58 protein-coding genes (2 of these 58 running past the window's edge) are annotated in these 55815 nt (G+C 59.8%); 37 read left to right on the top strand and 21 right to left on the bottom strand.

Going from position 1 to position 55815, the window contains the following annotated elements:
- On the bottom strand, positions 1-2569 hold the 5' portion of the coding sequence (locus tag BMH52_RS19150; protein ID WP_073844701.1) for a response regulator. The gene continues 929 nt to the left of window position 1, outside the view; only the first 2569 of its 3498 coding nucleotides appear in the window; the start codon lies at positions 2567-2569; its stop codon lies beyond the left edge, outside the window.
- 262 nt (positions 2570-2831) lie between these two features.
- Between BMH52_RS19150 and BMH52_RS19145 the strand changes: the two genes are divergently transcribed.
- Both BMH52_RS19145 and BMH52_RS19140 read left to right on the top strand, forming a co-directional pair.
- Positions 2832-3185: a response regulator gene (locus BMH52_RS19145; protein ID WP_014718487.1), complete on the top strand. Its 354-nt coding sequence runs from the start codon at positions 2832-2834 to the stop codon at positions 3183-3185.
- Positions 3186-3299: 114 nt separating this feature from the next.
- Complete coding sequence (locus BMH52_RS19140) at positions 3300-4700, top strand: DUF1254 domain-containing protein (RefSeq protein WP_073844699.1); 1401 nt, start codon at positions 3300-3302, stop codon at positions 4698-4700.
- Positions 4701-4753: 53 nt separating this feature from the next.
- Here BMH52_RS19140 and BMH52_RS19135 read toward each other — a convergent pair whose 3' ends face one another.
- Entirely contained in the window at positions 4754-5425 is a 672-nt protein-coding gene (locus tag BMH52_RS19135; protein WP_014718489.1) for a DUF3313 domain-containing protein, read from the bottom strand.
- Between the two features lie 212 nt (positions 5426-5637).
- Between BMH52_RS19135 and BMH52_RS19130 the strand changes: the two genes are divergently transcribed.
- Positions 5638-6345, top strand: coding sequence for an aspartate/glutamate racemase family protein (locus BMH52_RS19130; RefSeq protein ID WP_073844697.1), 708 nt, complete (start codon positions 5638-5640; stop codon positions 6343-6345).
- 292 nt (positions 6346-6637) lie between these two features.
- Here the strand turns inward: BMH52_RS19130 and BMH52_RS19125 are convergent, their stop codons facing one another.
- On the bottom strand, positions 6638-7150 hold the full coding sequence (locus BMH52_RS19125) for a GNAT family N-acetyltransferase (RefSeq protein WP_060767806.1): 513 nt from the start codon (positions 7148-7150) through the stop codon (positions 6638-6640).
- Positions 7151-7377: 227 nt separating this feature from the next.
- Between BMH52_RS19125 and BMH52_RS19120 the strand changes: the two genes are divergently transcribed.
- The 4 genes from BMH52_RS19120 to BMH52_RS19105 all read left to right on the top strand — a co-directional run bounded on the left by BMH52_RS19120 (position 7378) and on the right by BMH52_RS19105 (position 11607).
- Positions 7378-8349 carry a helix-turn-helix transcriptional regulator gene (locus BMH52_RS19120; protein ID WP_032903049.1) on the top strand — a complete coding sequence of 324 codons (972 nt, stop codon included), beginning with the start codon at positions 7378-7380 and terminating at the stop codon, positions 8347-8349.
- A gap of 99 nt (positions 8350-8448) precedes the next feature.
- Positions 8449-9321 carry a transporter gene (locus BMH52_RS19115; RefSeq protein WP_073844695.1) on the top strand — a complete coding sequence of 291 codons (873 nt, stop codon included), beginning with the start codon at positions 8449-8451 and terminating at the stop codon, positions 9319-9321.
- A 22-nt stretch (positions 9322-9343) separates the two neighbouring features.
- Positions 9344-10498 carry an MFS transporter gene (locus tag BMH52_RS19110; protein ID WP_073844693.1) on the top strand — a complete coding sequence of 385 codons (1155 nt, stop codon included), beginning with the start codon at positions 9344-9346 and terminating at the stop codon, positions 10496-10498.
- Positions 10495-11607, top strand: a complete 1113-nt coding sequence (locus BMH52_RS19105; protein ID WP_073844691.1) for a class II histone deacetylase — start codon at positions 10495-10497, stop codon at positions 11605-11607. The genes BMH52_RS19110 and BMH52_RS19105 overlap by 4 nt, the downstream gene beginning before the upstream one ends.
- Here the strand turns inward: BMH52_RS19105 and BMH52_RS19100 are convergent.
- Positions 11597-12736: a glycerate kinase gene (locus BMH52_RS19100; RefSeq protein ID WP_073844689.1), complete on the bottom strand. Its 1140-nt coding sequence runs from the start codon at positions 12734-12736 to the stop codon at positions 11597-11599. The genes BMH52_RS19105 and BMH52_RS19100 overlap by 11 nt on opposite strands.
- Positions 12737-12869: 133 nt before the next feature.
- Positions 12870-13970 carry a sugar diacid recognition domain-containing protein gene (locus tag BMH52_RS19095; RefSeq protein ID WP_073844687.1) on the bottom strand — a complete coding sequence of 367 codons (1101 nt, stop codon included), beginning with the start codon at positions 13968-13970 and terminating at the stop codon, positions 12870-12872.
- A gap of 157 nt (positions 13971-14127) precedes the next feature.
- Here BMH52_RS19095 and BMH52_RS19090 point away from each other — a divergent pair, with 157 nt between their 5' ends.
- Complete coding sequence (locus BMH52_RS19090) at positions 14128-15438, top strand: MFS transporter (protein WP_073844685.1); 1311 nt, start codon at positions 14128-14130, stop codon at positions 15436-15438.
- A gap of 48 nt (positions 15439-15486) precedes the next feature.
- On the opposite strand, the gene BMH52_RS19085 is transcribed toward BMH52_RS19090, so the two are convergent.
- A complete protein-coding gene (locus BMH52_RS19085) occupies positions 15487-16191 on the bottom strand; it encodes an SDR family oxidoreductase (protein ID WP_073844683.1) in 705 nt (234 codons plus the stop codon).
- Positions 16192-16292: 101 nt separating this feature from the next.
- Between BMH52_RS19085 and BMH52_RS19080 the strand changes: the two genes are divergently transcribed.
- The 3 genes from BMH52_RS19080 (at position 16293) to rarD (ending at position 19205) form a co-directional block, all read left to right on the top strand.
- Positions 16293-17195 carry a LysR family transcriptional regulator gene (locus BMH52_RS19080; RefSeq protein ID WP_014718500.1) on the top strand — a complete coding sequence of 301 codons (903 nt, stop codon included), beginning with the start codon at positions 16293-16295 and terminating at the stop codon, positions 17193-17195.
- 81 nt (positions 17196-17276) lie between these two features.
- The gene (locus BMH52_RS19075; protein WP_014718501.1) at positions 17277-18287 is read left to right on the top strand and encodes an aldo/keto reductase; all 1011 of its coding nucleotides are present in this window, start codon (positions 17277-17279) and stop codon (positions 18285-18287) included.
- 36 nt (positions 18288-18323) lie between these two features.
- Positions 18324-19205: an EamA family transporter RarD gene (gene rarD / locus BMH52_RS19070; RefSeq protein WP_014718502.1), complete on the top strand. Its 882-nt coding sequence runs from the start codon at positions 18324-18326 to the stop codon at positions 19203-19205.
- 40 nt (positions 19206-19245) lie between these two features.
- Here the strand turns inward: rarD and BMH52_RS19065 are convergent, their stop codons facing one another.
- The 3 genes from BMH52_RS19065 to BMH52_RS19055 form a co-directional block, all read right to left on the bottom strand.
- A complete protein-coding gene (locus tag BMH52_RS19065; RefSeq protein ID WP_073844834.1) occupies positions 19246-20406 on the bottom strand; it encodes a dermonecrotic toxin domain-containing protein in 1161 nt (386 codons plus the stop codon).
- A 235-nt stretch (positions 20407-20641) separates the two neighbouring features.
- The gene (gene hppD / locus BMH52_RS19060) at positions 20642-21718 is read right to left on the bottom strand and encodes a 4-hydroxyphenylpyruvate dioxygenase (RefSeq protein WP_014718504.1); all 1077 of its coding nucleotides are present in this window, start codon (positions 21716-21718) and stop codon (positions 20642-20644) included.
- Between the two features lie 246 nt (positions 21719-21964).
- The gene (locus tag BMH52_RS19055) at positions 21965-22888 is read right to left on the bottom strand and encodes a DMT family transporter (RefSeq protein ID WP_073844681.1); all 924 of its coding nucleotides are present in this window, start codon (positions 22886-22888) and stop codon (positions 21965-21967) included.
- 77 nt (positions 22889-22965) lie between these two features.
- Between BMH52_RS19055 and BMH52_RS19050 the strand changes: the two genes are divergently transcribed.
- The 3 genes from BMH52_RS19050 to BMH52_RS19040 all read left to right on the top strand — a co-directional run bounded on the left by BMH52_RS19050 (position 22966) and on the right by BMH52_RS19040 (position 26204).
- A complete protein-coding gene (locus tag BMH52_RS19050; protein ID WP_073844679.1) occupies positions 22966-23844 on the top strand; it encodes a LysR family transcriptional regulator in 879 nt (292 codons plus the stop codon).
- Between the two features lie 255 nt (positions 23845-24099).
- Positions 24100-25644 (top strand): EAL domain-containing protein, encoded by a 1545-nt coding sequence (locus BMH52_RS19045; RefSeq protein ID WP_072434588.1) that lies wholly within the window; start codon positions 24100-24102, stop codon positions 25642-25644.
- 194 nt (positions 25645-25838) lie between these two features.
- The gene (locus tag BMH52_RS19040) at positions 25839-26204 is read left to right on the top strand and encodes a histone-like nucleoid-structuring protein, MvaT/MvaU family (RefSeq protein ID WP_014718508.1); all 366 of its coding nucleotides are present in this window, start codon (positions 25839-25841) and stop codon (positions 26202-26204) included.
- 111 nt (positions 26205-26315) lie between these two features.
- On the opposite strand, the gene BMH52_RS19035 is transcribed toward BMH52_RS19040, so the two are convergent.
- On the bottom strand, positions 26316-26852 hold the full coding sequence (locus BMH52_RS19035; RefSeq protein WP_032872390.1) for a DUF4946 domain-containing protein: 537 nt from the start codon (positions 26850-26852) through the stop codon (positions 26316-26318).
- 179 nt (positions 26853-27031) lie between these two features.
- Between BMH52_RS19035 and gloA the strand changes: the two genes are divergently transcribed.
- Positions 27032-27553, top strand: coding sequence for a lactoylglutathione lyase (gloA, locus tag BMH52_RS19030; RefSeq protein ID WP_073844677.1), 522 nt, complete (start codon positions 27032-27034; stop codon positions 27551-27553).
- 132 nt (positions 27554-27685) lie between these two features.
- On the opposite strand, the gene ahpF is transcribed toward gloA, so the two are convergent.
- From ahpF to BMH52_RS19015, 3 genes are all read right to left on the bottom strand, one after another.
- On the bottom strand, positions 27686-29251 hold the full coding sequence (ahpF, locus tag BMH52_RS19025; protein ID WP_020302758.1) for an alkyl hydroperoxide reductase subunit F: 1566 nt from the start codon (positions 29249-29251) through the stop codon (positions 27686-27688).
- A gap of 130 nt (positions 29252-29381) precedes the next feature.
- The gene (ahpC, locus tag BMH52_RS19020) at positions 29382-29945 is read right to left on the bottom strand and encodes an alkyl hydroperoxide reductase subunit C (RefSeq protein WP_003191303.1); all 564 of its coding nucleotides are present in this window, start codon (positions 29943-29945) and stop codon (positions 29382-29384) included.
- A gap of 133 nt (positions 29946-30078) precedes the next feature.
- A complete protein-coding gene (locus BMH52_RS19015) occupies positions 30079-31011 on the bottom strand; it encodes a site-specific integrase (protein WP_073844675.1) in 933 nt (310 codons plus the stop codon).
- A 169-nt stretch (positions 31012-31180) separates the two neighbouring features.
- Here BMH52_RS19015 and BMH52_RS19010 point away from each other — a divergent pair, with 169 nt between their 5' ends.
- Positions 31181-32188, top strand: coding sequence for a DNA-binding protein (locus BMH52_RS19010; protein ID WP_072434590.1), 1008 nt, complete (start codon positions 31181-31183; stop codon positions 32186-32188).
- On the opposite strand, the gene gorA is transcribed toward BMH52_RS19010, so the two are convergent.
- Together gorA and galU are read right to left on the bottom strand one after the other, a co-directional pair.
- Entirely contained in the window at positions 32189-33547 is a 1359-nt protein-coding gene (gorA, locus tag BMH52_RS19005; RefSeq protein ID WP_072434591.1) for a glutathione-disulfide reductase, read from the bottom strand.
- A 105-nt stretch (positions 33548-33652) separates the two neighbouring features.
- Positions 33653-34492, bottom strand: a complete 840-nt coding sequence (galU, locus tag BMH52_RS19000) for a UTP--glucose-1-phosphate uridylyltransferase GalU (protein WP_003173830.1) — start codon at positions 34490-34492, stop codon at positions 33653-33655.
- Between the two features lie 311 nt (positions 34493-34803).
- Between galU and BMH52_RS18995 the strand changes: the two genes are divergently transcribed.
- Both BMH52_RS18995 and BMH52_RS18990 read left to right on the top strand, forming a co-directional pair.
- Positions 34804-34989: a hypothetical protein gene (locus tag BMH52_RS18995; RefSeq protein ID WP_003191311.1), complete on the top strand. Its 186-nt coding sequence runs from the start codon at positions 34804-34806 to the stop codon at positions 34987-34989.
- Between the two features lie 139 nt (positions 34990-35128).
- Entirely contained in the window at positions 35129-35410 is a 282-nt protein-coding gene (locus tag BMH52_RS18990) for a hypothetical protein (RefSeq protein ID WP_003191312.1), read from the top strand.
- Positions 35411-35415: 5 nt separating this feature from the next.
- Here the strand turns inward: BMH52_RS18990 and BMH52_RS18985 are convergent, their stop codons facing one another.
- Both BMH52_RS18985 and BMH52_RS18980 read right to left on the bottom strand, forming a co-directional pair.
- Positions 35416-35646: a hypothetical protein gene (locus BMH52_RS18985; protein ID WP_003191314.1), complete on the bottom strand. Its 231-nt coding sequence runs from the start codon at positions 35644-35646 to the stop codon at positions 35416-35418.
- Between the two features lie 145 nt (positions 35647-35791).
- Positions 35792-36142, bottom strand: a complete 351-nt coding sequence (locus tag BMH52_RS18980) for a hypothetical protein (protein ID WP_003191317.1) — start codon at positions 36140-36142, stop codon at positions 35792-35794.
- A 212-nt stretch (positions 36143-36354) separates the two neighbouring features.
- Between BMH52_RS18980 and BMH52_RS18975 the strand changes: the two genes are divergently transcribed.
- The 11 genes from BMH52_RS18975 to BMH52_RS18930 all read left to right on the top strand — a co-directional run bounded on the left by BMH52_RS18975 (position 36355) and on the right by BMH52_RS18930 (position 46093).
- The gene (locus tag BMH52_RS18975; protein ID WP_003191319.1) at positions 36355-36657 is read left to right on the top strand and encodes a DUF1883 domain-containing protein; all 303 of its coding nucleotides are present in this window, start codon (positions 36355-36357) and stop codon (positions 36655-36657) included.
- Between the two features lie 26 nt (positions 36658-36683).
- Positions 36684-36851, top strand: coding sequence for a hypothetical protein (locus tag BMH52_RS29325; RefSeq protein ID WP_014718516.1), 168 nt, complete (start codon positions 36684-36686; stop codon positions 36849-36851).
- A gap of 3 nt (positions 36852-36854) precedes the next feature.
- Positions 36855-37520: a DNA oxidative demethylase AlkB gene (alkB, locus tag BMH52_RS18970; RefSeq protein ID WP_072434592.1), complete on the top strand. Its 666-nt coding sequence runs from the start codon at positions 36855-36857 to the stop codon at positions 37518-37520.
- 75 nt (positions 37521-37595) lie between these two features.
- Positions 37596-38669, top strand: coding sequence for a bifunctional DNA-binding transcriptional regulator/O6-methylguanine-DNA methyltransferase Ada (gene ada / locus BMH52_RS18965; RefSeq protein ID WP_060767800.1), 1074 nt, complete (start codon positions 37596-37598; stop codon positions 38667-38669).
- A 71-nt stretch (positions 38670-38740) separates the two neighbouring features.
- Positions 38741-39805, top strand: a complete 1065-nt coding sequence (locus BMH52_RS18960) for a nitronate monooxygenase family protein (RefSeq protein ID WP_072434593.1) — start codon at positions 38741-38743, stop codon at positions 39803-39805.
- 112 nt (positions 39806-39917) lie between these two features.
- Positions 39918-40670: a molybdate ABC transporter substrate-binding protein gene (modA, locus tag BMH52_RS18955; protein ID WP_014718520.1), complete on the top strand. Its 753-nt coding sequence runs from the start codon at positions 39918-39920 to the stop codon at positions 40668-40670.
- Positions 40671-41351, top strand: coding sequence for a molybdate ABC transporter permease subunit (gene modB / locus BMH52_RS18950; RefSeq protein WP_019817081.1), 681 nt, complete (start codon positions 40671-40673; stop codon positions 41349-41351). It abuts the gene before it with no gap.
- Positions 41352-41356: 5 nt separating this feature from the next.
- Positions 41357-42436 carry a molybdenum ABC transporter ATP-binding protein gene (gene modC / locus BMH52_RS18945; protein ID WP_073844673.1) on the top strand — a complete coding sequence of 360 codons (1080 nt, stop codon included), beginning with the start codon at positions 41357-41359 and terminating at the stop codon, positions 42434-42436.
- A 74-nt stretch (positions 42437-42510) separates the two neighbouring features.
- Entirely contained in the window at positions 42511-43551 is a 1041-nt protein-coding gene (locus BMH52_RS18940; protein ID WP_072434596.1) for a DNA topoisomerase IB, read from the top strand.
- Positions 43552-43684: 133 nt separating this feature from the next.
- Positions 43685-45319 carry an ATP-binding cassette domain-containing protein gene (locus BMH52_RS18935; protein ID WP_073844671.1) on the top strand — a complete coding sequence of 545 codons (1635 nt, stop codon included), beginning with the start codon at positions 43685-43687 and terminating at the stop codon, positions 45317-45319.
- A 69-nt stretch (positions 45320-45388) separates the two neighbouring features.
- A complete protein-coding gene (locus BMH52_RS18930) occupies positions 45389-46093 on the top strand; it encodes a YoaK family protein (protein WP_014718525.1) in 705 nt (234 codons plus the stop codon).
- 147 nt (positions 46094-46240) lie between these two features.
- Here BMH52_RS18930 and BMH52_RS18925 read toward each other — a convergent pair whose 3' ends face one another.
- The 4 genes from BMH52_RS18925 to BMH52_RS18910 all read right to left on the bottom strand — a co-directional run bounded on the left by BMH52_RS18925 (position 46241) and on the right by BMH52_RS18910 (position 48058).
- Positions 46241-46594: a hypothetical protein gene (locus tag BMH52_RS18925; RefSeq protein WP_032903026.1), complete on the bottom strand. Its 354-nt coding sequence runs from the start codon at positions 46592-46594 to the stop codon at positions 46241-46243.
- Between the two features lie 172 nt (positions 46595-46766).
- Entirely contained in the window at positions 46767-47078 is a 312-nt protein-coding gene (locus BMH52_RS18920; protein ID WP_014718527.1) for an AzlD domain-containing protein, read from the bottom strand.
- Entirely contained in the window at positions 47075-47770 is a 696-nt protein-coding gene (locus BMH52_RS18915; RefSeq protein ID WP_038450212.1) for an AzlC family ABC transporter permease, read from the bottom strand. Before BMH52_RS18915 ends, BMH52_RS18920 begins: the two co-directional genes overlap by 4 nt.
- Positions 47771-47842: 72 nt before the next feature.
- Complete coding sequence (locus BMH52_RS18910) at positions 47843-48058, bottom strand: hypothetical protein (protein WP_003191339.1); 216 nt, start codon at positions 48056-48058, stop codon at positions 47843-47845.
- A 177-nt stretch (positions 48059-48235) separates the two neighbouring features.
- Here BMH52_RS18910 and BMH52_RS18905 point away from each other — a divergent pair, with 177 nt between their 5' ends.
- The 8 genes from BMH52_RS18905 to BMH52_RS18870 form a co-directional block, all read left to right on the top strand.
- Complete coding sequence (locus BMH52_RS18905; RefSeq protein ID WP_014718529.1) at positions 48236-48592, top strand: metalloregulator ArsR/SmtB family transcription factor; 357 nt, start codon at positions 48236-48238, stop codon at positions 48590-48592.
- A 19-nt stretch (positions 48593-48611) separates the two neighbouring features.
- Positions 48612-49895, top strand: a complete 1284-nt coding sequence (locus tag BMH52_RS18900; RefSeq protein WP_073844669.1) for an arsenic transporter — start codon at positions 48612-48614, stop codon at positions 49893-49895.
- Positions 49896-49906: 11 nt separating this feature from the next.
- On the top strand, positions 49907-50425 hold the full coding sequence (locus BMH52_RS18895; RefSeq protein ID WP_073844667.1) for an arsenate reductase ArsC: 519 nt from the start codon (positions 49907-49909) through the stop codon (positions 50423-50425).
- Positions 50426-50978: 553 nt separating this feature from the next.
- Entirely contained in the window at positions 50979-51590 is a 612-nt protein-coding gene (locus tag BMH52_RS18890; protein WP_014718532.1) for a LysE family transporter, read from the top strand.
- A 316-nt stretch (positions 51591-51906) separates the two neighbouring features.
- Positions 51907-52200, top strand: a complete 294-nt coding sequence (locus tag BMH52_RS18885) for a hypothetical protein (RefSeq protein ID WP_014718533.1) — start codon at positions 51907-51909, stop codon at positions 52198-52200.
- A gap of 236 nt (positions 52201-52436) precedes the next feature.
- Positions 52437-55151 (top strand): magnesium-translocating P-type ATPase, encoded by a 2715-nt coding sequence (gene mgtA / locus BMH52_RS18880; RefSeq protein ID WP_073844665.1) that lies wholly within the window; start codon positions 52437-52439, stop codon positions 55149-55151.
- A gap of 64 nt (positions 55152-55215) precedes the next feature.
- On the top strand, positions 55216-55563 hold the full coding sequence (locus BMH52_RS18875; RefSeq protein WP_003191350.1) for a DUF2493 domain-containing protein: 348 nt from the start codon (positions 55216-55218) through the stop codon (positions 55561-55563).
- An 18-nt stretch (positions 55564-55581) separates the two neighbouring features.
- On the top strand, positions 55582-55815 hold the start of the coding sequence (locus BMH52_RS18870) for a hypothetical protein (RefSeq protein ID WP_072434600.1). The gene runs 579 nt beyond the window's last position; only the first 234 of its 813 coding nucleotides appear in the window; it begins with the start codon at positions 55582-55584; its stop codon lies beyond the right edge, outside the window.

Genomic DNA, 55815 nt, shown 5'->3' with positions numbered 1-55815 from the left:
GGTCTTCCACAGAGATCACGTGCACCGGGATGTGGCGCGTGTTGGCGTGTTCCTTGAGGCGTTGCAGCACAGTCAGTCCTGAGTGGTCGGGCAGGCGCATGTCCAGCAGAATCGCGTCGGGGATGTATTGCTCGGCGAGGCTGTAGCCCTCGTCGGCACCGTGGGCGACCAGGCAGTGGTAACCCAGCTCGTGGGCAAGATCGAACAGAATGCGCGCAAAATTCGGCTCGTCTTCCACTACCAGGATGCAGCGAGTGCTGAACGGCGCTTTTTCGCGGTCATCGGCAAAGCGCGGGATCAACTCGGCGTCAGCCACCGGCAGCGGCGATACCTTGACGGGCGTTGGTGCCGGCGCGACCACCACTTGGCGCGGTGGCTCGATCGGCGCCGCGGCCTCGTCGCGTTCCACATACTGTTCAGGCAATACGAGCGTGAAAATACTGCCTTTGCCCGGTTCGCTGGTCACACTGATATAGCCGCCCAGCAAGGTGGCCAGGTCACGGGAAATCGACAAGCCCAGGCCAGTACCGCCGTAACGGCGATTGGTGGTGCCGTCGGCCTGGCGGAAAGCTTCGAAGATGCTTTCCTGTTGATCCGGGGCGATACCAATGCCGGAATCGCGCACGGTAAAGGCAATGCCCTCCCCCGGCGCGCGGGACACCGACAGGCTGACCTCGCCCTGTTCAGTGAACTTTATGGCGTTGGACAACAGGTTCTTGAGGATCTGCTCCAGGCGTTGGCGATCAGTAAACAGCAGGGTTGGCGAGCCTTGTTGCACGTCCACCTGGAAGCCCAGTTTGCGGTCCATTGCCAGCGGCTCGAACATGCCACGCAGGCCATCCACCAGGCGCTCGACGCTGGCGTTTTCCGGGCGCACTTCCAGCTTGCCGGCTTCGACCTTGGAAATATCCAGGATGTCGTTGATCAGGTTGAGCAAGTCATTGCCGGCCGAATAGATCGACTCGGCAAACTTGACCTGCTCGGCGCTGAGGTTTTCCTGCGGGTTATCCGCCAGCAGTTTGGCCAGGATCAGCGAACTGTTGAGCGGTGTGCGCAGCTCATGGGACATGTTGGCAAGGAATTCGGATTTGTACTTGCTGGAGCGCTGCAACTCATCGGCGCGGTCTTCCAGCTCAAGCTGGGCCTGGTTCAGCTCGATGTTCTTGCGGTCCATGGCGTCGCGCTGTTCGGCCAGGGTCTGGGTCTGTTCGGCGAGTTGCTCGTTGGTCTGTTCAAGCTCAGCCTGTTGGGTTTCCAGGTGAGCCTGGGACTCCTTGAGGATGCGCGATTGCTCTTCGAGCTCTTCGTTGGCGGTCTTGAGCTCTTCCTGCTGCACTTGCAGCTCTTCGTTGAGTTGCTGGGTCTCGGCCAGCACTTCCTGCAAGCGCTGGCGATAGCGCGCGGCTTCGATGGAGGTGCCGATATTGCCGGCGATCAGTTCCAGCAGTTCGATATCACGCTCATCCAGAGGGCGCAGGAAGCCCAGCTCGACTACGCCGTTGACACGGTCATCATCGCTGGTCGGCATCACCAGGATGCTGCGAGCGGCCCCTTCGCCAAGACCGGAACTGACCTTGAAGTAATCCACCGGCACATCGTCCAGGCGAATCAGACGATTGAGCTGAGCGGCCTGCCCGACGATGCCTTCGTCGCTGTAGATCGACTGTTCTTGCTGTTCCTGCTCGCGGGAGAAACCATACGTGGCCACGCGCTTGAGGCCGCCGTGTTCTTCACGCACGTACAGCGCGGCGACCGCAGAGCCCATGTACTGGGCGAAGAATTGCAGGATATTGCGTCCCAGCATGTTCAGGGTCAGTTGGCCGAGTACTTGCTCGGCCAGCTCGGTCTGGCCATTGCGCAGCCAGGCGGTTTGCTCGAGGCGCCGTGCAATCTTCTGTTGTGACGCGAGGTTTGCGCTGTAACTCTTTGAAAGTGAGATTAAATTCTTCCTGCCGATGTAGGCCAGAAAACCACTCAACCCCAGTACAAACACCAAGTACAGCGTGACACTGATCACCGTCGTGCGGGTGACCTCTGCGTTACGGGTGATACGGAACTGCTGCTCCATCGCCACCGCGTCTTCGTATTCCTTGCGAATTTCATCAGTGAGCCGCTTGCCCCGGCCCGCCTTGACCGCGCCACGGTAATCACCGCTGTTGCGCTGCAGCTCAATCATCGACTGCGCGTAGGTGTTCCATTCGGTCTGCAAGGTTTCCAAGCGCTTGAGCCGGTCAACCTGCTGCGGATTGTCGGCTACCAGGTCTTGCAGATTGCGCAGGTCGGCAATGATCCGCGGCTTGGCCACTTCGTACGGATCAAGGAAGTGCTCGTCACCGGTGATCAGGAACCCGCGCATCCCTGTTTCCAGGTCAACCGTCAGTTTGGACGTCTCATTGAGGTTGTTAATGACGCGGTCGGTGTGCTCCACCCACTGGATCACCGAGAGCAAATAGGTAATCAGGCAGACGAAAAACACCGCGCTGAGCACGCCCACGCCCAAGGGCAGGGCCACGTTCCGGCTCAGCAGGGTACGAAAGCTTTTTTCATCGACGGACGACGCGGGTGTCATGGGCATGCCTTGGCCAAATGCGGGAAAACCGCAAGTTTGCCCGAATAACATCGCTCAACGCTATGTTTGTGCGTTGATTGACAGCGGATGCGGTCAAGCGCATAGCGCCGGTACCTTGGTGAGTCGACACGCAAGCGGACGGGACTTTTTGCGCCGCTAAGGTCACAATGCCAGCAATTGCTTCGGAACTTGCTGGCATTGTTATTACTCACAATCTAGTTGCCTTTAAGCCCAGCGCTCTCACTGTTCAGGAAAGTTCACTATGTCCCACACCTCCACCATCCTTGTAGTCGAAGACGACGCCATCGTGCGCATGCTGATCGTCGATGTCCTCGAAGAGTTGGAGTTCACGGTGCTCGAAGCCGCGGATGCTGGGGAAGCACTGGCGCAGGTGCAAAATACCGACCAGATCATCGACCTGATGATGACCGACGTCGGCCTGCCCGACATGGACGGCAAACAACTGGCAACCAAAGTCCGCGAACTGCGCGCTACCCTGCCTATCCTGTTTGCCAGCGGCTATGCCGAAAACATTGATGTGCCCGCCGGTATGCAGGTGATTGGCAAGCCGTTCTCCATTGATCAATTGCGTGACAAAGTCAAATCCATGCTCTAACGCCCCTTCCTCATCGTCCTTTGCAGAGATTAACGTGACGACCGGCCAATAAAACAGGAAACTCAGCGCCTTCACGCCACGCTCTCAGATAGCACTCAGGAAGGACGCAACAACATGATTGGAAAACCGACGCGCCTGCTGTTGGCGAGCCTCTCGATACTCATAAGCTGCGGCGCCTGGGCTGACTTCACCGCAAGCCCCAGCGAAGCCAGGGCCATTGCCAAGGAAGCCTACTTGTACGGCTTCCCGGTGGTGCAGATGTACAAGACGCTCTACACCCAGGCCGTTGATAAAGGCGGTGCCCACTTCAAGGCGCCGTTTAACCGTATCGACAACGGCGCCCAGGTGCTCACCCCCAAGGACAACGCGGTTACCACCCCCAACGTCGACACGCCCTACTCGTTCGTGTGGATGGACCTGCGTAAAGAGCCGCTGGTGCTGACCCTGCCCAAGATTGAAGACAAGCGCTATTACTCGGTGCAGTTGATCGACCTCTATACACATAATTTTGCCTACCTGGGCACCCGCAGTACTGGCAATAACGGCGGCCACTACATGATCGCCGGGCCAGACTGGAAAGGTCAGCAGCCGGTGGACATCGACCGTGTGGTCTACAGCGAAAGCAACATCGCCTACGCCCTTTACCGCACGCAGCTGTTTGATGACAAAGACCTGGGCAAGGTCAAGCAGGTCCAGAGTGGCTACAAGGTGCAGGCGCTGAGCAGTTATGTGAAGCAACCCGCGCCTGCCACTGTGCCGAAGATCCAATGGCCCAAGCCGATGGCAACCATGACCGAAGGCCCGCAGCTGTTTCGCTACCTGAACTTCATGCTGGCCTTCGCCGCGCCCCAGGACAGCGAAAAAGATCTGCTGGCACGCTTTGCCAAGATCGGTATCGCCCCAGGCGCGCCGTTCAAGGTCAAGCAGTTGACTACCGAGCAGCGCAAGGCCCTGGAGGACGGCATCGCCGATGGCCGCGCCGAATTCGCCGCGTTCAAGAAGGCCAAGGTGGATACCCACCAAGTGACCGACGCAGACCTGTACGGCAGCCGCGACCACCTGCAAAACAACTACCTGTACCGCTACGCCGGTGCCGAGCTGGGGATGTTCGGCAACTCCAGTGATGAAGCCGCGCACTTGAGCTACGTCATCGACAGCGAGGGTAAGCCGGCTAATGGTGCACGCCACAGCTACACCGTGCATTTTGCCAAGGACCAGCTGCCGCCGGCCGATGCGTTCTGGTCACTGACGATGTATGACGCAAAGACCAAATTGCTGGTGCCGAATCACAAGAAGCGCTACCTGATCAATTCGCAGATGCTGCCGACCCTCAAGCTCGATGCCGATGGTGGCTTGACCCTGGCGCTGCAGCACCACGAACCTCCCAAGGCTGAGCAGAGCAACTGGTTGCCGGCCCCGCCCGGCCCGTTCTACGCGGTGTTGCGCATTTACCTGCCCAAGCCTGAAGTCGCTGGCGGCCAGTGGAAGCTACCAGCGTTGACGCCGCTTAAATAAGCTCGGCGAAAAAAAAGGCACGGCGGGTGATGACCCGCCGTGCTTTTTTTGACTCAGTGTTTTTTCAGCTTCACGTAGGACTGGTGCAGGTCCGACGCCCAACCATCGATGACGCTTTTCACATCGTCGGCCTTCATCACTTGGGAGTCATTAGCCAGCGGCTTGCCGGTGCCTTTGCGCACCACTTGGGCCAGCACTTTATGAGTGGCGCCGTCGAGAAACTGCGCCTCGGTGCCCAGGGTGGTCTCCTGGTCGCGAATGCCGGTGCCGGTGCTCACTGCCGCAGCCACTAGGGCGACGGGAATAAATTCATAAGGCTTGAGGCTCTCGGTCTTGCTGCTCACGGCGGTAATCGCCGCCCTTACCACGATCACTCCAGGGCCAGGGGCATTGGCCACGGGCAATGACTGAGCCAGCTCGCGCTTGAGCGCCTGGTTGTAATAGTCGTTGATTCCCCGCAACGTGCTCTCTGGAATGCGGGAAGTGGCCTGGGGCTTGGGGTAAAACTGGGTGGGCTCGATGTACACCGCCGTGTAACGGTTCAAATCCAGTTGTGGATCAACCCAGCGCATCACCTCAGCCCCCGAGGGTGACTTGGCCTCCTTGAGCTGGCTGTAGTTGGAAAGAAACCCTGAATACTCATTCGGTTGCACCACCTTGCTGGCGCAACCGGCCATACCGAGCGAAGCGACGCACAGTGTGCCGATCATTAGCCTTAGTTTCATTATTGAACTCCCTGGCGAGCATCATCGTAAGAACGAGTGGTAGGTATAGCCAATGTTGAGGCATCGCACCTTAATTTAGCGCCGGGTATTGATCAGAAGTGATCGTTGATCAAGGTTATTTGAACTGCTCCGGTGAATTGGCTGGCAACTGCGTATGACTCATCCGCCTTCAATGGGTAAGGTGAAGCCACACTTTTTGTCCGGAGCACCACATGCGCACCATCGGCCTTATCGGCGGCATGAGCTGGGAGTCCAGCGCCGAGTATTACCGCCTTATCAACCAGCGTGTGCGCGACCAGCTCGGCCCGCTGCGGTCGGCGCAAGTGTTGATGTACAGCGTGGATTTCGGCCCGGTGGAACAGGCTCAGCATGCCGGGCGTTGGGACGATACCGCGCTGATCCTGGAAGATGCCGCGCGACGCTTGCAGGCCGGGGGGGCTGATTGTGTGGTGCTGTGTACCAACACCATGCATTTAGTGGCACCGCGCATTGAGGCGGCAGTGTCGATTCCCTTCCTGCATATTGCCGATGCCACGGCGGCTGCGGCCCTGGAGGCCGGGACCTTGACGGTGGGCTTGTTGGGTACCGCGTTCACCATGGAGCAGGATTTCCTTAAATCGCGCCTCGCCGGCCAGGGGCTCACCGTGCTGGTGCCAGACGCGGATGAACGCAAGGCGGTGCACCGAATCATCTATGAAGAGTTGTGCGTGGGCGTCATCAGCGACGCCTCGCGCCAGGTGTATCAGCAGGCGATCCAGACTCTCGCCGCACGCGGCGCTCAGGCGATTATTCTTGGCTGCACGGAAATCTGCCTGCTGATCCAGCCCGAACACAGCGCCCTGCCGCTGCTGGACACCACCGCGCTGCATGCGCAGGCCGCAGTGGGGTTTGCCTTACAAGGCATCTGTATCGGGCGCTGATTCTGTGAGCAATGCATGACCCGTGTGGGAGCTGGCTTGCCCTAATGCCAGTCAGTTAAGCGAACGAAGTGTTCAAAGCAGCGAAGGTCAAATGTGGGAGCGGGCTTGCTCGCGAAGGCGTCGGCCCAGCAAACATCGAGGCTGACTGACCCACCGCTTTCGCGAGCAAGCCCGCTCCCACAGGAGATCTGCGCTTAACTGACTGGCATTATGGCTTGCCCGCGAAAGCGGTGGTTCAGTCAAAGACTCCGTAACTGACACACCAAGTTGTGTAGTCCCTATGCTTACAGGATCAAGCCGACGTGCGCAGGCGCGCCATGCTCAGGGTGTCGACAAACATACCGTCGCGCAGGGCGTAATCGCGCAGCCGCCCTTCCACTTCGAAGCCGAACTTGCGGTACAGGTTGTGCGCAGGCTCGTTGTCGGCGTAGACCGTCAGCTCCACACGGCGCAGGTTCATCCAGTTGTCGGCCACCTCCAGCGCGGCCGCCAACAGCCGCGAACCGACACCCTTGCCCTGCCACGCGGGCGCCACGCCCATACCCAACGAACCAACGTGGCTCTGGCGTACGCGCAGGTACTGCTCAAGCCCTAATTGGCCAATCACCTCACTGCCATGCAACGCCACCAGTTGCAGGCGCCGCTCGTTATCCATCACCAGGCGCTTGCGCCACATCTCAACCGACTGAAAAGGCATTTGCAGCACCTGACGGCAAACAGCCGGCTCGTTGTATAGCGCGGCGACGCCCTCCAGGTGGGCCTCGGTAAAACGCTGGATCACGATAGACGGTTCAGGTGGGTGCATTGCATTTCATCCTTTGAAAGACAAGTGGCGGGCCAGTGTAGAGGCTAAGCGCCTGGCTGACGAGTCGGGCGTTTTCTTACCAGCCAACCAGCACCATCCTGCATCTGAACGATGGCGATCCCTATGCGCAGCGCCGATACTCAGCTCAGGCCCTGCCCCGTCAACCCGACACTTCGGCCTTCACCCTGTGACGAGAACAACAAAAAAAGTCCCACAGAGGAATACCCATGAGCCGCCTTGATTACTCGGGCCTGTTGCAGGCCTTCAGCACCCTGACCCTGGACCTGCAACGCTTGGCCCAACACAAGGACATCGAACACTTCCAGTGCCATGCCCTGGCACGCGTCAGCCAATTGCTCGCCTTCGACAGTGCCTGGTGGGGGCGCTCGGCTGTCATCAACGGTCTGCCGCAAGAGCACAACAGCTACCTCTACCAGTTGCCGCCCGACTACCTGGCGGACTGGCAGTCAATCCGCCATCTGGACGTGACCGTTGCACGGGTGCATGCCTCGCCTGGCGAGGCAGTAATTATCGATATGCGCGACCCCGCCAGCGGCAGCGCCTTGAACTGGCTAGCGCAACGCCACGGCCTAGGTGAATTGCTGTGTGTCATCCATATCGACCCGCAAACCCACCTCAGCCACCACCTGACGCTCTACCGCCAGCCCACTGCGCCCACGTTCAACGTGCAGGATTGCCAGTTGCTCAATAACCTGATGCTGCACCTGGTGGCGGCGGTCTCGGCAAACCAGATCCGCACCTTGGTGGCCATGCGTGAAACCCTGGCCAGCCCGCGCAATCTGGCCCTGGCGGTGTGCGACCCCCGGGGTGTGTTGCAATGCGCCGAGCGCGGTTTTGTCGACCTGCTGCTCAGCGAATGGCCGCAATGGTGTGGCCCCACCCTGCCGGTGCCGCTTGATGAGCGCGGGTATGACGGCAAGCGCATCCACATCCAGGCGTCCCCAGTGGGCGACCAATTGCTGTTGGCCGCGCGCCTCAACCGTGCCCTGCCCCAGCTCAGCCCACGGGAAAACGACGTGGCCCAAGGCTTCGGCGAGGGCAAGACCTACAAGGAAGTGGCCCGCGACCTTGGCCTTTCGCCCAATACCGTGCGCCACCATATTCGCGCCATCTACGCCAAGCTCGGCGTCAAGGACAAGGCGCGCATAGCGCACCTGGTGCACGCCCCGCCCGACTGACCCTGCCCGCTTCTCCCACGGTTTTGCCACGGTCGTTTTTTACGGTCACGGGCTGCTGTTGCCCATTTTCCGGCCTCCTCTAACACGAGACGCTTCGCCATGACTTCAACGTGCCTACGTAACCTGACAGTGCTGTGCGCCAGCCTGTTCAGCCTCGACAGCCAGGCTGCCGACCTCAACGCGCGCGATTTTTTCGCCGCCCCACCGGGCACCCGCCTGGGTGTGCTGTACCTGCCCGCCACCCGTGCCAGCGATTTCCATGGCCCCGCCGACAGCACCGGCAAGGCCGACCTCAGGGTCAACGCCGTGGCCTACCGTCAGGTGTATTTCACCGACGCCTGCGGCACGTTGTGCACGCCGCAATTCATCCTGCCCTTTGCCGACATCAGCGCACGCCTACCCGGCGCCAACCAGCGCAGCCGCGAGCGCGGCCTGGGCGATCCACAGGTGGGCGGCACGCTGTTTTTCGTCAACGATCCGGTGACGCGCACTTACAGCGGCTTGTTGAGCCTGATCACTGTGCCGATAGGTGAGTACCACAGCCAAAACCCGGACGTGTCCCCCGGTGCCAATCGCTGGGGCGCCACCTTTGTCTACAACTACACCCACGGTATCGGTGAGAAATGGGTGCTGGAAGCCAACCTGGAAGCCCAGCTCTATGGCCGCAATGACGATTACTTCGGCAGCGAACTCAAGCAAGCCCCGCTGTATCGCCTGCAGGCTTTTGCCTCGTATGACTTCAGCGCCGCCACTTACGGCGCATTGCGCCTGATCCAGGCCGACGGTGGCGCCCTGCGCCTCAACAACCGTCGCCTCGACGATACCCACAAGCGCTACACCCAAGTGGGCTTCGAACTCGGGCACTGGCTCGACCGGCAGAACCAACTGATGGTCAGCCTTTCGCAACACGTTGCGGCTTCCAATGGTTATGCCGGCACCGAAGCGCTGTTGCGCCTCGTGCATGTGTTCTGACCCCTTTCCCTGGAGCTTGAAAATGCCCATTTCCAACCCTGCGATAACGGCACGGCTGGCGGCGATCGTACTGTTTGCCGCCATCACTCCGACCCTCCTGATGACTGCTCCCGCCGTGGCCGCGCAGTTGGCCAGCCAATGGCAACTGAGCCCGGCGCGGATTGGCGACTTGTTTTCCGTGGAACTGGGCGCCATGAGCCTGGCGACCTTGCCCGCCTGGTGGTGGCTCAAGCGGGTTGACTGGCGCACTGCCGCCCGGGTCGCCGCGCTGTTGTTCATTGCGGCCAACCTGCTGTCGATGCTCGCCGACACCTACGCCGTGCTGCTGGTGTTGCGCGGGGCCAGCGCCCTGGCCGGCGGTTCGTTGATGATCCTCTGCCTGGCCAGTGCCGCCACCACCGCCAATCCCAGCCGAGTCTATGGTTTGTGGGTGATGGGGCAGTTGATCGTCGGTGCCGTCGGCCTGGTGATGCTGCCTGGTTTGTTCGAACGGTTTGGCTTGAATGCCTGCTACCTGATCCTGGCAGGGTTGATGGTTCTGCTGCTGCCATTGGCGCGGGCTTTTCCCGCCGGTAGCCGTGCGTTGCCCGCCAGCCGCACCCCGGTCTTGCCCGGTTCACGCTGGAAAGCCGCCCTGGGGGTTGGCGCGGTCCTGGCCTTTTATATCAGCTTGGGAGGCGTCTGGACCTTTATCGGTGCCTTGGGCGCCAGTGCCGGGATTTCGGCGCAGCACAGCGGCGACATCCTCGCCATCGCCACCGTGATGGGCATTGCCGGGGCCGCGAGCGCTTCACTGATCGGGACCCGCTTGCCGCGTGGAGTGCTGTTGTTGCTGGGCTACCTGTTGATGGCGGCAGCGGTGCTTCTGTTGTTCGGCCAGCCCGCATTGCTGCGATTTGCTTTGGCGGCGCTGCTGTTCAAATTCACCTGGACCTTCATTCTGCCGCTGATCCTGGCCTGCCTGGCCGACCTTGATCACAGCGGCAAGCTGATGAACGCCTCCAACTTGGTCATCGGCGGCGGCCTGGCCATCGGCCCGGCGCTCGCTGGCCGCCTGATCGAGGCCAGCGGCGGTTTCAGCCTGTTGCTGCTTGGTGCAGCCGCTATCACCTTGCTGTCTCTGGTGATGATCGTCGCCAGCCGTCCCCATTCCCCCACTGAACTGGAACCGGTATGAACCCAACCACCGCATTTTTTTTCGACGAAATGAGCCTGTGGCACAGCGCCGGCGCCCATGCGCTGACCCTGCCCGTGGGCGGCTGGGTGCAGCCGCCGGCCGGCAGCGGGCATGCCGAGTCACCGGAGACCAAGCGCCGCCTGAAAAGCCTGTTGGATGTCTCCGGACTGAGCCGCCAACTACAACTGCATAGCGCGCCGCCCGCCAGTGAAGAGGATCTGCTGCGGGTCCACAGCCGCGCTTACCTGCAGCGTTTCAAGGCCTTGAGCGATGCGGGTGGCGGTGAGCTTGGCTCCCAGGCACCGATTGGGCCGGGCAGCTTCGAAATTGCGCAACTGTCCGCCGGACTGACCCTGGCCGCCGTGGACATGGTGCTCAAGGGCCAGGCGCACAACGCCTATTCGCTGTCGCGGCCACCGGGTCATCACTGCCTGGCAGACAGTGCCATGGGCTTTTGTTTTCTGGCCAACATTGCCATTGCCATCGAGGCCGCCAAGGCCCGCAACGGTCTGGGCAAAGTCGCGGTGATCGACTGGGATGTGCACCACGGTAACGGCACGCAGTCGATCTTCGAAGAACGGGCCGATGTGTTGACGGTATCCTTGCACCAGGACGGCTGCTACCCGCCCGGTTACAGCGGCGAGCAGGATCGCGGCCGCGGGGCGGGCGTGGGGGCCAACATCAATATCCCCTTGCCGCCAGGCAGTGGCCACGCCACCTATCTACACGCTATGGAACGCATCGTAGTGCCCGCGCTGGAGCGCTTCGAGCCGGAGTTGATCATCGTCGCCTGTGGTTATGACGCCAACGCCGTCGACCCGTTGGCGCGCATGCTGTTGCACAGTGAATCGTTCCGGCTGCTGACCCGCGCCCTGCGCCTGGCCGCCGAGCGTCTGTGCCAGGGCCGCCTGGTGCTGGTACATGAAGGCGGCTACAGCGAAGCCTATGTGCCGTTCTGCGGCTTGGCGACCCTGGAGGAACTGAGCGGAGTGCGCACGGCGGTGCAAGACCCGATGCTTGAATTTGTGCAGTTGCAGCAACCCGGTGCGCAGCTACAGGGGTTTCAAGCGCAGTGGGTGGAGCGGCTGGCGCGCGGGGTCAGCGAGTAGCTGCCAGGCGCCATACCCGTGCAACGTCCGAGGCCCGCTCACGCAACAGGCGCGGCGCCTCGTGACAGGCTTGCTCCAGAGACATCGGCCCCGACGGCAAGGCGAACGCTGCATCCACACCGTGGGCGTACATCTGCTCGTAGCCGTCGCCCAAGGTGCCCGCGATCACGACCACCGGCACGCCGTGTCGCCGGGCAATGCGCGCCACGCCAAACGGAGTTTTTCCCCGCAGCGTCTGGGCGTCGAAGCGACCTTCACCGGTGATTACCAGGTCGGCGCCACGCACCGCTTCATCGAAGCCAACCAGTTCAGCGACTACCTCAACCCCTGGACGAAACTGGGCAGCGAGAAACGCCTTGGCAGCAAAGCCCAGGCCACCGGCGGCGCCGCTGCCAGGTTCGTCGCGCACATCCTTGGGCAGCACCTGAGCGCAATGGTCAGCGAAGTGCCCAAGGGCCGCGTCCAGGTGTGCCACTTGCTCGGGACTCGCGCCTTTTTGCGGGCCGAAAATCGACGAGGCACCGTGGGGGCCGCACAGGGGATTGTTGACGTCGGCGGCGATTTCAAAACGCACCTGCGCCAGGCGCGGGTCGAGTTGTTCAAGGCTGATATGGGCCAGGCGTGCCAATGCCAACCCACCCGCCGGCAGTGGCTGACGTTCGCTATCCAATAGCTGCACGCCAAGGGCCTGCATCGCTCCCGCCCCGCCATCGTTGGTGGCACTGCCGCCAATCGCCAGGATGATGCGCTGCGCCCCGGCATCCAGCGCGGCGCGGATCAACTCGCCGGTGCCATAGGTGGTACTGGAACAGGCGTCGCGCTGCCCCGGCGCGACGAGTTGCAGGCCGCTGGCCTCGGCCATCTCGATCATCGCGGTATGGCTGTCGGCCAACCAGCCCCAACGTGCTTCGACGCTGTCGCCCAGCGGGCCTCGGACTGTTTGCCGACGTAATTGCCCCTTACACGCGGCGAGCACCGCATCCACCGTGCCTTCACCGCCATCGGCCATCGGGCATTGAAGCACGTGCGCATCCGGCCAGACCTCGGCCCACCCCTCGGCAATCGCCTGGGCGACGCCTGCGGCACTCAGGCTGTCTTTGAACGAGTCAGGGGCGATCACGATTTTCATGGACGTTCTCCGGTTTTTATAACGCCCATGCTGCCAGTTGGCAGGGGCAATGACGCGGGGCCGATGCACAAGTGTGGGGCGGGTTTGTTGTTCATTTCTACAATGCCCCCTGTAGGAGCGAGCTTGCTCGCGCCTACAGGGGGTGGGGCAGCAGTTGTACGCCCAGGTACAAGGCAAGCATCCCATCTAGCGTCAGCGGGTCTACGCCGCTGAGTTCGGCTATGCGTTCCATGCGGTAGCGCAGGCTGTTGCGGTGAATGCCCAAGGCGTCGGCACACGCCTGGCTTTGCCCGTCGTGCTCGCACCAACTGCGCAACGTGGCGAGCAGTTGCCCGTTGCTGTCCTTGGCCAACACCTTGCGCAACGGGTTGAGCAATTCGTCCAGGGCGTCGTCGTTGCGATGACGCCAAAGCATGACCGGCAGGCGATAACGGTTGAGGGTCAACAGGCGTGATTGCGGCAGGATATCGCGGCCATAAGCCAGCAGATCTCCTACCCGGCGGTAACAGCGGCGCAGCCCCGCCAAGCCCTCCGCTTGCCCGCCGATGGCAATGCGCTGGATGTTCCAACCCAGGCCCTCGAGCTTTTCCAGCAAGCGGGGGTTATCGACCTGCACCGCAGCAGGTCGACACCACAGCAAGGAGAACTGCGCAGAGCTGACGCACCAACTGTCCGGGTAGCGGCTGGCGAGCCAGGCGCTCAGGGCCTCCGCCGTTTGGCCCGGGCCCAGTTCAAACAGGTACGGCGTGCGCGCCAGTTGTGGCTTGAGCCCCAATTGCTGGGCTTCGTCCACCAGGCGCGGGGAGTCGCCGCTGTCGGCCAACAGCAGGGCCAGCAGATCATCGCAACGCTGGCGACGCCATTGTTGCTCGGCTTGCTGGTGGCGTTGGCTGACCAGCATTTCAGCGGTCATACGCACCAGTTCGGCGTAGGTGCGTAACCCATCTGGTTCTCCGGTGATACCCAGCACGCCAATCAGGCGCTGATCATGCAACAGCGGGAGGTTGATGCCGGGTTGCACACCCTTGAGATGCTTGGCGGTCTGCCCGTCGATTTCCACCACACGCCCATTGGCCAACACCAATTGCGCACCTTCATGGCGTGTGTTGATACGCTCCGGCTCGCCGCTGCCCAGGATCAAGCCCTGGCTGTCCATGACATTGACGTTATAGGGCAGGATTGCCATGGTGCGATCGACAATCTCCTGCGCCAGGGCATGATCCAGCTCGAACATGGGGCTAATTTCCTAAAAAAGGTTGTTCACCGGCACAGCGCAAAGACTGCTTGACTGTGCGCCAGCACAAAGACAGCTGCCCGTCACGTCACCGAGACTGTCAGGGCGGTCAACGTTACCCTCGCACCGCGAAAAATCATAATAAAGAGAGAATCCCATGTCACAGAGCGCCACTGCCGCACTGGCCAGCGATGACGATAAGAACGCCATCTACAAGCGCATCACCCTGCGCCTGATCCCCTTCATCTTTATCTGCTATCTGTTCAATTACCTCGACCGGGTAAACGTTGGCTTTGCCAAGCTGCAGATGCTCGATGCGTTGAAATTCAGTGAAACCGTGTACGGCCTGGGGGCCGGGATTTTCTTTATCGGCTACGTGCTGTGCGGCGTGCCGAGTAACCTGGCGCTGACCCGGTTTGGCCCGCGGCGCTGGATCGCATTGATGATGATCGTGTGGGGTACGCTCTCCACATGCCTGCTGTTTGTGACCACACCCACGCATTTCTACACCCTGCGCCTGCTCACCGGTGCCGCTGAAGCCGGCTTCTTCCCCGGTGTGGTGTTGTACCTTTCGCAGTGGTTCCCGACCTTCCGCCGTGGGCGAATCATGGCCCTGTTCATGTCGGCGATCCCGGTGTCCGGTTTGCTCGGCAGCCCGTTTTCCGGCTGGATTCTCAATCACTTTGCCGCAGGCCAAGGTGGCTTGGCGGGCTGGCAGTGGATGTTCCTGCTGCAAGGCATCCCGACCGTGATCCTCGGCGCCCTCGCCTATTTCCTGCTCAGTGACAGTTTCGCCAACGCCAAGTGGCTCAAGCCCCATGAGCGTGCGGTACTGGAAGCTGACCAGGCCACAGACCTGGCAAACAAGCCGAAAACCACCAGCGACTCCCTGGCCGAAGTGTTCAGGAACCCGGCGATCTGGGCATTCGGCCTGATCTACTTCTGCATCCAGAGTGGCGTGTATGCGATCAACTTCTGGCTGCCGTCGATCATCAAGAACATGGGTTTCAGCGACAACCTGGTGATTGGCTGGCTCAGCGCGATTCCGTATCTGTTGGCGGCAGTGTTCATGCTGCTGGTGGGCCGCTCTGCCGATTTGCGCAAGGAGCGCCGCTGGCATTTGGTGGTACCGATGTTGATGGGCGCCATTGGCCTGGTGATCGCCGTTAACTTCGCCACCACCCCCGCTATCGCCATTCTCGGCCTGACCATCGCCACCATGGGCGCCCTCACCGGCCTGCCGATGTTCTGGCCGGTGCCCGCCGCGATGCTCAGCGCGGGTGCGGCGGCGGGTGGCTTGGCGTTGATCAACTCCATGGGGCAGATGGCGGGGTTTCTCAGCCCGTATATCGTGGGTTTTGTGAAGGATGCTACCGGCTCTACGGATGTGGCGTTGTACCTGCTGGCGGCGGTGATTGTGAGCGGCAGTGTTCTGGCATTGCGGATGACGCGCACGCTCAAGGCCTGACGCCTTCAACGTGGGAGGGATCTGCTCCCTCCCACTTGGGCCATGTATTTACAACAGGCCGCCACCGTCGATATCAACCACCGCACCGGTCATAAAGCCATTTTCCATGGCCAGTACATACCCCGCCGCCACTTCTTCAGCCTGCCCCACCCGCCCAACCGGCAACCCTTGGCCCGCCTTGGCAAACATTGCCAAACGTTGCTCTTGGCCAAGCTCTGCATAGGCCGGTGTGTCTATCACCCCTGGGCTGATCACATTGACTCGACGCGGCGCCAGTTCTTTGGCCAGTTGCTTGCCCAAGGCCTCGGTCGCAGCGTTAATGCCCGTCTTGATGAACTGCCCTGCCGCCAACTTGCGCCCCAACTGGCCCGAGGTCAGGGTGATGCTGCCCTGCTCGTGCAAAAACGGCAGCGCGTGTTGAATGGCGCGTAGTGCGCCCCAGAGCTTTACATCGAAGTTGTCCCGGGCTTCATCCAGGTCTGTTTCGATCAAAGGCTTGGCCCGCACCGAAGGCCCCGAGGTGTAGACCAGATGGTCAAAGCGCCCCACGGTTTCGAACAACTGCTTTAACGAGGCGCTGTCGGTGACGTCCACCGGCTCGTTGCGCAGCCCGCTGTCGGAACCTGGCGCCAAGCGGCGCCCGGCCACGATCACATGCGCGCCTCGTGCCAAGGCTGCCTGGGCAACTGCCGCGCCGATACCGCTGCTGCCACCGATGACGATGATGGTTTTACCGCTCAGAGAAGAGGTCATGAGAAAACTACCTGGGTCAGAAAGTGAACGTTCATCTTCCCAGCTTGGTAATCGATGAAAAATCCGGGTAAAACGACAAGATCTTTAAAGGATTTTTATCAATGAGCTCGATTCTCGACCTTGAAGTCTTCGTGCGCAGCGCCGACACCGGTAGCCTGACGGCCGCCGCCCGTGGCCTGGGCCTCACGCCAGCGGCCGCGAGTATCGCCCTCAAGCGCCTTGAAACTCGTCTCGGCATCCGCCTGCTTGCCCGCTCCACCCGCAGCATGCGCCTGACCGAAGAAGGCCGGCGTTATCTGGACAGCGTGCGGGTAGCGCTGGAAGCCCTGTCCGAAGGCGAACATGCCATCAAGCAACAAGGCCAAAGCCTCAGTGGTTTATTGCAATTGGCCGCTCCCTCGGACTTCGGTCGCAATGTGCTGTTGGGCTGGTTGGATGAGTTCAAGTTGGAGCACCCCACTATCCGTCTGCAACTGTTGCTCAACGACAGCAATGCCGATTTGTTTCGCGACACTGTCGACATCGCCTTGCGCTTTGGCGTGCCGAGAGACTCCAGCCTGGTGGCCCTGCCGGTGGTACCCGATCACCATCGCATTGCCTGCGCCAGCCCCGACTACTTGGCGCGCCACGGCACCCCGCATACGCCCGAAGACTTGGCCCACCACAGCACGCTGCGCTACATGCGCCGGGGCCAGGCCAATAGCACCTGGTATTTCCGCCAGGGGACCTTGCTCCAGGAGGTTGAAGTGAGCGGTGACTATCTCAGCGACGATGGCGAGATTGTCCGCCGCTGGGCGTTGGCGGGGCATGGCATTGCCTATAAAGCCAACCTGGACGTGGCCCGTGATATCCAGGCAGGGCGGCTGGTGCCCCTGCTACTCGACTGGCAAGGCGAACCCACGCCATTCAACCTGATGTGCCCTCACCGCCTGCAAGTGTCAGAACGCGTGAAAGTGCTGCATCGTTTTTTACAGGCCCGTTGCGAGACTTTGCTACGCGCATGAACAAATCCGCTCAGGGCTTGTTCCAGAGCGCTCGGGTCTGGTATTGCATGACTCACGTTTACCTGCCATGAGGAGCTTTGCATGATTTACCGTACATTGGGTCAGTCCGGGTTAAAGGTCAGCGCTCTGACCCTCGGCACCATGATGTTTGGCGAGCAGACCAGTACCGAAGACTCACTGCGCATCATCGACAAGGCCTGGGACCAGGGCATCAACTTCATCGATACAGCTGACGTGTATACAGGCGGGCGCTCCGAGGAAATCGTCGGCGAGGCGATTGCACGCAACCGCCAGGATTGGGTGGTGGCCTCCAAGGTCGGCTTCGGCCCTACCGACGGCGTGCCCAACCGCAGCGGTTTGAGCCGCAAGCGTCTGTTCAACGCGCTGGACGCCAGCCTGGCACGCCTGGATACCGACTACCTGGACATCTACTACCTGCACCGCGAAGACCACCACACGCCGTTGGAAGTGACCGTGTCCGCCATCGGTGACCTGATCCGCCAGGGCAAAGTCCGCTACTGGGGCCTGTCCAACTACCGAGGCTGGCGCATCGCTGAAGTGATTCGCGTGGCTGAACGCCTGGGCGTGGATAAACCCATTATCAGCCAGCCGCTGTACAACATCGTCAACCGTCAGGCCGAGGTCGAACAGATCACCGCTGCAGCGGCCTACGGCCTGGGTGTGGTGCCTTACAGCCCGCTGGCCCGAGGGGTCCTTAGCGGCAAGTACGCCCCGGACGTCACGCCCGAGCCCGGCAGCCGTGCCGCGCGCCAGGACAAGCGCATCCTGGAAACCGAGTGGCGGGTTGAATCACTGCGCATTGCCCAGCAGATCCAGCAATACACTCAAGGGCGTGGCGTGGGGATCGTCGAGTTCGCAATCGCCTGGGTGCTGAACAATGCGGCGGTGAGCTCGGCGATTGTCGGGCCGCGAACCGAGGCGCAGTGGGACGCCTACACCGGAGCGCTGGCGGTGAAGATCAGCGCTGAGGACGAGGCGTTCATTGATTCGTTGGTTACGCCAGGGCATTCGTCCTCGCCGGGGTTCAACGATGTCGGGCATTTTGTATCCGGTCGATTGGCACGCCTGTAGACTACCCGCGCAATAATTGGCTTTCGCGAGGGCAGCGTGTCTAAAGGTGTTGTGTTATCGGTCTTGGCCTCGGTGCTGTTTGCCGTGATGTATTACTTCACATCACTGCTTACGCCCCTGAGTGGCCTGGAGATTTTCGGCTGGCGCATGTTGCTCACCGTGCCCTGCATGACGGTATTCATGCTCGTCAGCGGCGAGTGGCGCAGGGTCTGGGAACTGCTGCGCATGCTGGCGGCCAAGCCACGGCTGGTCGGCGGCGTACTGGTGTCGTCGGCCTTGCTCGGCGTGCAGTTGTGGTTGTTCATGTGGGCGCCGCTCAATGGGCGCAGCCTGGACGTGTCCGTGGGGTATTTTCTGCTGCCGTTGACCATGGTGCTCACCGGGCGCCTGGTCTACGGCGAGCGCCTGTCGCGGCTGCAACAGATTGCTGTGGTGTTTGCCGCGCTGGGTGTGCTGAATGAGCTGTATCAGGCCGGTGGTTTTTCCTGGGCAACACTGGTAGTGATCATCGGCTACCCGGTGTACTTCGTGGTGCGTAAATACCTGACCACTGATCATCTGGGAGGGCTGTGGCTGGATATGGCGTTGATGCTGCCGGTGGCCTGGTGGTTTGTACAAAGCGGCGAACAAGGCTTTGCCGTACTGGATGGGCATCCAAAGCTCTATGCATTGATTCCCATGCTGGGCCTTATCAGTGCCTCGGCGCTGGTGAGTTACATCATTGCCAGTCGCTTGTTGGCGTTCAGCCTGTTCGGGCTGCTGAGCTATGTGGAGCCGGTATTGCTGCTCGCGGTGGCGTTGCTGTTGGGCGAAGGGATCGAGGGCGGACAGTGGCTGACCTATATTCCGATCTGGCTGGCGGTGATGGTGCTGGTGTATGAGGGATTCAAGCATTTGGTGCGTCAGCGCCGGGCTTGATGGGAGGCTGAGAGTGGATGGTACCCCTCTGTCAATTGAGTCAGGTCCTGACTTCGGTTGTCGGCACATCAGGTGTGCCGGCAACTTGTTCAATGACGTTGGCGGTATCTTCCAACCTCTCTCGCCACTTACCGTAATAGGGGATGTTGTGTTGAGCTTGGTTGCCTGCGCTTTCCAGCTTGGCATCCATCTCTTGCTGATCGACACCAAACAGCTTGCCGATACGGTTGTCGCGGTTCAATTCAAGCAACGTTCCTTTGACGGGGTCTTTCGCGATGGTTTCGATGGAGTGGGCTATGTCTTCAGGAACACCCAGCGCTTTCAACGCGGTGGCGAGGCCATGCCCAGGACTTCTGAGTTGCTTCAGGAATTTGTCGTAAAGACCGTTTAGATTATTGGCATCCACATTGTCCAAGGAAACACGGGCTATTTTTTTGCGGAACGCATTGAACGTCATGGGTTCAAGCGGTTTGTTTTCGTTCAACCCATTTTGAACGAAATAAAATCTGCGCTTCTTGGCGTCCTTTTTTTGTCCCTCGCCGTACAAGTTTCCATAAGCGTCGTAACTATAGACGATGGCTTCTCCATCTGGCCGATATCCGACATAAAACGCCTTGCCATCAGGTTCCAGTTTATAGAGCTGTGTTCGCACCAGCCCGTCGACCTGAACCGGAGGGATCGAAGTGCCCTTGTTTAAACGCTCGAAGATATCCCCCTTCTCATAACCAAAATTTCCTACCACTGCATTGCTATCGCCATCAGCGAACATGCCAAATTTCTGGTTGACCCGCTCCTCCTGCTTGGGCGCTTGATCATTGGCAAAATGCTTCGTAAATCGCTTGCGCTCAATCGGATCATTGGCCACGTCTTTGAGCCAGTCCGTCATCTGCTGCGCATTATCGAACTCATGAAACGAGGTCACGTCGTCTTCCGGCATGTACAGGACGAAATTAGGCCCCTCTTCTGTAAGCGGCACCCGCTTGATCATTATCAGGTCGTTGGACTGAACACCATCAACGGCAAATGTCGAGACCTGCACCCCTGGACTTCCCGGTTTGTTGGGTGACAGCGCGGCCTCCGTCAGTTGATGCGCTTTGGCGGTGAGTGTGTTGCCCAAATACTCGGTTTCACTGTCATCGAGAAACTTTTTACGCGCCTGATCGACTGGGTCTGCATTACCGGCTGAGCGAACATTGCGCACAGGCCCTATCTGCTCGGTTGATGTAGATGGGCCAATCGGGCGTTGAAGGGGAGGAGAATTCACATTCATAAGAGGGCCTCTTGATATTGGACACGCAGAAATTGTCTGCGCCCTACCCTCTGAGTGATATTTCAAGAAACGTCTGTTCCCAATAAACCACAGGCCATTTGCAACACGCTGCATCAGGCACAAAACAGCCCGGTAAAAACCGGGCTGTTTTGCTTTAGCCTGTCGATCAATCGGCGGTCAGCACACCACGACGCACCTGGTCGCGCTCGATCGACTCGAACAGCGCCTTGAAGTTGCCCTCTCCAAACCCATCGTCGCCTTTACGCTGGATGAATTCGAAGAACACCGGGCCCATCAGGGTTTCCGAGAAGATCTGCAGCAGCAGGCGCTTGTCACCGGCAACCGACGAGCCGTCCAGCAGGATGCCGCGCGATTGCAATTGATCCACTGGCTCGCCATGGTTCGGCAGGCGACCTTCGAGCATTTCGTAGTAAGTGTCTGGCGGCGCGGTCATAAAGCGCATGCCGATCTTCTTCAGCGCGTCCCAGGTCTTGATCAGGTCGTCGGTGAGGAACGCTACGTGCTGGATCCCCTCGCCATTGAACTGCATCAGGAACTCTTCGATCTGCCCGGCGCCCTTGGACGACTCTTCGTTCAACGGGATCCGGATCTGGCCGTCCGGCGCGCTCATGGCCTTGGAGGTCAGGCCGGTGTACTCGCCCTTGATATCGAAATAACGCGCTTCACGGAAGTTGAACAGCTTCTCGTAGAAATTGGCCCAATAGATCATACGCCCGCGATAGACGTTGTGGGTCAGGTGGTCGATGACCTTCAGGCCAGCGCCTACCGGATGGCGGTCAACGCCTTCAAGGTAGACGAAGTCGATGTCGTAGATCGAGTTGCCTTCGCCGAAACGGTCGATCAGGTACAACGGCGAACCGCCAATGCCTTTGATCGCCGGCAGGTTCAATTCCATCGGGCCGGTGTCGATGTGGATCGGCTGGGCGCCCAGTTCCAGGGCGCGCTTGTAAGCCTGCTGCGAGTCCTTGACCCGGAACGCCATGCCGCACACCGACGGGCCGTGCTCGGCCGCGAAGTAGGAAGCGAGGCTGTCGGGTTCGTTGTTGAGGATCAGGTTGATCTCGCCCTGGCGATACAGGTGCACGTTCTTGGAACGGTGGGTGGCCACTTTGGTGAAGCCCATGATCTCGAAGATCGGCTCCAGGGTGCCCGGGGTCGGCGAGGCGAATTCGATGAATTCAAAGCCCATCAGGCCCATTGGGTTTGCGTGTTGGTCGGTCATGTTCGGTGCCTCATCATTCTTGTAGGTAGCAATTGTTTAGTTGCGAGCAAGGATGAGGCTGGAGGGTGGCGCACAAGAAAGGCCTCGCACGCTGCGGGCGAGAAAGTCACCAAAGATGAGGGGGGAGCCAAGTAGCTTCATGGTGTCATCAGTCTCTGACGGCCGAGGCTTGCGTGAGCGCAAGTCCATATTCTTGTATGCGTAAACTGATTCTACACAGCGTAACCGGGTTTGTCCGTAGTCTTATCAAATCCCCATTACCCTGCCCTGCGCAAGGGGTTTGTTACACAGGTAGATGCCCAGCAGGATGACCGCCCCCCCCACCAACATCGCCATCGTCAGCGGTTCGTCCAGCAGCACCGCGCCGCAAATGACCGCCGTCAATGGGTTGAGCGCGATGAACACCCCGGACCGTGTGGCGCCTATGCGACGAATGCCATCGTAATAGCCGATATACGCCAGCGCCGACCCCATCACGCCCAGGTACATCAGGCTGAGCAGTTGCGGCAGATCAATAGCGTGCAGCCCTGCCATGGTCACGCTGGGTGAAACCAGCGCCGTAACGCTTAGCATCAGCGTGCCCAGCAGCACCGACCAGGTCACGGTCTGCAACGGCCCCAGGCTCTGATTGAGCCCACGGGAGAACAGCGTGTAAACGCCCCACCCCGCCACGCAACCGAGGATCAGCAGGTCACCGGCCCAGGCCATGGTCGCGCCCTGCAATGCCTGGGGATTGCGACTGATGATGACGGTCGCCGCGCCTGCCAGGCACAACGCGATACCGATACATTTGATGCGGCCCAGGCGCTCCTTGAACAACCACCAGGACGCCAGGCCGATCACCGCCGGGTTCAACGTGACAATCAACGAGGCGCGTGACGCATTGGTGTACTGCAGCCCATAAAAGAAGCACAGGTTGTAAAAGAAAATCCCAAAGAACCCCAACACCGCCAATTGGCCCCATTGGCGCGTGCTGGGGCGCACCAGGGCCGTGCGCGAAGCGGCCATGAACAGCAGCAATGCTGCGCTGGCCAAGGTGAAGCGCAGAGTGGCGGCCAGCAACGGGTGGACCTGATCAGCCAGGTAGCGCCCTGCGACAAAGGTGCCGCCCCAGATCATGGTGACAGCGGCAAGCTTCAGATAAGTGAGGCCATCGGCGACGTGACGCATAAGGCGGTGCTCAGGTGAGGGACGAATGGGCGTATTCTTTGGCTAATCACTCCTCATCGTAAAATGAGCCTTTACTCATGACCCTGACCCAACTGGAAATCTTTTCTCTGGTGGCCGAACTGCAAGGTTTTACCAGTGCGGCGCATCGCCTGGGTATCAGCCAGTCGGCGGTGTCCCACGCGATCAAGGCCTTGGAGCAGGAACTGGGGGTGGAGTTGTTTCGGCGCCATCAGACGGCGGTGGAACTGAGCGAAATCGGCGCACAATTGCTGGGACGCGCCCGGGCCATGCTGGGGCTGGCCAACACCTTGCAGCAGGAAGCGGCGGATGCACGCGGCATGAAGCGTGGCACGCTGCGTATCGGCTCGTTCGGGCCGACGGCGTCGGTTCGGTTGTTGCCGCCTATCCTCAGGCGCTTTCGCCAGGTTTATCCGGGTATTGAAGTGCATGTGGATGAAGGGCCTGATCGCCAGGTCATTCAGTGGCTGGATGAGCGCCGGGTGGATATCGGTTTTGTGGTGCTGGAGCAGGAACGCTTCGATACGGTCGCGTTGCTGGAAGATCAACTGGTGGCGCTGCTACCGGCCGGGCACCGGTTGGCCGCCCTTGAGGCCGTGCCCCTGCAAGCGCTCTGCGATGAACCCTTTATTCTGACTGAAGCCGGCTCGTCGGAGCTGGTGATGCGCTTGTTCAGTCAAGCCCGATTGCAGCCCAAAGTCCGGTACCGCTGTGCGCAGTTGCTCAGTACGTTGGAGGCGGTCAGTCGGGGCGATGGTTTGAGTGTGATTGCGCAGGCCTCCTTGCCGGAACATAGCGACTGGCGTTATGTGGCGTTGCCATTGGCGCCGCAGGTCCCACGCCGGATCGGACTGGCGGTGCTGGATCGACGACAGTCCTCCCCGGCTACCCTGGCATTCATCGAGCTGGCGCAAGGGTTGTACCCCTCGCTCACTTAGTGACCTGGCTATGCGCAGCGTCCTCTCATGCGTCGCACCCTACATAGCCACCCAATGTAGTGAAACGCAGCGTCGGCGACACCCTCCACACTCTGTACTTCAACGGACTTTGCGGGTTCGGGCGGGGGCGGTGCCTGATCCCCGCCACCACTGACCGAACGGCGAGGTCAACCCGCTTGAAACAAGTGAGCAGGCCTGCGTAATGCCATCTATCATCGGCTTATCTCACTCTTTTTCTCGCGACTGACTGCCCCTATGCCCCTGACTGTCAAAGGCCCACGAAGCCGAGCCGCACGCTATTTCATCAGTGCAACCAGCGGCGTGTTGCCCATCTTGCTGGGGGTTGTGATTCTGTACTGGCAAGCCGAGCGCACCCTTGAGCAAAGCACGGCGCAAACCGCTCAAGAAGCGGTCCGCCAGTTCGACCTGATGCTCGACAATACCGCCATCGCTGCCCAGGCTTTGCTGCCGCTGGCCGGTAAACCTTGTGACAGCAGCGCCAAGTTGGCGCTACGTGAACAAGTCACGCGCCGGCCGTTTGTGCGGGCCACGACGCTGTCCTGGCAGAAAAACATCTATTGCAGCTCGTTGTTTGGCGGTCGCTACCAATCGCCCGTCAACCCGGACGACTATGTGGATGGGCGCCTGTGGTTGATGAAAGGTAACCCCGTTACACCCGATACCGCCCTGCTGGTGTACCGCCTGGTGGAAGGCGATCAAGGCGCGTTTGCCTCGGTTGACGGTTACCACCTCACCAACGCCTTGCGCTTGATCAGCCGTTACGCGTACTTGGTATTGCAAGTCGGCCCGAACTGGCTGGGGGCCGACGGCAAGGTGCATCAAGGCGCGTTGCCGGTATTTGCCGTGGCCCCACAACGCCTGGCTTCCGAGCGCTATCGCTACAGTGTCGAAGCCGGGATGCCCGAGGGTGAAGTCTGGCGCTACATGCAGGCGCGGTATCCGGCGCTGTTCAGCCTGGTGGTGTTTTTCGGCATATTGGCGGGGCTGCTCGCTCACTGGCTGCAAAAACGCTCGTCCGCGCCAACCCACGAGTTACAACGCGCCTTGGGCGCCAATGAGTTCATCCCGTATTTCCAACCGGTGGTACGGGGTGACACACGCCAATGGGCCGGCTGTGAGGTGCTGATGCGCTGGAGGCATCCCAAAGAAGGCCTGGTGCGCCCGGACCTGTTTATTCCCCTGGCCGAAGACTCTGGCCTGATCGTGCCGATGACCCGCGCCCTGCTGCGCCAGACCGCCGCGCAACTGGCGCCCCATGCCGCACGTTTCAGCCCCGGCTTTCATATCGGCGTGAACATCACTGCACGCCATTGCCAGGACATGGCGCTGGTGCAGGACTGCCAGGAATTTCTGGCCGCGTTCCCACCCGGCCAGGTCACCCTGGTGCTGGAGCTGACTGAGCGGGAGCTGATCGAACCCACCGAGACCACCCGCCGGCTGTTCGAGGCCCTGCATCAACTGGGCGTCATGATCGCCATTGATGACTTCGGCACCGGCCACTCCAGCTTGGGCTATTTGCGCAATTTCAATGTCGACTACTTGAAGATCGATCAAAGCTTTGTCGCCATGATCGGTGCAGATGCGCTGTCGCGGCATATTCTCGACAGCATCATAGAGTTGTCGGTCAAGCTGGATCTAGGCATTGTTGCCGAAGGTGTAGAAACAGCCCAACAGTGTGAATACCTCGTGGCCCAAGGCGTGGATTTCCTACAGGGTTACCTGTTTGGCCGACCATTACCCTGCGATGAATTCATTAAATCCTTGGGGATCGTTGAATAGCCTTGCGCGGTCTACGATGAAAGATTGGTCTTTCTTTAAAAGACATGATTTACTCGGAATGAATTAACTACTACAATTTTTTCTGCCTGTGCAGAACTCGCAGAAGGGGCTTTTTCGTTGACGTGGCTTAACGTTCTTGGCTTATAGCTTTGTCTGCAGTTGATATCCGCAACTACATTATTGGAGTACAGATTTTGTCCAGACTCGCCGAATTTCGCGCAGCAGAAAAAGCCCTTCAAGAGCAGCTTGCACAGCTGGAATCTTTGAAGAATGACGCTGGCTTGAAGAAAGAAATCGAATTCGAAGAAAAGCTCAAGACGCTGATGGGCAAATACGACAAAAGCCTGCGCGACGTGATCGCTATCCTCGACCCAGCGCCACGCAAAGGCGGCGCACCGGCCGCCGCCGCGCCAAAACAGCGCCGCGCACGGGTGGTCAAGGTTTACCACAACCCGCATACCGGCGAGCTGATCGAGACCAAAGGTGGCAACCACCGCGGCCTTAAAGCCTGGAAAGAACAGTACGGCGCTGCCACTGTAGATTCCTGGCTTCGCGGCTGAAACATGTACTAAAAAAAAGCCCCGCATACGCGGGGCTTTTTTTGCTCTAGCGGTTCGGAATCGAATTTAACTTAGCGTTCACATTGTTCACATTCGCTCAGCTTGAGCGGGTCAAAGTTTCAGACTGTTACGCACCGAACTGATTTCCTCCTTGCTCGCCTCGTACGCTTGCGCTTGGCCCGCGTATGAAAATACATAGGCCTTATCGACATCCAGCGCACCGACTAATGTTTGCGACAATACGTGTCGACCGTTCTCGGTAATCACACAGGTAGTTTCCAGCGCGTCAAGCCGACTCAATGTCGTGGGGTGCATTTTGCTGCACACGCTTTGATAACCGCCACGGGCAAAGTCTTTCTGGATCGACTTGCGCATCTCCAGCAACACGCCGGGAAGATTAACTTTATGGCCGGTTTCAATCGGCGTCCCGGTCAACTCCATCACCATCAACGTGGCGCCATTTTCATCATTCTTGATCGCTCGCTGCCGGGACACTGCTTGGGGTTTGGCAGGGAGTTCGCCGTCAGGCACGACTTCTTCGACCTGCCAACCGCTGGGCCAATGGACCTGCGGGTCAGCTGCCAGCACAAACGGGCTGCCCAACAACACGCACACAGCACTCAACAGCGGCCTACGAAACTCGATCATTGCAAAAAACACCCAAGGTTCCAGCCGCAAAGTGTGCGGCCCGGCGCGCGCTGACCGCAAGGGTTTAGCGCGCTTTTTCATTTGGCGCAGCCGGTGCGCCTTGCGTATCATGGCCCGCCTGCATGGAGGCAGGCCGCAAGCCAATGGACCGCTCATCTCACATTTTTTCTGGAGGGCCCATGAGCCTGCACGAATTGAACACCTTCCCGGGCGTCACTGCCCAACCCGACAACGCTACGGCAAACTTCGTGTTCAACCACACCATGTTGCGGGTCAAGGACATCACCAAGTCGCTGGACTTCTACACGCGCATCCTGGGTTTCTCCCTGGTCGAGAAACGTGACTTCCCGGAAGCCGAATTCAGCCTGTACTTCCTGGCCCTGGTGGACAAGGCCCAGATCCCGGCCGACGCCGCCGAGCGTACCCAATGGATGAAATCGATTCCGGGCATCCTCGAACTGACCCACAACCACGGCACCGAAAGCGATGCCGACTTTGCCTACCACAACGGCAACACCGACCCACGCGGCTTTGGCCATATCTGCATCTCGGTGCCGGACATTGTGGCGGCGTGCGAACGTTTCGAAGCCTTGGGCTGTGATTTCCAGAAACGCCTGACGGATGGCCGCATGAAGAGCCTCGCGTTCATCAAGGACCCGGATGCCTATTGGGTTGAAATCATCCAGCCGGCGCCGATGTAATAAGCACTGCGTGACGCGGAGCGTCACCGGATGCATTCCCCCGCGGAGCGTGGGAACGAGAATCCCGCGCCGGGCGTGGGAACGAGAAAAACCCCATGATCGCTCATGGGGTTTTTCATTTTCAGCCCAGGATTACGCCGGAGCAGAGGTGCGGATCAAGTGATCGAACGCGCTCAACGAAGCCTTGGCGCCCTCGCCTACTGCAATCACGATCTGCTTGTACGGCACGGTGGTTACGTCACCGGCGGCGAACACGCCAGGCAGTGAAGTCTCGCCACGGGCATCGACAATGATCTCGCCGCGCGGCGACAGCTCTACGGTGCCTTTGAGCCAGTCGGTGTTGGGCAGCAAGCCAATCTGCACGAAGATGCCTTCCAGGTCGATGGTCTTGAACTCACCGCTGTCGCGGTCCTTGTAGGCAAGGCCGGTGACTTTCTGGCCATCGCCTTTGACCTCACTGGTCAATGCACTGGTAATCACATCCACGTTCGGCAGGCTGTAGAGCTTGCGTTGCAACACGGCGTCGGCGCGCAGCTTGCTGTCGAACTCAAGCAAGGTGACATGGCTGACGATACCGGCCAGGTCAATGGCCGCTTCCACGCCGGAGTTACCGCCGCCGATCACCGCCACACGCTTGCCTTTGAACAGCGGGCCATCGCAGTGCGGGCAGAAGCACACGCCGCGGGCTTTGTATTCCTGCTCACCGGGCACACCCATCTCTCTCCAGCGGGCGCCTGTGGCCAGGATCACGGTCTTGGACTTGAGGGTCGCACCGCTTTCGAAGCGAATTTCGTGCAGCTCCCCGGCATTTTTCGCCGGTACCAGGCTGCTAGCGCGTTGCAGGTTCATGATGTCCACATCGTACTGACGCACATGGGCTTCCAGCGCACTAGCCAGTTTCGGCCCTTCGGTTTCCTGTACCGAGATAAAATTCTCGATGGACATGGTGTCCAGTACCTGGCCACCAAAGCGTTCAGCCGCCACACCGGTACGAATACCTTTACGTGCCGCGTAAATGGCAGCCGAGGACCCGGCGGGGCCACCGCCAACCACCAGGACGTCGAAGGCGTCCTTGGCGCTGATTTTTTCCGCGGCTTTCTCGATACCGCTGGTGTCGAGCTTGGCGAGGATTTCTTCGAGGCCCATGCGGCCCTGGCCAAAGTTGACTCCGTTCAAGTAGACACTCGGGACCGCCATGATCTGGCGCTCATCGACTTCAGCCTGGAACAGCGCGCCATCAATCGCAACGTGGCGAATGTTCGGGTTCAGCACGGCCATCAGATTCAGCGCCTGGACCACGTCCGGGCAGTTCTGGCACGACAGCGAGAAGTACGTCTCGAAGCTGAACTCGCCTTTGAGAGCGCGGATCTGTTCAATTACTTCGACACTGGCTTTCGACGGGTGGCCACCCACTTGCAACAGGGCCAGCACCAACGAAGTGAATTCATGGCCCATAGGGATGCCGGCGAAACGCAGGCTGATCTCAGCACCCGGGCGATTGATGGAGAACGATGGCTTGCGCGCATCATTGCCATCGGTGTTCAGGGTAATCAGCGTTGAGAGGCTGGTTACGTCCTGCAAAAGAGCAAGCATTTCCTGGGATTTCGCACCGTCGTCGAGGGAGGCGATGATCTCGATCGGCTGGGTGACCCGTTCCAGGTATGACTTCAACTGAGCTTTAAGATTGGCGTCCAACATACGGGCGATTTCCTGTTCATTCGGTTTATTGCAGACAAAAAAACGCCCGAGCGACTCTCGCCCGGGCGTTTTGAGGGCGGATGCAGCTTACTTAAGTGCGGATACCCGCCCTTGATACGCGTTCACAGACTTAGATCTTGCCGACCAGGTCCAGAGACGGCGCCAGAGTGGCCTCGCCTTCTTTCCATTTGGCTGGGCAGACTTCACCCGGGTGGGCAGCGACGTACTGAGCGGCCTTGATCTTGCGCAGCAGCTCGGAAGCGTCACGACCTACACCGCCGTCGTTCAGCTCAACGATCTTGATCTGACCTTCCGGGTTGATCACGAAGGTGCCGCGGTCTGCCAGGCCAGCCTCTTCGATCAGCACGTCGAAGTTACGGGAGATGGTCAGGGTTGGGTCGCCAATCATGGTGTACTGGATTTTGCCGATGGCTGGCGACGTGTTGTGCCAGGCAGCGTGGGCAAAGTGGGTGTCGGTAGAAACGCTGTAGATTTCGACGCCCAGCTTCTGGAATTCGGCATAGTTGTCAGCCAGGTCTTCCAGTTCGGTTGGGCAAACGAAGGTGAAGTCGGCTGGGTAGAAGAAGACAACCGACCACTTGCCTTTCAGGTCAGCGTCGGTCACATCGACGAAGCTGCCGTTTTTGAAAGCGGTGGCTTTAAACGGTTTTACTTGGCTGTTGATGATAGGCATCGTTGACTCTCCGTCAGGGGTTAAGAAGTTGATGAGGTGAATCCTACCGGCTCTCTCGGTCGATGGCTCATTGGCAAACCTGATGCTGACGATTGGGTTTCTCTATCAGGTGACGCTATTAATAGAAAAAATCTCAAATCAGCGGTTGGGTTGCCAGGGTCATGCCCAGAAACGGCGTCGCTTCAACATAGCGCATCGCAGATTTCATGTCGTTCCAGCCGACGTAACTCATCAGGGACTTCAAATCCCAACCACTGCGATGCGCCCAAGTGGCAAAGCCCCGACGCAGGGAGTGGCTGGTGTATTGATCGGCGGGGATGCCTGCGCGCTCAAGGGCCTGGCGCAATAACGGGATCACACTGTTGGGATGCAAGCCCTCCTCACCCAGGTTGCCCCAGCGGTCGATGCCGCGAAACACCGGGCCGCGCACCAAAGCCGAGGCGCTGAGCCACTCGCTATAAGCCTGCACCGGGCACAGCCGGAGCAACGCTGGGGTCTGGTAGGTTTTGCCGAGGTTGTCACGGTCACTTTTGCTGCGTGGCAAGTACAGGCTAATGCCTGCGCCTGGCACGGCCTGCACGTGCTCGATGCTTAATCGGCACAGCTCATCACTGCGAAAACCCCGCCAGAAGCCCAACAGAATCAGCGCAGCATCGCGCTTGGCCCGCAGCAAGCGCGGCGGGTCGTGATGCTCGCTGGCCTGTTTGGCTTCAATGTCCAGGGCGGCGATTACTTGCTCCAACTGCGTGAGCTGCAAAGGCTCGGCCTGCCGCTCCCGCACCGGGTGCACGGCGCGGATGCCCTTGAGCACCTTGCGTACCACCGGCGCCTTCGTCGGGTCGGCAAACCCTTGGCTGGTATGCCATTGCGCCAAGGCCGAGAGCCGCAGTTTCAAGGTGTTGACTGCCAACACCCCGGCATGCGCCACGAGGTAGCGCGCCACGCTGTCGCTGGTGGCCGGCAGGAACCCTCCCCAACTGACTTCGAAATGCTCGATGGCCGCGCGGTAGCTGCGGCGCGTGTTGTCGCGGGTGGCAGCGTTGAGATATCGGTCCAGGTCGCTCATAGGCGTCTTTTCGTACCGCTGACGGGTGAATGGCTGATGAAAATGCTTATGACACGGGATAATACGCCAATATCCCATCTGTTAAATCATGAATTTCAACGAGTTTTTAATAATGTTATAGTATGTATATACATACCATGTACCACAGTACTAAATCGACGGAGACCCCATGGCTCGCGGCGGCATAAACAAAGCAGTAGTGCAAACGGCACGCCTGGCGATCCTCGCCCGTGGCGAAAACCCCAGCATCGATGCGGTGCGTATCGAAATGGGTAATACCGGCTCGAAAACCACCATTCATCGCTATTTGAAAGAGCTGGACGAAAGTGAGACGCGCCAGACCATCACCCAAGCGCCGATCGACGATGAGCTTGGTGAACTGGTCGCACGCCTGTCCCAACGCCTGAAAGAGAAGGCCCAAGAGCCGATCGACCTGGCCCTGGCGCAATTCGAGCAACAAAAAGCCGCCCTGCTCGCCCAGTTAGAAACCCTAGAAGAAGCGCACACCCAACTCAAACAGCAATTTGATATCCAGGCCGCTGCCCTCGCTGAAGAAAGCGCGGCGCTGCAAACCGCCAGCACCAGCCTGCAGACCGAGCAAACCCGTAACGCCGGGCTGAGCCAGGCGTGCAGCGACTACGAGCTAAGGCTCAACGACAAAGACGAGCAGATTCGCTCACTGGAAGAAAAACACCTGCACGCCCGCGATGCGCTTGAGCATTACCGCACTGCCATCAAGGAGCAGCGTGAACAGGAACAGCGTCGCCATGAGGGCCAGTTGCAACAGGTACAGGCCGAATTGCGTCAGGCCCAGCAAAGCGCTCTGGTGCGCCAGGACGAAATCACGCAACTGCATCGCGACAACGAGCGCCTGCTGAGTGAGCAGCGAGTGACAACCAAGGAATTGAATACGCTGCAGGAGCACGCTCGCCAGGACCAGGCGCTACAGTTGAAACTCAAGGAACAGCTCAGCCAGATCGACAGCGAGCGCACCCTGCTCCAGGAGCGCCTACGGGTTGCCGTGCTGGACAGCCAATCGCGCCAAGCGTCACTGCTTGAATATCAGCAGCACAACAAGGCGCTTGAGCTGGACCTGATCAAGGCCCAGGCAAGCATCGAAGCCCTGCGCCTGGCGACCGTCGTTGCAACGGTGCCAGAGGCAGCAGAGCCAAGCTGATCAGGGCGCCACAGGCGTGCGCATGGTGACGAATTCTTCCGCCGCCGTAGGATGCACGCCGATGGTTTCATCGAAATGCTGCTTGGTCGCGCCCGCCTTGAGCGCGATCGCCAGCCCTTGCACGATCTCACCCGCATCCGGGCCGACCATGTGGCAACCCAACACTTTGTCGGTGTCGGCGTCGACCACCAACTTCATCAAGGTCTTTTCCTGGCAATCGGTCAGGGTCAGCTTCATCGGCCGGAACCGGCTTTCAAAGATCTGCACGTTGTGGCCATTTTGGCGTGCATCCTCTTCAGTCAGGCCGACTGTGCCGATATTCGGCAGGCTGAACACCGCCGTCGCGATATTGGCGTAATCCACCGGGCGGTATTGCTCGGGCTTGAACAACCGCCGCGCCACGGCCATGCCTTCAGCCAGGGCCACCGGCGTCAGTTGCACACGACCAATCACATCGCCAATCGCCAGGATCGACGGCTCGGCGGTCTGGTAGAGATCATCCACCGCGACGAAACCGCGCTCGTCCAGTTTGACCCCGGTATTTTCCAGGCCCAGGTTATCCAGCATCGGACGGCGGCCAGTGGCGTAGAACACGCAATCGGCTTCCAGCACGCGGCCATCCTTCAAAGTGGCCTTGAGGCTGCCGTCAGCCTGCTTGTCGATGCGCTCAATGTCGGCATTGAACTGCAAGTCCAGGCCGCGCTTGGTCAGCTCTTCTTGCAGGTGTTTGCGCACCGAACCGTCAAAGCCGCGCAAGAACAGATCGCCGCGATACAGCAATGACGTTTGGGCGCCCAAGCCGTGGAAGATGCCGGCGAACTCAACGGCGATATAACCACCACCCACTACCAGCACGCGCTTGGGCAGCTCTTTAAGAAAGAATGCCTCATTGGAGCCAATGGCGTGCTCGCGCCCTGGAATCTCAGGGATCTGCGGCCAGCCGCCGGTGGCAATCAGGATGTGCTTGGCAGTGAAGCGCTCACCGTTGATCTCCACCTGATGGGCATCGACCAGGCGTGCATGCCCTTCATGCAGGGTCACGCCGCTGTTGACCAACAGGTTGCGATAGATACCGTTGAGGCGGTTGATCTCACGATCCTTGTTGGCGATCAGGGTCGCCCAATCAAAGTTCGCCTCACCCAGGGACCAGCCAAAGCCGCTGGCCTGTTCAAAGTCTTCGGCAAAATGCGCGCCGTACACCAACAGCTTCTTTGGCACGCAGCCGACGTTCACACAGGTGCCACCCAGGTAGCGGCTCTCGGCCACCGCCACCTTGGCGCCAAAACCTGCGGCAAAACGCGCCGCGCGAACACCGCCGGAACCGGCGCCAATTACATACAGGTCAAAATCGTAGGCCATTTCACTCTCCTCGGCAGGACACCAGCATACCGACTTACATGGGGCTGAAAAACGAAAAAGCCACCCGAAGGTGGCTTTCGCTTAAAACGTACCGGCAAGCGTGAATCAGTAAGCCTTGCCCGTCTTGTAGAAATGCTCGTAGCAGAAGTTGGTCGCTTCGATGTAGCCCTCAGCGCCGCCGCAGTCGAAACGCTGGCCCTTGAACTTGTAGGCAATCACGCAACCGTCTTTGGCTTGCTTGAGCAGAGCGTCGGTGATCTGGATCTCGCCGCCCTTGCCTGGCTCGGTTTCTTCGATCAGCTTGAAGATGTCCGGCGTGAGGATGTAACGACCGATGATCGCCAGGTTCGATGGCGCGTCTTCCGGTGCTGGTTTTTCGACCATGTCGCGTACGCGGATCAGGCCATCGCCAATATCGTCGCCGGCGATAACACCGTACTTATTGGTTTCGGTTGGGTTGACTTCCATTACCGCAACGATGGTGCAACGGTATTTCTGGTAGAGCTTGACCATCTGGGTCAGCACACCGTCGCCTTCCAGGTTGACGCACAGGTCGTCCGCCAGGACCACGGCGAAGGGTTCATCACCGATCAGCGGGCGGCCGGTGAGGATGGCGTGGCCGAGGCCTTTCATCTGAGTCTGACGGGTGTAGGAGAACGAGCACTCGTCGAGTAGTTTACGGATACCGACCAGGTATTTTTCCTTGTCGGTGCCCTTGATCTGGTTTTCCAGCTCATAGCTGATGTCGAAGTGGTCTTCCAGCGCGCGCTTACCACGACCCGTGACGATGGAGATCTCGTTCAAACCGGCATCCAGTGCCTCTTCCACACCGTACTGAATCAGTGGCTTGTTCACCACTGGCAGCATTTCTTTGGGCATGGCTTTGGTCGCTGGCAAGAAGCGAGTGCCGTAACCGGCTGCTGGGAACAAGCATTTCTTGATCATATGAGTCCTTACAAAGGGCTGTGCGTACGGAATTCGGCGCAGTCTAATCAGGCCGCAGTCACCTTACAATGGGGTCCTGCTGGCGTTGCAATGTCATCATAGAGAAAAAATGTCGGCGTAAGTTCCGCTGATGCTGCATAGCGCATCACCAACGGTCGGCCAGAATCCGACTTGGCCCCTTGTTTAGAGGGGCTGCATTGGTTTTAGCACGCTTTTGCGCCCCTGGCACTGACCCGCAACAACTTGCGCCCCGCCCCGGCATTTGGCGCTATCATGGGCGCCTTGAACCAAGACCGCGAGATTGCCAACAGATGTCAGAACCAAAAGGTGTAAACGGCTACCTGATCACGAAGCGAGCGGACGGCTGGCACTTGATCAATTTTCACGGTGACAGCGTTGCCGGCGTATTCGAGACCGAAAGCATGGCGATCGCCGTCGCCGAAGTGTTTGTAGATGAGGCAGGCCATGCATCGAGCAAGCGGCCGAAAACCAAGTAAGCCTCGTTGCACCGCTTTTAAAGCCCCGTTAAGCGGGGCTTTTTTGTTTGTCTGTACCTAGATGGCAGTTCGCTATAACCTTCAACAACGCCACGACAGTGTCAGCGCGCCCTTCCAATACCCTCGATGACGAACCTTTATGAAAAAAATCCTGGCACTGACCGCAGTACTGGCACTCGCCGGCTGCACCACCGCTTCCGACACCTTGCTGAAAAATGGTGAACAAGGCTTGACCATCGATTGCTCGGGCGAGGCCAATTCATGGGCCAGTTGCTACGAAAAGGCGGACGCATCCTGCGCCGGCACCGGTTACCGCATCGTCGGCACCAATGGCACGCCGGCGCTCAAGGAAAGCGACAAGACCCTGGGCCAGGACGTGGGCAACTTCAAAGGCCGTAGCGTGGTGGTGGTCTGCAAGTAACGCTGCTACAGGTGCACTTCAGCAAACTTGATCCCCAGGCCACGCAGGGTTTCGATCAAGTCATCCAGGCGAGCAAATGATTCGACCTCATCCTGTTCGTCCACCAGGAAGTAGCTGCGCCCGCCGCTCTTCTTGAAAAACACGATCCACTCGCCCAGATCGGCGGGGTTCTGGATGACATGGGTGGCCGAAATCTGCCCTTCGGCATGGCGGGCTTTGACGTGTTCTCGTTTCATAACGGGCTTTCCAGAAAAACAAATGCCGCTCAAACCCAGGGTTTGAGCAGCATCTTTGTAGTGAATGCCCGACAGTTTAACGGATGCAGGCCGTCCCTGCAGGGTGATGGCTTTTTTTATCGGGTTTGAGGGGTGGGCCTGTGGCTCAACCGGAAATGCACTCTTCCCCTGCCTTCTTCACGTCGCCCGGGCGGATCGGCACATTGGACATGCTTTCATAAAGCTTGATGCTGCTACCGCTGGAGCGGTCTTCGATTTCAAAGATCGCCGACGGGTCTGCCGAGAACTTCTGCGGCACGATCACCTGAATGCCGTCTTTATGGGGCTCGATCTGCGGCGGCCGACGGGTCGCCTCCAATTTGCGCACCACACACGCCGCATATTCCTGCGGCTTCTTCCCTGATATGACCACCAATGTTGGCGGGGTCTGCTTGATATCTGCAACCGAAGCACACCCACCTATTGCCAAGGCCAGCACCAACACACTCCACTTCATACAAAAACCTCCGATAAAGACCCTACGACAGCGGGGATGGTAATTTTCTCCCACCAACGTAGGATTTATCTGTGATAACTCGGTAAATAACTGTTTTAAATTGTCGAAGTCGTCGACGACGGCCCGATAATAAACGCGCTGGGGCTGATAAACTCCATCTTAACCTACGTATCGTTCTGATTTTTCAGAAAAAGCCCTTCTGGAGACACCCCATGAAATTCATCCACCAGCGTGAGCACCTCAACGAGGGAGACATTGTCGTCATCGAATGCTCGCAGACCTGCAATATTCGCCTGATGAGCGATGCGAACTTTCGCAGCTTCAAAAATGGCGGCCGCCATACCTACCACGGCGGCGCATTTGATAAATTCCCGGCCAAGATCACCGCGCCCAGCACCGGCTTCTGGAACATCACCCTGGATGTGGTGACCCGTCGCGCCATCAGCGTGACCCGCAAGCCTGCGTTGTCCCACAAGATCCGTATCGTTCGTCGTACCAGCAGCAAGCTGAGCTGACCCGAACACCTGACAGGAAAAAAGCTGTGACCACCACAACCAAATACGTCATCAAGTACAAGCTCAACGGCGAACGCCGCTTTGAATTTGCCCAGTTGCAAAACAACAGCGTCGAAGAAGCCAAGCAAGCCTTGGCAAAAATTCATGATGCCAGCGACGAAATCACCGACATCAACGTGAGCAAGGCGCTGTAAGCCATGCCAGGCCCTACCGCCGATTTGTTTGCCGATGAGGCCCTGCAACAGCCTGCCGGGCGCGAGCAAATTGGCGAAGAGTCGTATGTACTGAGGGGCTATGCCTTGCCCTGGATCGAGCGGTTATTGCCTGAACTGCGGCGTGTCCTGGCTCAATCACCGTTTCGGCAGATGGTCACCCCCGGCGGCTTTACCATGTCGGCGGCGCTGAGCAGTTGCGGCGAGCTGGGCTGGACCACCGACGCCGGCGGCTATCGCTACAGCCCACTCGACCCGAGCAACCAGCAGCCCTGGCCCGCCATGCCCGAGACGTTGCGCCAACTGGCCGTGACAGCGGCAATCGAGGCCGGCTTCAGCGGTTTTCTACCCGATGCCTGCCTGATCAACCGTTACGTACCGGGGGCGAAAATGTCCCTGCACCAGGACAAGAACGAGCGCAACTACAGCGCGCCCGTGGTCTCGGTGTCCCTGGGGCTGCCGGCGATTTTCCTGTTCGGTGGCCATTCGCGCAGCGACAAAACCCAAAAGGTCTCGCTGTTTCATGGTGATGTGGTGGTGTGGGGCGGCGTTGATCGCCTGCGCTTTCATGGCGTGATGCCGATCAAGGACGGCGTGCATCCGGTCATGGGCCCGCAGCGCATCAACCTGACCTTTCGCACCGCCGGTTAATTTGACCGCAAGCTTCGGAGTGTCGATGGCGAGCGGCAGGCTTAATCTGCCCCTGAACCGTCAAGAGTGCAGGCCATGAACAACGAACACGATCCGCGCTGGGCTGCCATTATTGCCCGTGATGCCAAGGCTGACGCGCTATTTGTCTACGGCGTGAAAACCACCGGCGTGTATTGTCGCCCCAGCAGCGCTTCACGCTTACCGCGCCCGGAAAATGTCGAATTTTTTGATACGCCGGCGCAGGCCGAGGCAGCAGGTTATCGTCCCAGCAAACGCGCTGCCGGCGACCAGACCCAGTTGGCCGCTCACCATGGGCAATTGGTGGCCGAGGCCTGTCGGCAAATCGAACAAGCCGAAACCCCGCCTAGCCTGGACGCGCTCGCCCGATCCGCCGGGCTGAGTCCGTTTCACTTCCACCGCGTATTCAAAGCCAACACCGGGTTGACCCCCAAGGGTTACGCCAGCGCCCTGCGTTCGCGCAGAGTGCGCGACGGCCTCAAGGGCCAGCATTCGGTGACAGACACCCTGTACGACGCGGGCTTTAATTCCAATAGCCGCTTTTATGAAGCCGCCGACCAAGTGCTCGGCATGAAACCGCGAGATTACAAAGGCGGCGGCGCCAATAACACCATCCGCTTTGCCGTTGGCCAGTGCTCGCTGGGGGCGATTCTGGTGGCGCAAAGCCAACGTGGCGTGTGTGCGATTTTATTGGGTGATGATCCGGACAAACTGGTGCGCGACCTGCAAGACCAGTTTCCCAAGGCTGAGTTGATCGGCGCGGATCAGGGGTTCGAACAACTGGTGGCCCAGGTCGTCGGCTTTGTCGAGGCCCCTGCCGTGGGCCTGGATTTGCCCTTGGACCTGCGCGGCACAGCTTTTCAGGAACGGGTGTGGCAGGCGTTGCGCGAAATCCCGGCGGGCAGCACCGCCAGTTATGCGCAGATTGCCGAGCGTATCGGTGCCCCCTCCTCCTTTCGCGCCGTGGCCCAGGCATGTGGTGCCAACCACCTGGCGGTGGCGATTCCCTGTCATCGCGTGGTGCGCAGCAATGGCGAGCTGTCGGGCTACCGCTGGGGCGTAGAGCGCAAGCGCCAGTTACTTGAGCGCGAAACCCAGCCCCACAAAAGGCCGCTCCCGTCCAGTGAATAAAACAGACTGGCCGGGTGCTGATTGCCCTGCTAAAACAGCGAAAAGCCCTACTAACGCTGGAGAAGCAACCCATGAGCACCTGGCCAGACACCCGCATTCTTGACCTGTTGGGCATTGAGGTGCCGATCATCCAGGCGCCGATGGCTGGCGCGACGACCACCGCCATGGTCATCGCCGCTCAGCAAGCCGGTGCCCTGGGCTCCATGCCTGCGGCGGCGCTGAGCCTGGAGCAACTGCGCGAGGCCTTGGCCCTCATTCGCCAGGCCAATCATGCGCCGCTGAACGTCAACTTCTTCTGCCATCAACCGCCCGATGTCGATGACGCGCGGGATCAGGCTTGGAAGGCCTTGCTGCAACCTTACTACCATGAACTGGGCGCCGACTTTGATGCGCCAACCCCGGTGTCCAACCGTGCGCCGTTCAATGACGCAGCCTGCCAGGTGGTGGAAGCGTTTCGGCCAGAAGTGGTGAGCTTTCATTTTGGCCTGCCAGAGAAGTCTTTGCTGGACCGGGTAAAAGCCACCGGTGCCAAGGTGCTGTCATCGGCCACCACCGTCGAGGAAGCCGTGTGGCTGGAACAGCACGGCTGCGACGCGATCATCGCCATGGGCATCGAAGCGGGTGGGCACCGTGGCCTGTTTCTCAGCGATGACCTCAATAGCCAGATCGGCTTGATGGCGCTGTTGCCACAGATTGTCGACGCGGTCAGCGTGCCGGTGATTGCTGCGGGCGGAATCGCCGATGCACGCGGCATCGTTGCGGCCTTTGCCCTCGGCGCTTCGGCGGTGCAGATCGGCACGGCGTATCTGTTCACGCCCGAAGCCACTGTAAGCGCCGCCCATCACCATGCGCTGCGCCATGCCCAGGCCAGCGAAACCGCGCTGACCAACCTGTTCACCGGCCGCCCGGCGCGGGGCATCGTCAACCGCGTGATGCGTGAACTCGGCGCAATCAACCCAGCGGCGCCGGCGTTCCCCAAAGCCGGAGGCGCATTAATGCCGCTCAAGGCCAAGGATGAAGCCGGTTTCAGCAACCTGTGGGCAGGCCAGGCCCTGAGGCTGGGCAAAGACCTGTCCACCTATGACCTGACCCGCGAATTGGCCGAGCACGCGATAGCCAGATTCACCCGCGACTGACCTGCGCAGCAACTTGGTGCTGTACCGGCAATAGCCTACCGCTATATATTCCCATACATAGCGGTAAGCCTCTTTACCTACAACCTGCCGTACACCTTCAAGGAGTTGCTTCATGATGACCCGCGTTTCGCGCCTGGCCCCCCTGCTTGCCGCCTTTGCCTTGGGTACGGCCCATGCCGATGAAGTGCAGGTGGCCGTGGCCGCCAACTTCACCGCCCCGATCCAGGCGATTGCCGCCGACTTCGAGAAAGACACCGGCCACAAACTGGTCGCGGCTTACGGCGCTACTGGGCAGTTCTATACCCAGATCAAGAATGGCGCGCCGTTTGAAGTGTTCCTCAGCGCCGATGACACCACCGCGCAAAAACTCGAAAGCGAAGGCGCTACCGTCAAGGGTTCACGCTTCACCTACGCGGTCGGCACCCTGGCGCTGTGGTCGGCCAAAGAAGGCTATGTGGATGCCAAGGGTGATGTGCTGAAGAAAAACCAATTCAAGCACTTGTCCATCGCCAACCCCAAAACAGCGCCCTACGGCCTGGCCGCCACCCAGGTACTGGCCAGGGAAGGCTTGACTGACAAGGTCAAGGACAAGCTCGTCGAGGGCCAGAACATCACCCAGGCTTATCAGTTTGTGTCTACCGGCAACGCCGAGCTGGGTTTTGTGGCCTTGTCGCAAATCTACAAAGACGGCAAAGTCACCGGCGGTTCGGCGTGGATTGTTCCGGCCTCCCTGCATGACCCGATCAAACAGGACGCCGTAATCCTCAACAAGGGCAAAGACAGCGCCGCCGCCAAGGCCCTGGTGGACTACCTCAAAGGCCCGAAAGCGGCTGCCGTTATCAAATCCTACGGTTACGAGCTGTAAATGCCCCTGACAAGTGCTGATGTTTCTGCGATCTGGTTGACCCTCAAACTGGCCTCGCTGACCACCCTGATCCTGTTGATCATCGGCACACCGATCGCCCTGTGGCTGTCGCGCACCCGTTCCAAGTGGCGCGGCCCCATCGGCGCAGTGGTCGCACTGCCGTTGGTGTTGCCGCCAACGGTCATCGGCTTTTACTTGCTGTTGGCCATGGGGCCCAATGGATACGTCGGCCAATTCACGCAGTGGCTGGGCCTGGGCACCCTCACCTTCAGTTTCGCCGGGCTGGTGATTGGCTCGGTGATCTACTCCATGCCCTTCGTGGTGCAGCCGTTGCAGAATGCGTTTTCTGCCATCGGCACGCGCCCGCTGGAAGTGGCCGCGACCTTGCGCGCCAACCCGTGGGACACGTTTTTCACGGTGATCCTGCCGCTGGCACGCCCTGGGTTTATCACCGCCTCGATTCTGGGCTTCGCCCATACCGTTGGTGAGTTCGGCGTGGTGCTGATGATCGGCGGCAATATCCCGGACAAGACCCGTGTCGTCTCGGTGCAAATCTACGACCACGTCGAAGCCATGGAATATGCCCAGGCCCATTGGCTGGCTGGGGCCATGGTGGTATTCGCCTTCCTCGTGTTGCTGGTGCTCTATTCCAGCCGTAAAACCAAGATGGGCTGGAGTTGATCGCGATGATGGATATACGCCTGCACCTGAAATACTCCGCCTTCGCACTGGATGTGGACCTGCAATTGCCCGGCCGTGGCGTGAGCGCGCTGTACGGGCATTCTGGCTCCGGCAAGACCACGTGCCTGCGCTGCATCGCCGGATTGGAACGCGCCGAACACGGTTTTGTGCAAATCAACGACGAGGTGTGGCAAGACAGCCGCAAAGGGCTGTTTGTGCCGCCGCATAAACGCGCCCTGGGCTATGTGTTCCAGGAGGCGAGCCTGTTTCCTCACCTGTCGGTGCTCGCCAATCTGGAGTTCGGCCTCAAACGTATCCCACGCCCGCAACGGCGCGTGGACATGGCCCAGGCCACCGAACTGTTGGGTATCGGGCACTTGCTTGAGCGTCATCCGCAACACTTGTCCGGCGGCGAGCGCCAGCGCATCGGCATTGCCCGCGCCTTGCTCACCAGCCCCAAGCTGTTGTTGATGGATGAACCGCTGGCGGCCCTGGACAGCCAGCGCAAAAGCGAGATATTGCCTTACCTGGAACGCCTGCACGACGAACTGGATATCCCGGTGCTTTACGTCAGCCATGCCCAGGACGAAGTGGCGCGACTGGCCGACCATATCGTCCTGCTCAGCGACGGCAAGGCCCTGGCCAGCGGCCCTATCGGCGAGACCCTGGCGCGCCTCGACCTGCCCCTGGCGCTGGGCGACGATGCCGGTGTGGTGATCGAAGGCAGCGTCGTTGCCTACGACGCGCACTATCAGTTGCTCACTCTGCAGTTGCCCGATTGCCCGTTGCAGATGCGCGTGGCCCATGTCCCGCTGGCGGTGGGCAACCCGCTGCGGGTCAAGGTCCAGGCGCGGGATGTAAGCCTGAGCCTGCAGGCCCAAGAACACAGCAGCATCCTCAACCGCTTGCCGGTGACCGTCACCCAGACTATCGGCGCGGACAACAGCGCCCATGTGCTGGTGCGCCTGGACGCCGGCGGCACGCCGTTACTGGCGCGCATCACGCGCTTCTCCCGCGACCAATTGCAACTGCATCCGGGCCAGACGTTGTGGGCGCAAATCAAGGCGGTGGCCGTACTGGCTTAAGCATTTGGCACGACCGCAGGGCGCTGCGGTCAATCAGACATACCGGCCTGATTTGTTGCCAAGGAAACCGCCCCATGCCTGACTCTTCGTTACCCGCCGACCTGCCTCGCGACCTGCATTATGTGGATGACACCCAGCCCGGCATCCGCCGTAAAAAAGTGCGAGGCAAGTTCCAGTATCTGAACGCCAAAGGCGAGCGCATTACCGACGCGGACGAAATCAAACGCCTGAACGCCTTGGCGGTGCCACCCGCCTACACCGATGTGTGGATCTGCGCCGACCCTCGCGGCCACCTGCAAGCCACCGGCCGCGACGCCCGTGGCCGTAAGCAGTACCGTTACCACCCACGCTGGCGCGAGGTGCGCGACAGCGACAAGTACTCGCGCTTGCAGGCTTTTGGCGCCGCTTTGCCCAGGTTGCGCAAACAGCTCGAAGCACAAATTGCCGAGCCAGGGTTTACCCGCGAAAAGGTGTTGGCAACGGTGGTGATGTTGCTGGACGCCACGCTGATCCGCGTCGGTAATACCCAATATGCCCGCGAAAACAAATCCTACGGCCTGACCACCCTGCGCAACCGCCATGTGGACATCAAGGGCAGCGAGATCCAGTTCCAGTTTCGTGGCAAGAGTGGCGTGGAGCACCAAGTCAGCGTCAAGGATCGGCGCCTGGCCCGGGTGGTCAAGCGTTGCATGGAATTGCCAGGGCAAAACCTGTTCCAGTACCTGGACGAAGACGGTGAGCGGCATACCGTCAGCTCCCAGGACGTCAACGACTACCTGCACCGCCTGACCGGCGAAGACTTTACCGCCAAGGACTACCGCACCTGGGCCGGCACAGCAATGGCGCTGGCGGTGTTGCGCGAGTTGGCGTGGCAGCCCGAATCCGACGCCAAGCGGCATGTGGTGGCGATGGTCAAGGATGTCGCCCGGCAGCTGGGCAACACGCCGGCGGTGTGCCGCAAGTGCTATATCCACCCGGCGGTGCTTGAGCATTTCAGCCTCGGTGAATTGTCGAAGCTGCCCAAGCCGCGAGTGCGCAAAGGCCTGAAAGCCGAAGAAGTTGCGCTGGCAATGTTCCTGGAAAAACTGGCCGAAGACTTGCCGCACAAAGTTTAGGTGGGTTAGGCTCTGCCTCCCTTCTGACTCACGGGATGACCGCCGACGTGAACAACTAAGCCTTCCAAAATGTATCTGCAACGAGCCGCCTGGCGCGCTTGTTGGCCTGTTCGACATTTTTTTGGAGGTGCTGATGACTGACGTCAAACGGCTGCCCGCACTTGTTTCCCTGCAACACCTGTCTTTCCAGTTCGCCAATGGCGAAACCTTGCTGGCCGACGTGAACCTGTCCATTGATCAAACGCCTACCGGTATCGTCGGGCGCAATGGACGGGGCAAAAGTATCCTGGCCAAGTTGATGGCCGGCGTGCTGCTGCCCTCCTGCGGGACGTTGAAAAAACCGGCCCATGTTGCCTATGTGCCCCAGGCCATCACGGCTCAACCAGGGCAAACCATCGCCGATATCACCGCAACTGCCGCGGCCTTGGCTGCCCTTGAGCGAATGGGCCAGGGCGATGCACGCCTCGGTGACCTGGAACTGATCGACGATCGCTGGGACCTCGCCGAACGCCTGCGTCAGGCACTGGATGCAGCGGGTTTGCAGACTCTCAGTGGCAGTACCCCGGCCGATCAACTCAGCGGCGGCCAACTTGCCAGGGTCGCGCTGATCGGGGCGTTGTTGGCGGCACCGCAGTTGCTGATTCTGGACGAGCCCAGCAACCATCTTGATGCTGACGGGCGCGACTGGCTGTTGCGTGTGTTGCGCGATTGGCGCGGTGGCCTGGTGGTGGTCAGCCATGATCGACAGTTGCTCAATGCCATGGGCCGCATCATCGAGCTGTCGCCCCTGGGCATTCAAGTGTATGGCGGCAACTACGATGCCTATCGCCAGCAACGCGACACTCATCAGCAGGCCGCGATTGCTGCGTGGGAACAGGCGCGTCTGGCCCGCAGCCGCGAGCGTCGGCGCCTGCAAAAAGATCACGACGACCTGCAGCGCCACGCCGCACGCGCACGTAAACAGGCCGAGACCGCCAACGTCGACCGCTTTACCAAGGCGCGCTGGAAAAGCGCAGCAACGGAGGTCGTCAGCAGCGTGCGCAGCGCCCATCATGCGTGCAAAAACCAACTCGACGCCCAGGTACGCCAGGCGTACGAGCGCGTGGTGGATGAGACGCCCACACTGCTCGCATTATCAGGCTCGACCGTCCCCAATGGCCGCCAGGTACTGGTGCTGGAGCAGGCGCAATTGCCCTGGCTTGATCCCTTGGCACCCGCCAGCTACCTGACGGCCAACCTGACAGGCCCGGCTCGCGTTGCCGTACGTGGGCCGAACGGTTGCGGCAAATCGACCTTGCTCAAAGTGCTAGCCGGCCACTGGCAGGCGGTCAGTGGCGAGTGCAGCGTAGCGGTGCCCAGCGCGTACATCGATCAGCACCTGGCGCTGCTGGACGACCGTCGCAGCCTTGTCGAGCAACTCAACCTGCTCGACACGCCCCTGGCCGAAGCCGAACTGCGCACACGTCTGGCGTTGTTGCAGTTGGACGCGCTGCGGGTTACGCAGCCGGCAGGGCAACTCAGCGGCGGCGAGCGCTTGAAAGCTGCGATGGCGGTAGCCTTGTGGCGTGAGACACCGGCGCAATTACTGTTATTGGATGAACCCACCAATCACCTGGACCTGGAGTCGGTGCTGGCGTTTGAGCAGGCATTGAAGGGGGTTGCCGGCGCGCTGCTGGCCGTATCACACGACGAGGCATTCTTGCAGGCGATTGAGCCGACTCACCACCTGACGTGGCACGCCACCGGCTGGCAACTGGAGCGTGTCTGAGGTTATTGCGCAGACAGGCAAAGCGTCCTACGGTAGTGGCCGGATAATCTCACCGAGGAAACCGGCCCCATGCTGCCTTCGTCTCGCAAGCCTTACACCAATGCCACGCTCGCCCATCGACAGCGCTGGCGCGGGCGGGTGGGTTTGATGCTGGTGGCTTGTCTGTCGGTGCTGGCGGGTATGACCGATGCCATCGGTTTTATGGCCAGCGGCGATTTCGTCTCGTTCATGAGCGGTAACACCACGCGCCTGGCGGTGGCCATCAGTGCGGGCGACCTGGGGCTCACCGGGCGGCTGGTGCTGCTGGTTGCCACCTTCGTGGTCGGTAATGCCTTGGGCGTGCTAGTCAGCCGTTTCAGCAAGCGCCATGCGTTGCCCTTATTGCTGTGCATCGGCGCCTTGCTCTGTGCTGCGGCGTTGTGGCCATCGACCGATACCTTGCCCGCGTTGCTCGCAGCGATCATTGCCATGGGCATGCTCAATGCGGCCGTCGAGGAGGTAAACGGGTTACCGGTGGGGCTGACCTACGTCACCGGAGCGCTGTCACGCTTTGGTCGCGGGCTGGGCCGTTGGTTATTGGGCGAGCGCCGCAATGGCTGGCGCGTGCAATTGATTCCGTGGGGCGGAATGTTCATTGGCGCTGTGATCGGTGCACTGCTGGAACAGCAGATGGGCCTGCGCGCATTGTGGGTCAGTGGTGCGTTGGCTGGGGCCTTGGGGGTGGCGACACTGTTGATTCCGCGACGCTGGCACTTGGGTTTCATGCCCCGTTGAGGTGGGGTGGAGGAGCTCGTTCGACGTTTAAGCCTCGACATCCGTGTACCGGTAAAGAGCCATCACGTCGAACGAGCGAGTGAATCATAAGCCAATGCCCGGCGGCTGTCCCGCCAGGCGTTTCGGAATATGACTAAGGCAACCGACTTACAGACAAGTGGCCAGTGCTGCCAGGCGACGTTTGGCCGGCATAGTGTCCTGAGCAGCATAATAGTTGACCGTAGAACCCGCGCCGGTGCTGAGTACATCGACAAAGTAATCGCCACCGGTGGTGTACACCGTAAAACCACCCGCCTCGGTCGCTTCCTTGAAGCCGCCGGCATCGATGCCGAACACGCTTTCATCCTGCCAACCGAACTGGATGCATTGGGCAACCACCAGAGTGGCCTTGTCCGATGCCAGGGTCTTGTAGGGGCTGCCTGCGCGCGCCTCTTTCATCTTGGAACCTGCACAACCGGCCAGTGCCGCCAGTATCAATGCGCCTATTACCACTTTGTGCATGCCATTGCTTCCTTGGAAAAACCGTGACTCTACCACTGTGCGAAAGCCAACTGACGCGCCCATGAACTTTGTTTCACTGTGAAAGGCAAACACGCCGCCTATAGTGGCCAGGCTCATTTTTTGGAAGTCTCCCTTCTGCCCGCCACCCCGCGGGCTTTTTTTTGCCTGGGTATCAAAACCACCAACGGAACAGATAGAACAGCGCCATGCTCAATAGCACGGTGGTCAATACGCTGCGCGTCCAGTACATCAACGCCACGGCGCAGATGCCGGCCAGCAGGTAAGGGTTGCTCGGGCTCAGGTTAAGCCGATGGTCAGCCAGAAAAATAATCGGCCCGCAGATCGCCGTGAGCATACCCGGCACGGCGAAGCCCAAGAATTCACGCGCGCCGCGATTGAGCCGTACCGGCAAGCGTGGCTCGATAAACAGGTAACGGTTGAAGAACACCACCAGGCCCATGGCCACAATCATCAGGTAAATCATCGTTGCCCCACTCCCAGCCGTTTACAGGCATAACCCGCGCTCATACCCAACACACCCGAGACCACCACCGCCGACTCCCAGTGCAGATAACTCAACCAGACCGAGCTCAGCAGTGCCACGGCAACGCATACCACCGTGGGCACGTCGCGCACCACGGGGGTGATCAAGGCGATAAAGGTCGCGGCAATCGAAAACTCCAGCCCCAATTGATCAAGGCCGGGAATGCTCTTGCCCAGCACAATGCCGGCAAGGGTGAAGAGGTTCCAGATCAGGTAAAACGTCAGGCCGACGCCCAGGGCGTACCAGCGATTGAAGGTCTGGCGGTCATAGTGGTTGACCAGGGCAAAGAATTCATCGGTCAACAAAAACCCCAGGCTCATGCGCCAGCGGGTGTTGAGCGAAGACAGTGTAGGACGCATATGCATGCCATAGAGCAGGTGCTGGGAGGTCAGCAGCAAGGTGGTCAGCACGATGGAAATCAGGCTGGCACCGCTCTTGACCATGCCGATGGCCACCAGTTGTGCGGCACCGGCAAACACAATGGCAGACAAGCCTTGGGCTTGCAGCGGGGTAAATTGCGCGTCGATGGCCATGGAGCCGGCCAGCAACCCCCAGGGCGCACAGGCCAGGGATAAGGGAATGACGGCGATGGCGCCGCGGGTGAAGGCGTAATGAGGCAATGCAGTGGGCATGGAAAACGGCTCATCGACAGACAGTCGACAAGCATGCCAGCACGAACGAAGGCTTGTCTTGAACGATCTTGCTCAGGCGAGCTTGACTGATACCTGCTCCACCGAATCCCGCGCTTCGCGCAATTCATACGCATCCTGGTTCAGCCGGTGGATGGTATTGAGCAGGCGCTGGCGCAGCACTTCATCGCCGAGTTTTTCCACGGCGCGCATCAGGTCAAAGGCCGCGGTTTCGTTATTTTCCGCGACGGAATCCAGGGTCTTGCGCAGGTTGCGGGTGGCTCGGGTCACGCGGGGTCTTCCTTCATCAGCAATGGGCAGGCACGTTAGGACATTTGTGTTTCATTTTAATTTCAAACAGTTGTGGCGGTTTCAAAGGCCTTTGATCCATATCAATTGAAACAAGATTTGACCTATATATGTGGAAATACGTATATTCGAATATATCCACTTGAAAAGTCCTTGATCATGTCAGACCTCCTCATCCCGACCGCCCTGTTCAAGTGCCTGGCCGATGCCACCCGTGCACGGGTGACCTTACTGATCCTGCGCGAAGGCGAACTTTGTGTGTGTGAGTTGATCCATGCCTTGGACGACAGCCAGCCAAAAATCTCCCGTCATCTCGCGCAATTGCGTAGTTGCGGGCTGCTGGTGGACCGACGTCAAGGGCAATGGATCTACTACCGCATCAATCCGGCACTGCCCGCCTGGGTTACTCAGGTGCTGGACACCACTCTGCAAGCCAACCAGCCATGGTTGCAGGATGACGCACTGCGTCTGAATGCAATGGGCGACAGACCACAACGGGCCAGCACCTGCTGCTGAGCCATCGGAGCTTTTATTCATGCTTGTCGCAATTGCGATTTTCCTCGTCACCATCGTGCTGGTCATCTGGCAACCCAAGGGTCTGGGCGTCGGCTGGAGTGCCACACTGGGCGCGATCCTGGCGCTGGCCTGTGGGGTGATCAGCCTGGCGGACATCCCAGTGGTGTGGCACATCATCTGGAACGCCACCGGTACTTTTGTCGCGCTGATCATCATCAGCCTGTTGCTGGACGAGGCCGGCTTTTTCGCCTGGACGGCCCTGCATGTGGCGCGCTGGGGCCGTGGCCGCAGCCGGCGGTTGTTTGCTTATATGGTGCTGCTGGGTGCGCTGGTATCGGCGCTGTTTGCCAACGACGGTGCGGCGTTGATCCTGACGCCTATCGTGATGTCGATGCTGTTGGCCTTGCGCTTTTCCCCGGCGGCGACCCTGGCCTTCGTCATGGGCGCCGGGTTTATCGCCGATACGGCGAGCCTGCCGTTGGTGGTGTCGAACCTGGTGAATATCGTTTCGGCGGACTATTTCAAGATCGGCTTCAACGAATATGCTGCCGTGATGGTGCCGGTGAACCTGGTCAGCGTGGCTGCGACCCTGGCAGTGCTGCTGTGGTTTTTTCGCCGGGACATTCCCCAAACCTACGACCCGGCTGACCTGGAAGACCCCAGCAGTGCCATCCATGACCCTGCGACGTTCCGCGCCGGTTGGTGGGTACTGGGTATTCTGCTCATCGGCTGTTTCGCCTTGGAGCCTCTGGGTATTCCCATCAGTGCGATTTCCGCCGTCTGCGCCGTGCTGCTGCTGGTGATTGCCGCCAAGGGCCATAAGATTTCCACGCGCAAAGTCCTCAAGGAAGCGCCTTGGCAGATCGTGATTTTTTCCTTGGGCATGTACCTGGTGGTGTACGGCCTGCGTAACGCCGGCCTGACCGACTATCTGGCCACCTGGCTCGACACCTTCGCCACCTATGGTGTGTGGGGCGCGGCCATGGGCACCGGGTTGCTGACGGCGCTGCTCTCATCGGCGATGAATAACCTGCCGACGGTACTGATTGGCGCATTGTCCATCGAGTCCAGCCATGCTGTGGGCGTGGTCAAGGACGCGATGATCTACGCCAACGTGATTGGCAGCGACCTGGGCCCGAAAATCACCCCCATAGGCAGCTTGGCCACTTTGCTGTGGCTGCATATCCTGGCGCGCAAAGGCATCACTATCACCTGGGGTTACTACTTCAAGGTCGGGATCGTGCTGACCTTGCCCGTGCTGCTGATCACCCTGGCCGCCCTCGCCTTGCGCTTGAGTTTCTAAAGGAACGCGCCATGAAAGTCCTGTTCATGTGTACCGCCAACAGTTGCCGCAGCATCTTGTCCGAAGCGATGTTCAATCACCTGGCGCCAGAGGGTTTCGAGGCGGTCAGCTCGGGCAGTTTTCCCAAGGGCCAGGTGTTGCCCCGTAGCCTGAGCACGCTGCAGGCGGCGGGCATCAGCATCGAAGGTTTGTACAGCAAGGGCAATGATGCCTTTCAAGGCTGCCCGCCGGATGTGGTCATCACCGTGTGCGATAAAGCAGCCGGTGAAGCGTGCCCGGTGTATTTTGGCCCGGCGGTGAAGGCCCATTGGGGCTTGGAAGACCCCTCCGAGATGCAGGGTGATGAGGCGCAAGTAGAGGCAGCATTCAAGGCCACCCTCGACATTATCACCGCACGCTGCGAAGCGTTTTTTGCGCTGCCCTTTGCACGTCTATCGCCGGATGAATTGAAGGCTGAACTCCACCGCATTGCCTCAACGCCGCTCCTACAGGGTCCTGTGACAGGCGCTGACTCTCTGGGCAATGCATGACCAGTGTGGGAGCTGGCTTGCCTGCGAAAGCGTTGGTTCAGTAAAAGATTCAGTGGCTGACACACCGCCTTCGCGAGCAAGCCCGCTCCCACAGGAGATCTGCGCCGGGCGTTGATTCTGTGGGCAGTACATAACCAATGTGGGAGCTGGCTTGCCTGCGAAAGCGTTGGTTCAGTAAAAGATTCAGTGGCTGACACACCGCCATCGCGGGCAAGCCCGCTCCCACAGGGGATCTGCGCCGGGCGTTGATTCTGTGGGCAGTACATAACCAATGTGGGAGCTGGCTTGCCTGCGAAAGCGTTGGTTCAGTAAAAGATTCAGTGTCTGACACACCGCCATCGCGGGCAAGCCCGCTCCCACAGGGGATCTGCGCCGGGCACTGATTCTGTGGGCAATGCTTGACCAGTGTGGGAGCTGGCTTGCCTGCGATGGCGGTGGTTCAGTTGAAGATTGAGTGGCTGACATACCGCCATCGCGAACGTTCCTACAGAGGACGTGGTATCCCTCTCTCGGACTGACGTATGCTCTGGCACTTTCTCGAAAGGAACTGAGCATGCTGTCGATCTTTGTCTATGCGCTGGTATTCGGTTTTGTATTTTGCCTTTCTCCCGGCGCCGTGCTGGCAGAGACTCTGCGCCGCGGCTTGCTCCATGGCTTCACGCCGGCGTTGCTGGTGCAGTTCGGCTCACTGGTGGGCGACGCCGTCTGGGCCGTGATTGGCCTCACCGGTATCGCACTGCTGATTCAGCATGATGCAGTGCGGGTTCCACTTACAATCGTCTGTGCGCTCTACCTGGCCTGGCTGGGCATCCGCAGTCTGATTGATGCCTGGCAGTTACCCGCAACCGACAACGCCCCTGCCAGCTCAGGAAAAAATGCGTTGGCGGTGGGCGCGGCGATTTCCTTGGCTAATCCGAAAAACATCGTCTACTGGGGCGCCTTGGGCAGCGCACTGTCGGGGATTGTCGGCACCACCCCCAGTCACGGGCAGACCCTGATGTTTTTTGCCGGCTTCATGCTGGCGTCGGTACTCTCGTGTTTTCTTACCGCCGCCTTGGTGAACCTGCTACGCAAGAACGCATCACCTAGCTGGCAACGCGTGAGTTATGCGGCGTGCGGTTTAGTATTAATTTATCTGGCGATACTCGCCGCGCACGGTATATAAAGTTATCCAGCCAATAACTTGCATGCCTCTTGTCTGAACAAACTCTGAACACGGGCTAATTTAATTAATCATGCATTGACATTCTGTGACGCCCTGAGTAGATTGCCCGTGCCCGCAACTGGGGCCTTTTTTAAACCTCACAAAAGAAGCCAATGGACACAGTATCTAGTCGCTGTCCGAGCACCGCCTCTGCGGGCATCGGGCGCCAAACCCAGAATATGACAGGACTCGCGTTCCAGGTCCGGTAAGCTGCGCTAGAGCTTGATGCTCCATCGTAACTGCCTCACCGGTCGCCCGTCCGGTCCCGAGGTGTGTTATGACCTTCCAACTCCTTGTTTTGCCTGATACACGCACACTGGTCGCCGCCCTGCGCGCCAAGCTGTGCCGAGCGCCGGCGGGCTTTTCGCCAACCCGCTCGACCTTTGTCACACCCTCCCCTCAAGTGCGCCCGGCACCGCCGCTGGCGCACTGGCGCATCTGCCCTGAAAGCGGCCACCTGGTGCAGCATTGGGATCATGCTGACCCTCAAGACCCGCAGAGACCCAAGGTTTCCCGCCTGGCGCAAGCGCGCCTGATGCTCGGTCTTTACCTGAGCACTCGCGCCGCCTGAGCTAGCTGGAAACAGCAACTTTCTTATTGATGACCCTGGAGTTCTTTATGAACAAATCCAGTAGTAGCCCGCTGCACGCTCGTTAACTAACGCGCTGTTAGCGGGCCCTTCAGAAGTTATGTGAACACCTTATTTAAACCGATCGCAAAGTTTGCGGCTCGGCATGCTTTCGCTCGCCTGTATTCAGGTAAGTACCGGGTATGTTTTGTCGAGAATTGGCGACAGGAGTACAGACAATGAGCGCCGTAAAAAACACGCCTCTACACAAAAAAAATGGCACCGCTGCCGACACCAAGCTGTCGATGCGTGCCGCCCGTGAAGCCCACAATGGCCTGGCGGCCACCCTCGCCAATGTACGGGCCACCCAGGACGGCCTGACCGAACTGGACGCTTCGGCGCGTCTGCAACGAGAAGGCTATAACGAAGTCGCCCACGACAAGCCGCCACACGCTATCGTCCAGTTCCTGCAGGCTCTGAACAACCCGTTCATCTACGTGCTGCTGACCCTGGGTGGCATCAGCTTTGTGACTGACTGCTGGCTGCCGATGCAGGAAGGCGAAGAAGCCGACCCGACCAAGGTCGTCATCATCATGACCATGGTGTTGCTCAGCAGCCTGCTGCGTTTCTGGCAGGAACACCGTTCGGCCAAATCCGCCGAGGCCCTCAAGGCCATGGTACGCACCACCGCCACCGTACTGCGCCGCGAGCAGGTTGGTGCTCAGCCCACCTTGCGCGAAGTGCCGATGCGTGACCTGGTGGCCGGCGATATCGTGCAATTGTCCGCCGGCGACATGATCCCCGCCGATATCCGCCTGATCGAGTCCCGCGACCTGTTTATCAGCCAGGCCGTGCTGACCGGCGAAGCCCTGCCGGTGGAGAAGTACGACACCCTGGGCGATGTCACGCAAAAATCCGCCTCTACCCTGGCCGCCGACCAGGGCAACTTGCTGGACTTGCCGAACATCTGCTTCATGGGCACCAACGTGGTCAGCGGCCGCGCTAAAGCAGTGGTGGTGGCAACGGGGCCGCGCACCTACTTTGGCTCCCTGGCCAAGGCGATTGTCGGCTCGCGGGTGCAAACCGCCTTCGACCGGGGCGTGAACAGTGTCAGTTGGCTGCTGATCCGCTTCATGCTGGTGATGGTGCCCATCGTGTTCCTCCTCAATGGCTTCTCCAAGGGCGATTGGGGTGATGCCTTCCTGTTTGCTCTGGCGGTCGCCGTCGGCCTTACCCCGGAAATGCTGCCGATGATCGTCAGCGCCAACCTGGCCAAGGGCGCCACGGCCATGGCCAAGCGCAAAGTAGTGGTCAAGCGCCTCAATGCGATCCAGAACTTCGGTTCGATGGACGTGCTGTGCACCGACAAGACCGGCACCCTCACCCAGGACAAGATCATCCTCGAACATCACGTCAATGCCTTCGGCCAGCGCGATGACGCCGTGCTGTCCCTGGCCTGGCTCAACAGCTTTCATCAGAGCGGCATGAAAAACCTGATGGACCAGGCAGTGGTGCAGTTCTCGGAACAAAACCCCAAGTTCCAGGTGCCGTTTGCCTACAGCAAGGTCGATGAATTGCCGTTCGACTTTGTCCGTCGTCGCCTGTCGATCGTGGTCAAGGATGCCGCCGATGACCAGTTGCTGGTGTGCAAGGGCGCGGTGGAAGAGATGCTGAGCATTTCTACCCATGTCATGGAGGCCGGCGAAGCCTTGCCCCTGGATGACGGCCGTCGTGACGCCCTGCTGGCGCTCGCCAATGACTACAACGAAGACGGTTTCCGCGTGCTGGTGGTAGCGACCCGCAATATTCCTAAAGCGCTGGCACGCCAGCAGTACACCACCAGCGACGAACGCAACCTGGTGATCCAAGGCTTTCTGACCTTCTTGGACCCACCGAAGGAAACCGCAGGCCCGGCCATTGCGGCACTGCAACAGATTGGCGTGGCAATCAAGGTGTTGACCGGCGACAACGCCGTGGTCACCAGCAAGATCTGCCGCCAGGTTGGCCTGGAACCCGGCCAGCCGCTGCTGGGCGTGGAAATCGAAGCCATGGACGACGCCACCCTGCTGCGCCGCGTAGAAGAGCGCACCGTATTCGCCAAGCTCACGCCGCTGCAAAAATCCCGCGTGCTCAAGGCCCTGCAAGCTAACGGGCACACCGTCGGCTTCCTCGGCGACGGCATCAACGATGCACCGGCGCTGCGGGATGCCGATGTGGGTATTTCGGTGGACAGCGGCACCGACATCGCCAAGGAATCGGCCGACATCATCCTGCTGGAAAAGAGCCTGATGGTGCTGGAAGAAGGCGTGCTCAAGGGCCGCGAAACCTTCGGCAATATCATGAAGTACCTGAACATGACCGCCAGCTCCAACTTCGGCAACGTGTTCTCGGTGCTGGTGGCTAGCGCGTTCATTCCGTTCATGCCGATGCTGGCGATCCATCTGCTGCTGCAGAACCTGATGTATGACATCTCCCAACTGGCCCTGCCGTGGGACAAGATGGACAAGGAATACCTGGCCAAGCCACGCAAGTGGGATGCGAAAAACATCGGCCGCTTCATGATCTGGATCGGACCGACCTCGTCGATCTTTGACATCACCACCTTTGCCCTGATGTGGTACGTGTTCTCGGCCAACAGCGTGGAAATGCAGACCCTGTTCCAGTCCGGCTGGTTTATCGAGGGGCTGCTTTCGCAAACCCTGGTGGTGCATATGCTGCGCACCCGCAAGATCCCGTTCTTCCAGAGCACGGCCGCCTGGCCGGTGTTGATGATGACCTGCATCGTGATCGCCCTGGGCATCTACGTACCGTTCTCGCCACTGGGCACCCTGGTGGGCCTGCAACCGCTGCCGCTGGCGTACTTCCCATGGCTGGTGGGCACCTTGCTGGCTTACTGCTGCGTCGCCCAACTGATGAAGACGATCTACATCCGCCGCTTCAAACAGTGGTACTGACCCTCCCCGCCGTTCAAACGCAGGCGGCTGCCTGGTCGCCTGCGTGCAATACAAGGATTTGCTCATGCGCGTGTTGATCTGTGCAGGTCGTCATTACGCCGACACCAAAAAGTCCCGCCATGTGCTGGACGCTTACCACCGCCTGCGCCCGGTGCAGGTACTGATCCACGGCGGCAACCAGTTCCTGGGCAGTGAGATCGAGGAATGGGCGCGGGAAATCGGTATCGACGTGGTGCGTTATCCACCCAATTGGCAGCGCCATGGCAAACAGGCGGAACGCCAGCGCAACCACTTCATGCTGGCCGACAGCCGCCCCGACCTGATCATTGCCCTGCCGGGTGGTGACGATACCTCGGAGCTGGTTTGCCAGGCCAAAGCCAGCGGCATTTCGGTGCTGACCGTAGAAAGCTGAATTCAAGCGAGGTGCATCATGCACAAAAAATACACGCCGGCACGCCGCGACGGGTTTACCAAATATCGCGCACGCCACTCTCGTCACACCCTGCTGTTACTGCCGCCAGCAAAGCGCCGTGCATTGCAGCGCAACTTGATCTTTATCGGCATGACCCTGGGCCTGGTCTTTGTCGTCGCGTTGATTTCAAAAGCCCAAGCCGCAGGCGGCGCTTATGTGGTTGATGACGGTGCGATCAACGCGCCGGGGGAA

The sequence above is a fragment of the Pseudomonas sp. BTN1 genome (genome assembly GCF_001907715.1).
GTDB lineage: Bacteria > Pseudomonadota > Gammaproteobacteria > Pseudomonadales > Pseudomonadaceae > Aquipseudomonas > Aquipseudomonas paracarnis.
Note: the sequence above shows the minus strand (reverse complement) of the source record. Positions and strands in the feature narration are given on the sequence as shown.

Bases quoted from the DNA above. Each gene is read 5' to 3' on its own strand.
- BMH52_RS19010 (WP_072434590.1), top strand. From the start codon at position 31,181: ATGGCTCGCGGCGGCATAAACAAAGCAGTAGTGCAAACGGCACGCCTG.
- BMH52_RS18930 (WP_014718525.1), top strand. From the start codon at position 45,389: ATGCTGCCTTCGTCTCGCAAGCCTTACACCAATGCCACGCTCGCCCAT.
- BMH52_RS19110 (WP_073844693.1), top strand. From the start codon at position 9,344: ATGCCCATTTCCAACCCTGCGATAACGGCACGGCTGGCGGCGATCGTA.
- BMH52_RS18895 (WP_073844667.1), top strand. From the start codon at position 49,907: ATGAAAGTCCTGTTCATGTGTACCGCCAACAGTTGCCGCAGCATCTTG.
- modA (WP_014718520.1), top strand. From the start codon at position 39,918: ATGATGACCCGCGTTTCGCGCCTGGCCCCCCTGCTTGCCGCCTTTGCC.
- BMH52_RS19080 (WP_014718500.1), top strand. From the start codon at position 16,293: ATGAGCTCGATTCTCGACCTTGAAGTCTTCGTGCGCAGCGCCGACACC.
- BMH52_RS19075 (WP_014718501.1), top strand. From the start codon at position 17,277: ATGATTTACCGTACATTGGGTCAGTCCGGGTTAAAGGTCAGCGCTCTG.
- BMH52_RS19035 (WP_032872390.1), bottom strand. From the start codon at position 26,852: ATGATCGAGTTTCGTAGGCCGCTGTTGAGTGCTGTGTGCGTGTTGTTG.
- BMH52_RS18905 (WP_014718529.1), top strand. From the start codon at position 48,236: ATGTCAGACCTCCTCATCCCGACCGCCCTGTTCAAGTGCCTGGCCGAT.
- BMH52_RS18940 (WP_072434596.1), top strand. From the start codon at position 42,511: ATGCCTGACTCTTCGTTACCCGCCGACCTGCCTCGCGACCTGCATTAT.
- mgtA (WP_073844665.1), top strand. From the start codon at position 52,437: ATGAGCGCCGTAAAAAACACGCCTCTACACAAAAAAAATGGCACCGCT.
- BMH52_RS19140 (WP_073844699.1), top strand. From the start codon at position 3,300: ATGATTGGAAAACCGACGCGCCTGCTGTTGGCGAGCCTCTCGATACTC.
- BMH52_RS18875 (WP_003191350.1), top strand. From the start codon at position 55,216: ATGCGCGTGTTGATCTGTGCAGGTCGTCATTACGCCGACACCAAAAAG.
- BMH52_RS19120 (WP_032903049.1), top strand. From the start codon at position 7,378: ATGAGCCGCCTTGATTACTCGGGCCTGTTGCAGGCCTTCAGCACCCTG.
- BMH52_RS19095 (WP_073844687.1), bottom strand. From the start codon at position 13,970: ATGTTCGAGCTGGATCATGCCCTGGCGCAGGAGATTGTCGATCGCACC.
- galU (WP_003173830.1), bottom strand. From the start codon at position 34,492: ATGATCAAGAAATGCTTGTTCCCAGCAGCCGGTTACGGCACTCGCTTC.
- gloA (WP_073844677.1), top strand. From the start codon at position 27,032: ATGAGCCTGCACGAATTGAACACCTTCCCGGGCGTCACTGCCCAACCC.
- BMH52_RS18980 (WP_003191317.1), bottom strand. From the start codon at position 36,142: ATGAAGTGGAGTGTGTTGGTGCTGGCCTTGGCAATAGGTGGGTGTGCT.
- BMH52_RS18985 (WP_003191314.1), bottom strand. From the start codon at position 35,646: ATGAAACGAGAACACGTCAAAGCCCGCCATGCCGAAGGGCAGATTTCG.
- gorA (WP_072434591.1), bottom strand. From the start codon at position 33,547: ATGGCCTACGATTTTGACCTGTATGTAATTGGCGCCGGTTCCGGCGGT.
- BMH52_RS19090 (WP_073844685.1), top strand. From the start codon at position 14,128: ATGTCACAGAGCGCCACTGCCGCACTGGCCAGCGATGACGATAAGAAC.
- BMH52_RS18890 (WP_014718532.1), top strand. From the start codon at position 50,979: ATGCTGTCGATCTTTGTCTATGCGCTGGTATTCGGTTTTGTATTTTGC.
- BMH52_RS18960 (WP_072434593.1), top strand. From the start codon at position 38,741: ATGAGCACCTGGCCAGACACCCGCATTCTTGACCTGTTGGGCATTGAG.
- BMH52_RS19085 (WP_073844683.1), bottom strand. From the start codon at position 16,191: ATGACCTCTTCTCTGAGCGGTAAAACCATCATCGTCATCGGTGGCAGC.
- modB (WP_019817081.1), top strand. From the start codon at position 40,671: ATGCCCCTGACAAGTGCTGATGTTTCTGCGATCTGGTTGACCCTCAAA.
- BMH52_RS19045 (WP_072434588.1), top strand. From the start codon at position 24,100: ATGCCCCTGACTGTCAAAGGCCCACGAAGCCGAGCCGCACGCTATTTC.
- BMH52_RS19105 (WP_073844691.1), top strand. From the start codon at position 10,495: ATGAACCCAACCACCGCATTTTTTTTCGACGAAATGAGCCTGTGGCAC.
- BMH52_RS19125 (WP_060767806.1), bottom strand. From the start codon at position 7,150: ATGCACCCACCTGAACCGTCTATCGTGATCCAGCGTTTTACCGAGGCC.
- BMH52_RS19050 (WP_073844679.1), top strand. From the start codon at position 22,966: ATGACCCTGACCCAACTGGAAATCTTTTCTCTGGTGGCCGAACTGCAA.
- BMH52_RS18915 (WP_038450212.1), bottom strand. From the start codon at position 47,770: ATGCCCACTGCATTGCCTCATTACGCCTTCACCCGCGGCGCCATCGCC.
- BMH52_RS18995 (WP_003191311.1), top strand. From the start codon at position 34,804: ATGTCAGAACCAAAAGGTGTAAACGGCTACCTGATCACGAAGCGAGCG.
- BMH52_RS19015 (WP_073844675.1), bottom strand. From the start codon at position 31,011: ATGAGCGACCTGGACCGATATCTCAACGCTGCCACCCGCGACAACACG.
- BMH52_RS18900 (WP_073844669.1), top strand. From the start codon at position 48,612: ATGCTTGTCGCAATTGCGATTTTCCTCGTCACCATCGTGCTGGTCATC.
- ahpF (WP_020302758.1), bottom strand. From the start codon at position 29,251: ATGTTGGACGCCAATCTTAAAGCTCAGTTGAAGTCATACCTGGAACGG.
- BMH52_RS18925 (WP_032903026.1), bottom strand. From the start codon at position 46,594: ATGCACAAAGTGGTAATAGGCGCATTGATACTGGCGGCACTGGCCGGT.
- BMH52_RS18935 (WP_073844671.1), top strand. From the start codon at position 43,685: ATGACTGACGTCAAACGGCTGCCCGCACTTGTTTCCCTGCAACACCTG.
- BMH52_RS19115 (WP_073844695.1), top strand. From the start codon at position 8,449: ATGACTTCAACGTGCCTACGTAACCTGACAGTGCTGTGCGCCAGCCTG.
- hppD (WP_014718504.1), bottom strand. From the start codon at position 21,718: ATGACCGACCAACACGCAAACCCAATGGGCCTGATGGGCTTTGAATTC.
- BMH52_RS18975 (WP_003191319.1), top strand. From the start codon at position 36,355: ATGAAATTCATCCACCAGCGTGAGCACCTCAACGAGGGAGACATTGTC.
- ahpC (WP_003191303.1), bottom strand. From the start codon at position 29,945: ATGCCTATCATCAACAGCCAAGTAAAACCGTTTAAAGCCACCGCTTTC.
- modC (WP_073844673.1), top strand. From the start codon at position 41,357: ATGATGGATATACGCCTGCACCTGAAATACTCCGCCTTCGCACTGGAT.
- BMH52_RS19130 (WP_073844697.1), top strand. From the start codon at position 5,638: ATGCGCACCATCGGCCTTATCGGCGGCATGAGCTGGGAGTCCAGCGCC.
- BMH52_RS18885 (WP_014718533.1), top strand. From the start codon at position 51,907: ATGACCTTCCAACTCCTTGTTTTGCCTGATACACGCACACTGGTCGCC.
- BMH52_RS19135 (WP_014718489.1), bottom strand. From the start codon at position 5,425: ATGAAACTAAGGCTAATGATCGGCACACTGTGCGTCGCTTCGCTCGGT.
- BMH52_RS19145 (WP_014718487.1), top strand. From the start codon at position 2,832: ATGTCCCACACCTCCACCATCCTTGTAGTCGAAGACGACGCCATCGTG.
- alkB (WP_072434592.1), top strand. From the start codon at position 36,855: ATGCCAGGCCCTACCGCCGATTTGTTTGCCGATGAGGCCCTGCAACAG.
- BMH52_RS18920 (WP_014718527.1), bottom strand. From the start codon at position 47,078: ATGATTTACCTGATGATTGTGGCCATGGGCCTGGTGGTGTTCTTCAAC.
- BMH52_RS19055 (WP_073844681.1), bottom strand. From the start codon at position 22,888: ATGCGTCACGTCGCCGATGGCCTCACTTATCTGAAGCTTGCCGCTGTC.
- BMH52_RS18990 (WP_003191312.1), top strand. From the start codon at position 35,129: ATGAAAAAAATCCTGGCACTGACCGCAGTACTGGCACTCGCCGGCTGC.
- BMH52_RS19100 (WP_073844689.1), bottom strand. From the start codon at position 12,736: ATGAAAATCGTGATCGCCCCTGACTCGTTCAAAGACAGCCTGAGTGCC.
- ada (WP_060767800.1), top strand. From the start codon at position 37,596: ATGAACAACGAACACGATCCGCGCTGGGCTGCCATTATTGCCCGTGAT.